At 50.5% G+C, this 57,671-nt stretch carries 51 protein-coding genes (2 of these 51 cut by a window edge); 35 read left to right on the plus strand and 16 right to left on the minus strand.

All coding sequences use genetic code 11. The annotated features are described in order from the left end of the window. Positions 1-1,561, minus strand: the 5' portion of a protein-coding gene (locus VC28_RS20010; RefSeq protein ID WP_049631456.1) for a phosphomannomutase/phosphoglucomutase. It extends 959 nt beyond the left edge of the window; 1,561 of the gene's 2,520 nt are visible here — the first part of the coding sequence; it begins with the start codon at positions 1,559-1,561; its stop codon lies beyond the left edge, outside the window. A gap of 62 nt (positions 1,562-1,623) precedes the next feature. Continuing rightward, positions 1,624-2,841 (minus strand): bifunctional phosphopantothenoylcysteine decarboxylase/phosphopantothenate--cysteine ligase CoaBC, encoded by a 1,218-nt coding sequence (gene coaBC / locus VC28_RS15570; protein ID WP_049631457.1) that lies wholly within the window; start codon positions 2,839-2,841, stop codon positions 1,624-1,626. Between the two features lie 243 nt (positions 2,842-3,084). Between coaBC and radC the strand changes: the two genes are divergently transcribed. The 5 genes from radC (at position 3,085) to VC28_RS15595 (ending at position 7,159) form a co-directional block, all read left to right on the plus strand. After that, the gene (gene radC, locus VC28_RS15575; RefSeq protein WP_049631458.1) at positions 3,085-3,759 is read left to right on the plus strand and encodes a RadC family protein; all 675 of its coding nucleotides are present in this window, start codon (positions 3,085-3,087) and stop codon (positions 3,757-3,759) included. A gap of 153 nt (positions 3,760-3,912) precedes the next feature. Next, positions 3,913-4,827: a sensor domain-containing diguanylate cyclase gene (locus tag VC28_RS15580; protein ID WP_197085542.1), complete on the plus strand. Its 915-nt coding sequence runs from the start codon at positions 3,913-3,915 to the stop codon at positions 4,825-4,827. A gap of 369 nt (positions 4,828-5,196) precedes the next feature. Next, positions 5,197-5,433 (plus strand): 50S ribosomal protein L28, encoded by a 237-nt coding sequence (gene rpmB / locus VC28_RS15585; RefSeq protein ID WP_007639320.1) that lies wholly within the window; start codon positions 5,197-5,199, stop codon positions 5,431-5,433. A 14-nt stretch (positions 5,434-5,447) separates the two neighbouring features. Then, entirely contained in the window at positions 5,448-5,603 is a 156-nt protein-coding gene (gene rpmG / locus VC28_RS15590; protein WP_012489089.1) for a 50S ribosomal protein L33, read from the plus strand. A 152-nt stretch (positions 5,604-5,755) separates the two neighbouring features. After that, positions 5,756-7,159, plus strand: a complete 1,404-nt coding sequence (locus tag VC28_RS15595; RefSeq protein ID WP_049631460.1) for an HDOD domain-containing protein — start codon at positions 5,756-5,758, stop codon at positions 7,157-7,159. Between the two features lie 79 nt (positions 7,160-7,238). On the opposite strand, the gene VC28_RS15600 is transcribed toward VC28_RS15595, so the two are convergent. Beyond that, positions 7,239-7,877, minus strand: coding sequence for an Npun_F0296 family exosortase-dependent surface protein (locus tag VC28_RS15600; RefSeq protein WP_049631461.1), 639 nt, complete (start codon positions 7,875-7,877; stop codon positions 7,239-7,241). 330 nt (positions 7,878-8,207) lie between these two features. On the opposite strand from VC28_RS15600, the gene mutM reads away from it, so the two are divergent. Continuing rightward, entirely contained in the window at positions 8,208-9,020 is an 813-nt protein-coding gene (gene mutM, locus VC28_RS15605; RefSeq protein ID WP_049631462.1) for a bifunctional DNA-formamidopyrimidine glycosylase/DNA-(apurinic or apyrimidinic site) lyase, read from the plus strand. A gap of 6 nt (positions 9,021-9,026) precedes the next feature. Here mutM and coaD read toward each other — a convergent pair whose 3' ends face one another. Next, entirely contained in the window at positions 9,027-9,506 is a 480-nt protein-coding gene (gene coaD / locus VC28_RS15610) for a pantetheine-phosphate adenylyltransferase (RefSeq protein ID WP_049631463.1), read from the minus strand. 111 nt (positions 9,507-9,617) lie between these two features. Continuing rightward, entirely contained in the window at positions 9,618-10,232 is a 615-nt protein-coding gene (rsmD, locus tag VC28_RS15615; protein WP_049631464.1) for a 16S rRNA (guanine(966)-N(2))-methyltransferase RsmD, read from the minus strand. Between the two features lie 117 nt (positions 10,233-10,349). Here rsmD and ftsY point away from each other — a divergent pair, with 117 nt between their 5' ends. From ftsY to VC28_RS15650, 7 genes are all read left to right on the plus strand, one after another. Further along, complete coding sequence (ftsY, locus tag VC28_RS15620) at positions 10,350-11,459, plus strand: signal recognition particle-docking protein FtsY (RefSeq protein WP_049631465.1); 1,110 nt, start codon at positions 10,350-10,352, stop codon at positions 11,457-11,459. 23 nt (positions 11,460-11,482) lie between these two features. Further along, the gene (ftsE, locus tag VC28_RS15625; protein ID WP_049631466.1) at positions 11,483-12,151 is read left to right on the plus strand and encodes a cell division ATP-binding protein FtsE; all 669 of its coding nucleotides are present in this window, start codon (positions 11,483-11,485) and stop codon (positions 12,149-12,151) included. Continuing rightward, positions 12,148-13,221 carry a permease-like cell division protein FtsX gene (gene ftsX, locus VC28_RS15630; protein ID WP_231591787.1) on the plus strand — a complete coding sequence of 358 codons (1,074 nt, stop codon included), beginning with the start codon at positions 12,148-12,150 and terminating at the stop codon, positions 13,219-13,221. Before ftsE ends, ftsX begins: the two co-directional genes overlap by 4 nt. A 118-nt stretch (positions 13,222-13,339) precedes the next feature. After that, on the plus strand, positions 13,340-14,200 hold the full coding sequence (gene rpoH, locus VC28_RS15635) for an RNA polymerase sigma factor RpoH (protein ID WP_049631468.1): 861 nt from the start codon (positions 13,340-13,342) through the stop codon (positions 14,198-14,200). An 87-nt stretch (positions 14,201-14,287) separates the two neighbouring features. Beyond that, positions 14,288-14,671, plus strand: a complete 384-nt coding sequence (locus tag VC28_RS15640) for a DUF423 domain-containing protein (RefSeq protein ID WP_049631469.1) — start codon at positions 14,288-14,290, stop codon at positions 14,669-14,671. Between the two features lie 85 nt (positions 14,672-14,756). Next, complete coding sequence (gene trmB / locus VC28_RS15645) at positions 14,757-15,446, plus strand: tRNA (guanosine(46)-N7)-methyltransferase TrmB (RefSeq protein WP_049632448.1); 690 nt, start codon at positions 14,757-14,759, stop codon at positions 15,444-15,446. A 189-nt stretch (positions 15,447-15,635) separates the two neighbouring features. Beyond that, positions 15,636-16,673: an OmpA family protein gene (locus VC28_RS15650; RefSeq protein WP_049631470.1), complete on the plus strand. Its 1,038-nt coding sequence runs from the start codon at positions 15,636-15,638 to the stop codon at positions 16,671-16,673. 32 nt (positions 16,674-16,705) lie between these two features. Here VC28_RS15650 and VC28_RS15655 read toward each other — a convergent pair whose 3' ends face one another. Beyond that, a complete protein-coding gene (locus tag VC28_RS15655) occupies positions 16,706-17,593 on the minus strand; it encodes an SDR family oxidoreductase (protein WP_049631471.1) in 888 nt (295 codons plus the stop codon). Between the two features lie 66 nt (positions 17,594-17,659). On the opposite strand from VC28_RS15655, the gene VC28_RS15660 reads away from it, so the two are divergent. From VC28_RS15660 to VC28_RS15690, 7 genes are all read left to right on the plus strand, one after another. Beyond that, a complete protein-coding gene (locus VC28_RS15660) occupies positions 17,660-18,589 on the plus strand; it encodes a hydrogen peroxide-inducible genes activator (protein ID WP_049631472.1) in 930 nt (309 codons plus the stop codon). A gap of 10 nt (positions 18,590-18,599) precedes the next feature. Then, entirely contained in the window at positions 18,600-20,717 is a 2,118-nt protein-coding gene (gene recG / locus VC28_RS15665) for an ATP-dependent DNA helicase RecG (protein WP_197085544.1), read from the plus strand. Positions 20,718-20,985: 268 nt separating this feature from the next. Then, entirely contained in the window at positions 20,986-22,389 is a 1,404-nt protein-coding gene (locus VC28_RS15670) for an HDOD domain-containing protein (protein WP_049631474.1), read from the plus strand. A 134-nt stretch (positions 22,390-22,523) separates the two neighbouring features. Continuing rightward, on the plus strand, positions 22,524-23,327 hold the full coding sequence (locus VC28_RS15675) for a 2-keto-4-pentenoate hydratase (protein WP_049631475.1): 804 nt from the start codon (positions 22,524-22,526) through the stop codon (positions 23,325-23,327). Positions 23,328-23,355: 28 nt separating this feature from the next. Then, positions 23,356-23,769 carry an acyl-CoA thioesterase gene (locus VC28_RS15680; protein ID WP_049631476.1) on the plus strand — a complete coding sequence of 138 codons (414 nt, stop codon included), beginning with the start codon at positions 23,356-23,358 and terminating at the stop codon, positions 23,767-23,769. Positions 23,770-23,772: 3 nt separating this feature from the next. After that, positions 23,773-24,540, plus strand: coding sequence for a ZIP family metal transporter (locus VC28_RS15685; protein ID WP_049631477.1), 768 nt, complete (start codon positions 23,773-23,775; stop codon positions 24,538-24,540). A 119-nt stretch (positions 24,541-24,659) separates the two neighbouring features. Continuing rightward, entirely contained in the window at positions 24,660-26,153 is a 1,494-nt protein-coding gene (locus VC28_RS15690; RefSeq protein WP_053094216.1) for an alkaline phosphatase PhoX, read from the plus strand. Between the two features lie 80 nt (positions 26,154-26,233). Here VC28_RS15690 and VC28_RS15695 read toward each other — a convergent pair whose 3' ends face one another. From VC28_RS15695 to VC28_RS15715, 5 genes are all read right to left on the minus strand, one after another. Next, positions 26,234-27,085, minus strand: coding sequence for a UDP-2,3-diacylglucosamine diphosphatase (locus VC28_RS15695; protein WP_053094217.1), 852 nt, complete (start codon positions 27,083-27,085; stop codon positions 26,234-26,236). Positions 27,086-27,168: 83 nt separating this feature from the next. Next, a complete protein-coding gene (locus VC28_RS15700; protein ID WP_049631478.1) occupies positions 27,169-27,393 on the minus strand; it encodes a hypothetical protein in 225 nt (74 codons plus the stop codon). A 154-nt stretch (positions 27,394-27,547) separates the two neighbouring features. Then, complete coding sequence (znuB, locus tag VC28_RS15705; protein ID WP_049632451.1) at positions 27,548-28,333, minus strand: zinc ABC transporter permease subunit ZnuB; 786 nt, start codon at positions 28,331-28,333, stop codon at positions 27,548-27,550. Next, on the minus strand, positions 28,326-29,129 hold the full coding sequence (gene znuC, locus VC28_RS15710; RefSeq protein WP_049631479.1) for a zinc ABC transporter ATP-binding protein ZnuC: 804 nt from the start codon (positions 29,127-29,129) through the stop codon (positions 28,326-28,328). The genes znuB and znuC overlap by 8 nt, the downstream gene beginning before the upstream one ends. Further along, a complete protein-coding gene (locus VC28_RS15715) occupies positions 29,122-29,628 on the minus strand; it encodes a Fur family transcriptional regulator (protein ID WP_049631480.1) in 507 nt (168 codons plus the stop codon). The genes znuC and VC28_RS15715 overlap by 8 nt, the downstream gene beginning before the upstream one ends. Before the next feature lie 150 nt (positions 29,629-29,778). On the opposite strand from VC28_RS15715, the gene VC28_RS15720 reads away from it, so the two are divergent. Next, positions 29,779-30,696, plus strand: a complete 918-nt coding sequence (locus tag VC28_RS15720) for a zinc ABC transporter substrate-binding protein (RefSeq protein WP_049631481.1) — start codon at positions 29,779-29,781, stop codon at positions 30,694-30,696. Here the strand turns inward: VC28_RS15720 and VC28_RS15725 are convergent. Beyond that, on the minus strand, positions 30,664-30,972 hold the full coding sequence (locus VC28_RS15725) for a hypothetical protein (RefSeq protein WP_049631482.1): 309 nt from the start codon (positions 30,970-30,972) through the stop codon (positions 30,664-30,666). The genes VC28_RS15720 and VC28_RS15725 overlap by 33 nt on opposite strands. A gap of 296 nt (positions 30,973-31,268) precedes the next feature. Next, a complete protein-coding gene (locus VC28_RS15730) occupies positions 31,269-31,526 on the minus strand; it encodes a hypothetical protein (RefSeq protein WP_049631483.1) in 258 nt (85 codons plus the stop codon). 411 nt (positions 31,527-31,937) lie between these two features. Between VC28_RS15730 and polA the strand changes: the two genes are divergently transcribed. Further along, complete coding sequence (gene polA, locus VC28_RS15735) at positions 31,938-34,721, plus strand: DNA polymerase I (RefSeq protein ID WP_049631484.1); 2,784 nt, start codon at positions 31,938-31,940, stop codon at positions 34,719-34,721. Between the two features lie 649 nt (positions 34,722-35,370). On the opposite strand, the gene yihA is transcribed toward polA, so the two are convergent. Further along, positions 35,371-36,012, minus strand: a complete 642-nt coding sequence (gene yihA, locus VC28_RS15740; protein WP_049631485.1) for a ribosome biogenesis GTP-binding protein YihA/YsxC — start codon at positions 36,010-36,012, stop codon at positions 35,371-35,373. Positions 36,013-36,237: 225 nt separating this feature from the next. Between yihA and VC28_RS15745 the strand changes: the two genes are divergently transcribed. The 11 genes from VC28_RS15745 (at position 36,238) to VC28_RS15795 (ending at position 53,228) form a co-directional block, all read left to right on the plus strand. After that, positions 36,238-36,921, plus strand: a complete 684-nt coding sequence (locus VC28_RS15745; protein ID WP_049631486.1) for a c-type cytochrome — start codon at positions 36,238-36,240, stop codon at positions 36,919-36,921. 240 nt (positions 36,922-37,161) lie between these two features. Next, positions 37,162-37,812, plus strand: a complete 651-nt coding sequence (locus VC28_RS15750; RefSeq protein WP_049631487.1) for a thiol:disulfide interchange protein DsbA/DsbL — start codon at positions 37,162-37,164, stop codon at positions 37,810-37,812. A gap of 118 nt (positions 37,813-37,930) precedes the next feature. Beyond that, positions 37,931-39,616, plus strand: a complete 1,686-nt coding sequence (locus tag VC28_RS15755) for a GGDEF domain-containing protein (RefSeq protein WP_049631488.1) — start codon at positions 37,931-37,933, stop codon at positions 39,614-39,616. A 50-nt stretch (positions 39,617-39,666) separates the two neighbouring features. Continuing rightward, positions 39,667-40,311: a methylamine utilization protein gene (locus VC28_RS15760; protein ID WP_053094218.1), complete on the plus strand. Its 645-nt coding sequence runs from the start codon at positions 39,667-39,669 to the stop codon at positions 40,309-40,311. Between the two features lie 12 nt (positions 40,312-40,323). Beyond that, entirely contained in the window at positions 40,324-42,660 is a 2,337-nt protein-coding gene (locus VC28_RS15765) for a putative bifunctional diguanylate cyclase/phosphodiesterase (RefSeq protein WP_049631489.1), read from the plus strand. Then, positions 42,657-43,559, plus strand: coding sequence for a DUF3034 family protein (locus tag VC28_RS15770; RefSeq protein WP_049631490.1), 903 nt, complete (start codon positions 42,657-42,659; stop codon positions 43,557-43,559). Before VC28_RS15765 ends, VC28_RS15770 begins: the two co-directional genes overlap by 4 nt. Before the next feature lie 2 nt (positions 43,560-43,561). Beyond that, positions 43,562-43,987: a group I truncated hemoglobin gene (locus VC28_RS15775; protein ID WP_049631491.1), complete on the plus strand. Its 426-nt coding sequence runs from the start codon at positions 43,562-43,564 to the stop codon at positions 43,985-43,987. 144 nt (positions 43,988-44,131) lie between these two features. Beyond that, a complete protein-coding gene (locus VC28_RS15780; protein ID WP_082191569.1) occupies positions 44,132-46,642 on the plus strand; it encodes a glycoside hydrolase family 9 protein in 2,511 nt (836 codons plus the stop codon). A gap of 334 nt (positions 46,643-46,976) precedes the next feature. Continuing rightward, entirely contained in the window at positions 46,977-50,012 is a 3,036-nt protein-coding gene (locus tag VC28_RS15785; RefSeq protein WP_049631492.1) for a TonB-dependent receptor, read from the plus strand. Positions 50,013-50,171: 159 nt separating this feature from the next. Continuing rightward, the gene (locus tag VC28_RS15790) at positions 50,172-51,686 is read left to right on the plus strand and encodes a tryptophan halogenase family protein (RefSeq protein ID WP_231591788.1); all 1,515 of its coding nucleotides are present in this window, start codon (positions 50,172-50,174) and stop codon (positions 51,684-51,686) included. A gap of 9 nt (positions 51,687-51,695) precedes the next feature. Continuing rightward, entirely contained in the window at positions 51,696-53,228 is a 1,533-nt protein-coding gene (locus VC28_RS15795) for a tryptophan halogenase family protein (protein WP_197085546.1), read from the plus strand. Here VC28_RS15795 and VC28_RS15800 read toward each other — a convergent pair. Both VC28_RS15800 and VC28_RS15805 read right to left on the minus strand, forming a co-directional pair. Further along, positions 53,225-54,739, minus strand: a complete 1,515-nt coding sequence (locus VC28_RS15800) for a tryptophan halogenase family protein (RefSeq protein ID WP_049631493.1) — start codon at positions 54,737-54,739, stop codon at positions 53,225-53,227. The genes VC28_RS15795 and VC28_RS15800 overlap by 4 nt on opposite strands. Positions 54,740-54,889: 150 nt before the next feature. Further along, on the minus strand, positions 54,890-55,642 hold the full coding sequence (locus tag VC28_RS15805) for a tellurite resistance TerB family protein (RefSeq protein WP_049631494.1): 753 nt from the start codon (positions 55,640-55,642) through the stop codon (positions 54,890-54,892). 229 nt (positions 55,643-55,871) lie between these two features. On the opposite strand from VC28_RS15805, the gene VC28_RS15810 reads away from it, so the two are divergent. Together VC28_RS15810 and VC28_RS15815 are read left to right on the plus strand one after the other, a co-directional pair. Further along, the gene (locus VC28_RS15810; RefSeq protein ID WP_049631495.1) at positions 55,872-56,915 is read left to right on the plus strand and encodes a CobW family GTP-binding protein; all 1,044 of its coding nucleotides are present in this window, start codon (positions 55,872-55,874) and stop codon (positions 56,913-56,915) included. 156 nt (positions 56,916-57,071) lie between these two features. Beyond that, positions 57,072-57,671, plus strand: the 5' end (the start) of a protein-coding gene (locus VC28_RS15815) for an acyl-CoA dehydrogenase (RefSeq protein WP_231591791.1). 1,818 nt of this gene lie beyond the right edge of the window; 600 of the gene's 2,418 nt are visible here — the first part of the coding sequence; it begins with the start codon at positions 57,072-57,074; its stop codon lies off the right edge, out of view.

Genomic DNA, 57,671 nt, shown 5'->3' on the forward strand with positions numbered 1-57,671 from the left:
GATGAAAACGCTGGCCAATAATGCGGGCGCGCAAATCAGTCACTGCATCATCAGCGAGTGCGCGATTATTCATCACCACCTTAAAGCCGTTATATTCTTTGGGATTGTGGCTGGCCGTTACCATTACGCCACTGCTGGTATCGTCAAAATGAAATGTTGAAAAATACATTAGTGGTGTAGGTACCACACCAATGTTGATGACATTGCAGCCGGTGCGCAAAATGCCGCGCACCAAGGCTTGTGTTAATGATTCGCTGTGAGTGCGTGCATCGCGTGCGACAACAATATTTTGTTCGCCTTGATCAATGGCTTCACTGCCAATGGCCTGACCAAGTAGCTGTGCAAACTCAGGTGTAATTTGGCTGCCGACTAAACCACGGATGTCGTAAGAGCGGAAAATTTCAGCCGGTATAGAATCTTCATTAATTTTCGTGCGCGAGCCCGTGTTGGATTTTTTACCGGATGCGGATTGTAAACCGAGAATATTTTCATCTTCATCGATTACTGCAATATCGAGGATATCCTGCTTTTGGAATAGCGGATCGGTCATTGCATCGCTTGCATCGACAGATTCTTTACGGGTCTTGGTGACGTCAGCCAATAGTGGGGCAGCAGTGGATTTGTCGTCCCCCAATTCAGCGCGTACCAATATTTTGCTGAGGAACCACACCAGCGCCAGACTGCCTGCCACAATCACACTGATTACTGTCAGCCAAAGTGCGGGCAATTCTTCTGCGCGTTGTAATAAATGTTCAGAGGGTGTGAATTTAACCACGAGATAACTTCCTGCAACATTATTTTGCATGCTGCTGCCTGCGGTACCTGATCCAATTTTTGCGACCAGTTGTGCGGGGCTTCCTGCAAATTGTTGCAGCAGAATAAATTCGCCCAGTGCTTGTTCCGATGTGTTGAGTATATTTAGCAATTCAGTTGCATCGGTCGTCACCATTAAACTGCCCAAGGGAGTCTCTTTCCCGGTGGCAGGTAATGGACGCGTCCAATTGAACATCCAGCGATTATTAATCTGTACCAATTCAGGCAGTGTTGCTTCGCGTTTTTCGGTGCGTTGGATCAAATCCAGTTCTGCATAGCGAATGGGAAATTCAGCTTCGCGATCAAGTTCTGCACTGCCTATTGGAATTAAACGAAGCTTGAGTATGCCAGCCGTGGCTTGCTGCCATTTTTGTTCCAGCTGTTCGCGTGCTTCCGGTGTATTTTCGGGATTGGTGAAATCCAATATTGCAGACAACTCCGGCTCTGCTGCCAATTGATCAATAGCGGCAGTTTGTTGTTGTAGATAACGCGATAAGGCTTTGCTTCTTTCGGCGGCTACCTCTTGCGTCAGGTTACTCAAATTCAGTTGCTGCTGTTTGACGACCATTTTCTGGTAAAGCACAAACCCGATGATGGCATTAATGACCAATGCAATACCCAACAAAATTAATAACACTTTTTGTTGGATGGCGGCTTTGCGTTTGGCTGCTTCCAGTGCGCGTTGGGCGCTGCGTGAAAGATGCGGTGCAGTGTCAGCTTTACTTTTTAATGGATCCTGTGGATTCACTTGCGTACCTTTTCGTTTAACTAAACCCTGAATGGTTTGCCATAAACACAAATGACGGGTGTTTATGACGTCGTTATTGTTTGTGCAAAATGGGCGATCAATTCGCGCGCCAGCTGTTGTTTACTGCGCTGGCTAATCTCTGTAGTGGAATTGGCATCCACCAAGGTCACGGCATTGTCGTCACTATTAAAACCAATCCGGCTATCACTGATATTGTTTGCGACAATCAGATCCACATTTTTGCGCGTTAATTTTGCGCGCGCATGCTCAAGCAGATTTTCGCTTTCCGCAGCAAAGCCGACTACAAAAGGTTTGGGATTAAGGCTCGCGATGCTGGCGACTATGTCGGGGTTTTTCACCAATTCCAGCATCATGGTATCGCTCGCGCCTTTTTTAATTTTTTGCGATGCCTGCTGTGCCGGGCGGTAATCGGCAACGGCGGCGGCGGCGATAAACAAATCGCAACCCTCGGCGGCTTTCAGGCTTTCATCCAGCATCTCATTTGCACTCACAACATCGATGCGTGTTACCCGCGCCGGTGTTGCGAGCTGGGTTGGGCCGCTGATGAGGATGGTCCGGGCACCGGCTTCAGCGGCAGCCTGTGCAATTGCGTAACCCATTTTGCCGGAGCTGTGGTTGCTCAGGTAGCGCACCGGATCGAGAGCTTCGCGGGTGGGCCCTGCGGTGATGACTACTTTTTTGCCCGCGAGACTGCCCGTCGTGAACAGGCTTGCTGCTGCATCGACCAGTTGCAGCGGCTCAAGCATCCGCCCCGGGCCTATATCGCCACAGGCTTGTCCGCCATCGGCGGGGCCGAACAAATGGATTTTTCGCGTGCGCAGCAGTTCCAGATTGGCTTGGGTTGCTGCGTTATGCCACATACCCTGGTTCATCGCCGGTGCCAGCGCAATGGGTGCTGCGGTGGCAAGGCAAATGCTGGTGAGCAGGTCGTTGCCCATGCCTTGGCTAAGGCGCGCGATAAAATCAGCCGTCGCCGGTGCGATCAGCACTAAATCCGCCCAGCGCGCCAACTGGATATGGCCCATGCCTGCTTCAGCTTCCGGATCAAGCAGCTGCGTATGCACCGGATTACCCGACAGCGCCTGCATCGTCAGCGGAGTGATAAATTCCTGCGCAGCAGGGGTCATCACAACTTGCACGCGAGCGCCTGCGTCTTGCAGGCGACGTACCAGATCGGCACTTTTATAGGCGGCGATACCACCGGTCACACCGAGCAGTATCTGTTTGTTGGCAAGCGACAGCGTTGCAGTTGATGTCATGGTGTGGTGCAGCCCCGGCTGGCAGTAAATCGGTGAGGGTCGATGAATAATAGTACACGCAGCGATCTTGTCTGGTATGAGCCTGACAGTAATTGGTCGCTAACGGCGATAGCCATGCAGGGCTTGACGCAAGCTGGTTAAGATAACATTCTTGGCTGCATTTTCGTATTGCCGGGAGCGGGTGCTGCCGGCAATAAATACCTGTCCTGAAGGAATATCCACATCGCATACAAGGAGCTGTCTATGTCGATTGCCAATTGGCCTGCCGCCGAACGTCCCCGTGAAAAATTATTGTCCCTTGGTCCCCGTGCATTGTCAGACGCTGAATTGCTGGCCATTTTCCTTCGGGTCGGCTGTGTCGGTAAATCAGCGGTAGATCTTGCCCGCGAGTTGCTGCAGCAATACGGCGGCTTGCGCCAGCTGCTGGAGGCATCGCAAACCGACTTCTGCAAGGGGCTTGGGCTGGGTAACGCCAAATATGCCCAATTGCAGGCTGTGTTGGAGATGGGGCGACGGCACTTGTCGGCGGCGATGAAAGCGGGTGATTTACTCACTAGCCCGGATTTGGTTCGCCAGTATTTGAGTGCCCAGCTGCGCCATCAACAGCGTGAGGTATTTGCGGTGCTGTTTCTGGATAATCAAAACCGCTTGATTGCCTACGAAGAATTATTTTTCGGGACGATAGACGGTGCCGCGGTATATCCGCGCGAACTGGTCAAACGATCCCTGGCGCACAATGCGGCGAGTGTTATTCTCAGCCACAATCATCCTAGCGGTGTGGCTGAACCTAGCCAGGCTGACCAACGGATTACCCAGCGGATTATCGCCGCCCTGGATTTGGTCGATGTGCGTGTGTTGGATCATATGGTGGTGGGCAATGAAGAAGTTGTTTCGTTTGCGGAGCGCGGACTACTGTGATTGTGCGTATGAAGATTGCGCGTATGAACTGCTGGTGCCTATCACCCGTATGATGTTAATTTGAGTGCCAGATTCTGCAGTGCTTTGCCGCGCTGCTATGCCTGCATCGACTACGAAAGTCTTATCACTCCACATTGATATTGGATGATTGTTGTGACTAACCATTTGGACATTCTTCTGGACATGCTGTCTGCCTTACCCGATCCGGTTTTTGTACTGACGGAATCCGGGCGTTATGCGGCATTAATTGGTGGCAAGGATCGCCAGCATTATCACGATGGTGCGCACCTGGTGGATTTCAGCCTCTACGACGTCCTGCCAAAAGCCAAAGCCGATTGGTTTTTGGAACAAATCAAGATCACGTTGGAGCAGAACCAACTGCGGATCGTTGAATATGGTTTGGCGGGGGCCGATGTGGACGGTTTGGATACTCAACAAGGGCCGGAGGGTGAGATCTGGTTTGAGGGGCGAGTCCAACCCTTGGCTACACCGGTTAATAATGAGCGCGCCGTGGTATGGGTCGCCTGTAATATCACTCGTCGTCACCAGCTTGAAGCAAAACTGCAACTGCTGAGCGAGACGGATGAGCTCACTGGTGCTTACAATCGCCGCAAGTTACTGGATGCTCTAACCCTGTCATTAGCGAGTTTCAGGGAGCGACAAACACCTGTTGCGGTAGTGCTGATGGATGTTGATCATTTTAAAACTATCAATGACCGTTTTGGCCATATCGCGGGCGATGAGGTGTTGCGCGGCATTGCTCATCACGCCATGGCGCATTTGCGTGAAGGTGATCTGTTTGCCCGTTTTGGCGGGGAAGAGTTCGCATTGTTACTGCCGAATACGGCATTGGATGTCGCTAATGTCATCGCCGAGCGTTTGCGCCAGGCCATTGCAAGCGGTAATTTCCTGCCCGAAAGCCACCCACCATTGGTCGTCACTGCCAGTATGGGTTTGAGTTTGATCCAACCGCAGGATCAGGCAATAGAAACTATTTTACGTCGTGTCGATAATGCACTTTACCGAGCCAAAAATAGCGGGCGCAATTGCCTTGTGGTGGATGGTTAGCAAATGGTTTATGAGGCAGCCCGGATTTGGTAACTGCAAACCCGCCGTTTTTCCAGCCAAAATCTTCTGAATCCTATCTTCCTAAGGAAAACAGCAGTTTTTTGGCTAAAAAATCAGCTTCTCGTTGCTATTGCGGGGCTGTTTTGGTATAAAACGCGGCTCTTTGCGGCAGGGTTGTGACGACGTATTAAAAGAGCGTCATTTCAGCGCGAATTTCCCTCTGGAATTTGCTGCTCCGATCCTGATTTAACCCGCGTTTAGGAAAGAATAGGCTGCTTACAACAATGCTCTAGGCTGGTTGTTAGTCTGTTTGACGGTTCTAACACAGCGCTTCCAGCTTAGCGCGCTGATTTTTAATGAGGCAATAAAATGTCCAAGGTATGTCAAGTTACTGGTAAACGTCCAATTACCGGCAACAATGTTTCCCACGCAAAAAACCACACCAAGCGTCGTTTTTTGCCAAACCTGCAATCTCACCGTTTTTGGGTAGAAGCTGAGAAGCGTTTCGTGACTCTGCGTCTGACTCCAAAAGGTATGCGTATCATCGACAAGCGCGGCATTGACGCTGTGTTGGCTGATGTTCGTGCCAACGGCCACAAAGTGTAATTAGGAGCTTAGTCATGCGCGAAAAAATTCGTCTGAACTCTTCTGCTGGTACTGGTCACTTCTACACCACTGACAAGAACAAGCGTACCATGCCAGAAAAGATGGAAATCAAAAAGTACGATCCAGTTGTGCGTAAGCACGTGGTCTACAAAGAAGGCAAAATCAAGTAATTACTTGATCTGCTTTAAAAACCCGGCCTTGGTTAACCAGCGCCGGGTTTTTTATTGCAAAGAAATTACCATCCAGGGCAACGCCATGACGGCGCTGAACTACACTCAACACAGAATAATTACTTTGGTTGAGAGAGTGCACCGGTGCCAGTATGACGAACCCACGTGGTTTACAAGAGTGGATGGATACCCTTGCTGAACAGGAGTTGCCCACCTTAAATGCGGTGGTACGGGAAATTTGCGAGCTAAGTGAAAATGAGAAATGTCGCGCTGAAGATCTGACCAAAATCATTCTGCGCGATGCTGATCTCACTTCAAAAGTGCTAAAAATTGCTAATTCTGTGCATTACAATCCGTCATTTGCGTCGATCAAGACGGTATCACGCGCGATTGTCCATCTGGGTTTTGTCAATCTCCGCAACATCACCCTTGCCACGACGCTGATCGAAAATTTCCTGCAAGGTAAACCCAAGCTGCAGTTGATTAAAAGTCTGGCGCGCTCTTTTCACGCCGCAGTGCAGGCCAAGGCGATGGTGCCGTTTTTGGATGGCGACAAAAAAGAGCAGGTGTTTATTGCGGCGCTGTTGCGCAACATCAGCGAATTAGCATTGATCTCAACCGGGCGCAAAATAGTCGAAGACTTTATCGAGGCGCGCGATCAAGAACCCCAGTCGGAACACAGCCTGGCGATTGAATATCTGGGGGTGGATACCAGTTTGCTGTCGCGCCAACTGATTAAAGATTGGACGCTGGGCGATTTGCTGAGCGAGGCTTGCGAGAATCACGTTCATTCCAGTCCGGCCGCGCGGGCTGTCAATCTGGGCAGCCAGATCAGTATTTACATCGAGCGCGGCATGAAAAGTACAGAGATGCAAAAGCTCGCCCAACAGACCGCCAGCCTGTGCAAAATTTCACAAGATGCCGCTAAAAAACAAATCCTGATGATGGCGGATGAGGCATCGGTAATTGCCAAAATTTACGGTGTGGATGTGCTGATCAGCGCACTGCCAGATCCGGCAGTGATCGAAGAAAAAGAAGTGTCGGCAGAAAAACCCGATTACTTCTTCCAGCAACAACTCAACCAGATCCACAAGGCTATGTTGGCGGGCGAAAATCTTCCCCAGATAACCCAGTTGTCGCTTGCCGCTCTGCACGAAGGCGCAAGTATTGCGCGCATAGCGATTTTAGTGGTGGATCATAAAAGCAAAACCCTGGATGTCCGTTATGTGGCAGGTAAAGGAACGCATTTGTGGCGACAGAAAGTCAAAATTAATGTTGAGCAATTGCGCAAAGGTGAGTTGTTGCATGAGTTTTTACGCAGCCAACAAGCTCTCTGGTATCGCCCTGAAGTGGCGCTAAAAGATGTGGGTGCTTTACAAGCCATGGGCGCGAGCGGTGCAATTTTTCTTGCGCCACTGCTATTAAATAAACGCCTGATGGCACTGGCTTATGCCGATGCTGAAACAGGAGCGTTCAGTGCCCGCCAGTTTGAAGAATTCCAATTGATTGTGAACCAGCTGAATCTGATGATGCGCTTTAGCGCAACCAGTCATTAGTCATTCAGGGCGATTGATCATGCCAATAAAAAACCGCCGGGGAGAGTTGGTCTGCCCGGCGGTTTTTTATGCAACATACTTAATAACGGCAGCTGCTGCGCACCTGACGACGCGCGAAAAACAATCCGGTCAAACCCATCAACAGTAACAAAACCGTGCTGGGTTCAGTCACAGACACCAGCGTTTTGAACGCGTGGTTATCGCTTTCAAAGGCAAAACCATTGCTCACTAAATCTACGCGGTCAAAACTCTCGCCCGAAAAAGTGAAATTGATGTAGCGGTTTGAGTTAAGGCTCAACTGGTTGCCATCGGCGAACTTGCCAACAATATCACTGCCTGAATAGCTGGCGACAAGATCGTTGCCCAAATAAAAGCGGATGAAGTTGTAGCTATCAATTGAACCCCAAAAGAGCCCGAAGTAATCCGCGGTCGTGCCCAGGGTAAAACTGGCGCGCTGGGTGGTGGGCGATGGGTTAGGTACGCTCAGGTATTGAGAGTTGACACCAAAAGGCTGGGCATAAAGACCGCTTTGGCTGCCATTGACCAAGGCAAAATCGCCGCTGCAGGTCGCGTAGCCGCAACCACTGTTAAAATCGATCGTCGTTGCGCCAGTGACTGACGTGGTTACATCACCTGCGTTGGACAGTGAAACAATCGGTAGCGCTTGCACAGCGTTGGCTGCGACAAGTAAAGAAAACAGCAAAAACAGTTTTTTCATCAAATGAATGCTCCAGAAGATAATTGAACCCCGGCAGATTGGACTGCCGTCGGTCTCGATACACCGGTTGTGGCTTGCACCCGCTACCTCTGGGTTTTGCCAGCATCTCCACTCAGCAACTTGCGCGCCAAATCTGCTCGATTTTGCGAGCTAGTTCTCAATAAAGTGTGATGCGACTCACGTATGAGATTCTAGGCGACACTGTGTAGTTTTCCACGCCAAGCTAATAACATTTACGCTGTGTTTAATGAAAATTGCGCCACGCCAGCATGATTTTGTTCTATCCAACCTATAGCATGGCGCTTTTGGCCATGAAAATCAGGAATTGAGATGCCCGAGTTACCCGAAGTCGAAACTACCCTGCGCGGCATAGCGCCCCACCTTGTCGGGCACAAAGTGACAGAGATTGTCATTCGCCAGCCGCGCCTGCGCTGGCCAATTCCGGATAATGTGGCAGAGTTGCTCCGCAATCGGCGGCTGCTTTCTGCGCACAGGCGCGGCAAGTATTTATTGCTGGATTTTGGCAATGGCCATGCGCTGGTTCATTTGGGGATGTCGGGCAGTTTGCGTATCGTCAACGCAGATGAGCCGCCCCTGTTCCATGACCACTTTGATATGGTGTTTGGAAAAATCGCCCTGCGCTACGCCGATCCGCGTCGTTTTGGCTGCTTATTGTGGGTAGAAGGTGATCCTTCAACCCATAAATTACTGACAGATCTGGGGCCGGAGCCATTAACGGATACTTTCTCAGCGGACTACCTGTACCTGCGTAGCCGCAAGCGAACCCAGGCGATCAAGCAATTCATCATGGATAGCAAAATCGTGGTGGGTGTGGGGAATATCTACGCCAATGAATCGCTGTTTATGGCGGGTATCAAACCTATCCGTAAAGCAGGCTCGCTGACGCGTAAAAATTGCGAAGATCTGGTGCGGGACATCAAATTTGTCTTACAGCGGTCGATCGATCAGGGTGGGACAACATTGCGCGATTTTGTCGGAGGCGACGGCAAGCCCGGTTATTTTCAGCAACAGTTATTGGTATATGGCCGTGGTGGTGAGCCTTGTACACGCTGCAAAAAAGCCTTGAAAGAGGTGCGGATGAATGACCGCACCACTGTCTATTGCGTGGATTGCCAGAAATAAGAGCGGCTATCGGCCAAACTTGCGCTGCAGTGCCGCCTCGACCGGGCCTGCCACGAACTTGCTGACATCGCCGCCCAAAAAGGCGATTTCACGCACGATTGACGACGAAATATAAGAAAGGTGTTCTGCCGGTGTGAGAAAGATACTTTCCATGCTGGGAGCCAGCGCGCGGTTCATATTGGCTAACTGGAATTCATATTCAAAATCCGACACCGCACGTAAGCCGCGCAATACCGCCTGGGCATTCTGTTGCCGCACAAATTCCACCAGCAAAATATCGAACCCGCACACGCTGACGTTGGGCAGGTGTGCAAGTGTTTCTTGCGCCAGCGCGACGCGCTCTTCCAGTGTAAATAGTGGATTTTTGCGATTGCTGGCAGCAACTGCCACGATCACTTTATCGAACAGGCGACAAGCGCGCTCCACCAGATCAATGTGGCCGTTGGTGATAGGGTCGAAAGTGCCAGGGTAGACCACTGTGCGCATAGGATTATTCCGTTGGGATGCCGTCCGGCGGGGGGCGCATGGTACAAAATTCGCTGCTGGCTCGCCAGCAAATGCACCATCTGCGGGATTTTAGTGTAGTTGGTATTTGGCTTAGCCGTTATCGGATGTTGTATGGCGATGATACAGGCGATAGCTGACCTGACCGGCGTGCTTGTCGCGGTACAATTGCCAACTGACAGGTAGTTGGAGTCGCGCGTCGCGCGGTGCTTCAAGGTAGATAATTGCCTCATCTGCCAGCCATCCACCGCTTTCCAGGGTATTAGCCACCGCTTCCCATAAACTAAGGCTAAAGGGAGGGTCGATGAAAATAATGTCGAATGGGTGGGGGGCTTGTTGTTGCGTGAGCCATTGAAGACTGTCTGTATGCTCGACCTGTCCGTTGCTGGCATTTAGCAACTGTAGGTGGTTTCTGAGATGCTGCGCGGCGAGTGCATTTTTCTCCAGCATCAGACTGGATTCTGCCCCGCGTGATAGCGCTTCCAACCCCAACGCTCCTGAGCCGGCAAACAAATCCAGGCAGCGTGCACCCTGAATATCCGGTGCCAGCCAGTTAAACAGGGTTTCGCGGATGCGGTCTCCGGTGGGGCGCAGCCCGTCAACATCGGGAAAGCTGAGCTTGCGCCCACGCCATAAGCCGCCAATGATGCGCAGTTGGTTGCTGCCAGCAGGCTTGCGGTTGGTTGTTTTTGCGACAGGTTTGGACAAGGCATTTCTCTATCAGCAGATCAGAAGTGGTAGGATAGCGGCTTTATTGCGTTTGCAGAATCACAATCCTGTCTGCGCCCCTCATTTCAGTCTTCAGTTCATATCCAAGACACGACTATGTTTTTCAATCTGTTTAAAAAATCCGATAAACCCGATACCACTACGGAAACTCCTGCTGAGCCGCTAGCGCCAGTTGCAGAAGAGGCACCTGCGACGATTGTTGAGGCTGCGCCAGCATCTGCTCCTGCACAGGCGGAACCGGAGCCTGCACCGGTTCCGGCTGAAAAGCCTGCCAAATTGGGTTTTTTTGCCCGCATCAAGCAGGGGCTTAGCCGCACCAGCAGCCATTTTGCCGAGGGTTTGGGCAATCTCTTTCTGGGCCGCAAAACCATCGATGAAGACCTGTTTGAGGAACTGGAAACCCAGTTGCTCGTCGCCGATGTGGGAATGGAAGCGACCAGTGAAATTATCGATAGTCTCACCGCCCGCGTAGCGCGCAAGCAACTCAATGATGTCGATGCACTTTATAAGGCGCTGCGCGACCAACTGACGGACGTGTTGCGTCCGGTTGAACAGCCGCTGGTGATCGATAGCACTAAGCAGCCTTATGTCATTTTGGTGGTGGGGGTGAATGGCGTGGGCAAGACCACCACTATCGGTAAATTGGCCAAGCGCCTGCAAAACGAAGGCAAAAAAGTCATGTTGGCGGCGGGGGATACTTTCCGTGCGGCAGCGGTCGAACAGTTGCAAGTCTGGGGTGAGCGCAACAATGTGCCGGTCATCGCCCAGCACACAGGTGCAGATTCTGCCTCGGTTATTTATGACGCATTGAATGCCGCTAAAGCGCGTGGAATTGATGTGATCATCGCCGATACTGCAGGCAGATTGCACAATAAAAACCATTTGATGGATGAGTTGTCGAAGGTCAAGCGCGTGATGGCCAAAATCGACGGTTCAGCGCCGCATGAGGTGTTGCTGATGTTGGATGCCGGTACTGGCCAGAATGCGGTCAACCAAGCTGAACAGTTCCGCGATGCAGCAGGCGTTACCGGTTTGGTGCTAACCAAGCTCGATGGTACGGCCAAGGGCGGGGTGATTTTTGCGCTGAGTAAAAAGTTTGCGCTGCCGGTGAGGTTTATCGGTGTAGGAGAGGCGATTGATGATCTGCAACCGTTTGCAGCCGAGCCTTTTATCAAAGCACTTTTTAATCAGACTGACGCATCTTAATCTTTTAAAGAACAGGGTTTGTTGTGATTCGATTTGAAACCGTAAGCAAGCGTTACGACACCGGCTACGAAGCGCTGGCGCGCGTGGATTTTGAAGTGCAGGCGGGGGAAATGCTCTTTCTTACCGGGCACTCGGGGGCGGGTAAAAGCACCCTGATGAAGCTGATTATGCTCATGGAGCAACCTTCCAACGGCAATGTGTATGTCGATGGGCATCATTTGGCGCGTTTGCCCAAAAGCCAGTTGCCTTATTTTCGCCGCAACATCGGCGTGGTTTTCCAAAATCACCAGTTGTTATTCGATCGCACTGTGTACGATAACGTCGCATTGCCACTGCAAGTTGCGGGTTATCCGCATCAGGAGATCGGTAAGCGCGTGCGCGCGGCCTTGGATAAGGTTGACCTGCTCGATAAAGAGCGCTCAAACCCGGTGGTGTTATCCGGTGGCGAACAGCAGCGGGTCGGTATTGCCCGTGCGGTAGTAAACAAGCCGACCCTGTTATTGGCGGATGAGCCTACAGGTAATCTGGATCCGGAGTTATCCAACGAAATCATGACGCTGTTCCGCCAATTTAATGAGGTGGGCACGACAGTGATGATCGCCACCCACGATGTGGAATTGCTCAGGCGCATGAACAAACGCGTACTGGGTTTGGTGCAGGGCAAATTGGTACATGACGGGGTGCTGTGGTGAGTGGTCCGAATCGTTCAAGGCCCGAGCGCCGTCCTAACCGTATGGGGAGCAATGGTGCTACGGCGCGCCCTGACCGTGTGCGCCGTGAAGTGCCACGTGCAGAGCCTGCGCGCCCACAGGGTGCAGTGCAGAGCCAGATGTCGTGGCGCGACAAGTTTGATGCCTGGTATGCACACCACAGCAGCTCGGCGATTGAAAGTCTGTTGCGTATGCTTGAAACGCCCCTGCAAAGCGCAATGACCTGGCTCGTGATTGCAATTGCGATCGCCCTGCCGGCGGCATTATTTGTGGTGTTTAACAATGTGCAGCAAATTGGCCATACATGGCAGGACTCCAGCCAAATATCGGTGTTTCTGAAGAAAGAAGCGACCGCCGTTCAGGCGCAGGATTTGCGCACGCGCTGGGCGCAGCGGCCGGATGTTGCACTCGCGACCTATGTATCGCCCGAGCAGGCTCTGGAAGAATTCAAGCAGGGCTCGGGGTTGGGCGAGCTTGCCAGCCACCTTGATGAAAATCCTTTGCCCGCGGTGATCCTGATCAAACCCAAAATTGGTGGCAATGCACCGGATGCCCTGACTTCACTGCAACAGGCGTTGATTGCTGAGTCTCTGGTGGCCGATGTCCGTCTGGATATGCTGTGGGTCAAGCGCCTTCACCAGTTCATCGCAGTAGCTGAACGTTTTGTAGTGGCGTTGGCGGGATTGTTGGTGTTGGGGGTCTTGTTGGTGATTGGCAATACCATCCGCATGGCAATCGAAGCGCGCCGCGATGAAATTTTGGTCGTGAAGTTGGTAGGTGGAACCGATGCCTATGTCCGTCGCCCCTTCTTATATACCGGCCTGTGGTTTGGGGTGGGCGGAGGCATAGTGGCGTCGCTCTTGTTGGCCGCTGGTTTTTGGTGGTTATCTGCGCCTGTTGCGCAGCTTGCTGATCTGTATCAAAGCAGCTTTCGTTTACACGGCCTAGGCTTAATAGAGAGTTTGCAATTGGTGCTGTTGGCGGGATTAACGGGGTTGCTAGGAGCATGGATTGCAGTGGCGCGCCATCTGTACCAAATACAACCGCGGTGATTGATTATTTTTATAGCGCTGATTAGAGGCGCAATATCCACGTAAAGTGAACTTTTGCGCTATTGGCGCAACCAATACTCGATGATAGACTCGGGTCATATCGAATGTGGAGGTAAACATGAGCACAAGCACAAGTCTGCAGCCTATCGGCATTCTCGCCCCCGGCGCAAACCTGAATGCCTATGTTCAGGCGGTCAGTAGTTTTTCTGTCCTCAGTGTCGAAGAAGAGCAAGAACTGGCACGCGATCTGGTCAACAACGGTAACCTTGATGCCGCCCGCAAGTTAGTTATGGCGCATTTGCGCTTTGTGGTGCATATCGCACGTTCTTACAATGGCTACGGTTTGCCATTGGGCGATCTGGTACAGGAAGGTAACGTTGGTTTGATGAAAGCGGTCAAACGTTTTGATCCCGATAAAGGCGTCCGTCTGGTGTCTTTCGCGGTGCACTGGATCAAAGCTGAAATTCATGAGTTCATCCTGAAAAACTGGCGTATCGTCAAAATCGCCACTACCAAAGCCCAGCGCAAATTGTTTTTCAACCTGCGCGGTGCCAAGAAGCGTCTGGCATGGTTGAGCAACGATGAAGCCCAGGCCGTTGCGGCGGATTTGGGGGTAGACGTCAAACAAGTGCGTGAAATGGAAGGCCGTTTGGCCTCTTACGACGCTGGTTTTGATGCCGGTGAAGATGACGAAGATGATGGCTATGTAGCACCCGCACATTACCTTGAAGATAACCGTTATGATCCTGCTGTGCGCCTGGAAGAGTCCAACTGGGAGGAGTCCAACGTCAACAGTTTGGAAAAAGCGCTGGAAAAACTGGATGACCGCAGCCGTGTTATTCTGCAGCGCCGCTGGTTAAATGATGACAAAGCGACTCTGCACGATTTGGCTGCTGAATATGGTGTTTCTGCTGAGCGTATTCGCCAGCTGGAAAAAAATGCCATGAACAAGGTCAAAACTATGATGTTGGAAGCCTGATCCTAACGGCTATGCATCCCGAAAAGCCGCGCTTAGCGCGGCTTTTTTATTTCTATCGATTTATAAAACGTCATTTTAAGGTGTCATATGGCGCGATTTTTTCTGATGATCGCCGCTATTAGCGGTTTTTTCGCAGTGGTTATAGGTGCTTTTGCTGCCCATGGGCTCCAGCAAGTCCTATCACCCAGAGCGATAGATGTGGTGAAAACCGGTGTGCAATATCAGATGTACCACACCTTGGCGTTGTTGTTGGTTGCTCTTTGGCTACACCACAAACCTGCAACACCAGGGTTAAAAGCAGCGGGCCTAGCCTTTATACTGGGCAACCTTTTATTTAGTGGCAGCCTCTACGCACTGGCGTTGGGTGCTCCAGGCTGGTTGGGGCCAATTACACCCTTAGGTGGTCTTTGTTTTTTGTTCGGTTGGTTATCGCTGATGTTCGCCGCATGGCGTGTTCGTCCGGCCGACTAATTCCTTTTACTCCATAACTGTAGCTTTTATGTCTGAATTACCTGAGTTAACGCCTGATCTGGAATCGGGCGAAGAAGGGTTTTTAATCAAACCTGAATTTAAACCCAAGTCGATCCGTAGCTTTGTGATCCGCGCAGGCCGTATAACCGTTGGCCAGAAAAACGCGTTCGATACCTGGTGGCCAACATTGGGGCTGAGTTTGTTCAAAGGCCCTATTGATCCCGAGCAAGTCTTTGGCCGTAAAGCGCCCCTGGTGCTTGAAATTGGCTTTGGTATGGGTGATTCGCTGTTAGAGATGGCGCGCAATGAGCTGGATAAAAACTTCATCGGGATTGAGGTGCATCCACCCGGTGTTGGGCGATTGATTAATGTCGCCGGTCAGGAAGGGTTAAGCAATCTTCGGGTATACATGGCGGATGCTATGGATGTGCTGGAAGATTGTATCCCCGATGGCAGTATTGATCGGCTACAGCTGTATTTTCCCGATCCATGGCATAAAAAGAAGCATCACAAGCGCCGTATCCTCCAGCCTGCGTTTGTGCAAAAGCTGCGCCCCAAACTGGCGACCGGTGGTGTATTCCATATGGCGACAGATTGGCAGGCCTATGCCGAGCATATGCTGGAGGTGATGAATGCTGCGCCAGGTTTTGCTACGGATTTCAGCGAAACCGGCTACGCACCTCGCCCGGATTACCGCCCCATTACCAAATTTGAAAAACGGGGGGAGCGTTTGGGTCACGGAGTTTGGGACTTATTGTTCAAAAAAACATCGTAAATTGGCATAAAGGGCTTTAATTTGCTAATGTAACCAGCTGAAAATAATCATGAAACGGATTTTTAGAGACAATCAGCTTGCGCATCCTCTGCGAGGGGCGGCAAGTTTTAAAGCGCTTTATGTTTAACCAATCGAGGGAATCAGATTGTCTTTGGGGACCTCGCTATATTCTACGGAGATCGAATAGCTATGAAACACACACACGTATTAGCACTGTCCGCAGCAATCGCTGCTGTATCTGCCGGCGCTTATGCCGACACCCATAAATTTGAAATCCATGCTGATCTGGGTCGTACTTTCTTTGAAGACCCTATCAACGATGCCACCACCTGGGGCTTGGGTTTTGGTTATGTATTGAATGAAAACTGGACCTTGGATGCCGTTGCCAGCCAGTACGACACCGAAACTGAAGCAGGTGGTTTTAGCGTAGATGGCACCCAATACCGTTTGGATGCGCTGTATCACATCAACACTGAAAGCCTGTGGCGTCCTTATGTTGCCTTTGGTGTAGGTGACCAAAAGCGCGAGCTGAGTGTGGCGGGCGTAGCAGAAGATGCACGCGATACCCTGTTGAACCTGGGTGCTGGTGTAAAACGCGATCTGGGCGGTAACTGGGAATTCCGCACTGACGTGCGCGCATTCAACAGTCTGGATAACGAATACACTGACTTGGCGTTGAACGCGGGTATCAGTTATCTGTTCGGTAAAACTGCTGCCCCAGTAAAAGCGGCTCCTGTTGTGGCTGAACCAGAAAAAGACAGCGATGGCGACGGTGTATTGGATTCAAAAGACCAGTGTCCAGACACTCCAAAAACGCACAAAGTAGACGAAGTAGGCTGTTCACTGAAGTTGACTGAAACCGTATCGATTGAGTTGAACATCACTTTCGATACCGCTAAAGCGATTATCAAGCCTGAGTTTGAAGGCGAAGTTGCTAATCTGGCGCGCTTCATGGATCAATACGCTGACACCATCGTGACTGTAGAAGGCCACACCGACAGCCAGGGTTCAGACGCGTACAACCAGAAGTTGTCACAAAGCCGTGCTGACTCTGTTAAAGCGGCGTTGATCACCAAGTACGGCATCACTGCTGATCGCGTGAATGCGATTGGTTACGGTGAAGCCAAACCTGCTGCAGATAACGCTACTGCAGAAGGCCGCGAGAAGAACCGTCGCGTGGTTGGCAATGTATCGACCAAAGTGACTACTACCGAAACCCGCAACTAATCCAGCGGAGTTTGGAAGTAAAAAACCCGGCTTTATGCCGGGTTTTTTATTGCCTTGAATCCCTCCAGCATTTCGCCGTAACCCTGCCGGAAGTCCTCGTAAACAAGCCTGTAACCCGTTGCCAGCATCAACCGGTTACTGAGCCGTTTGTTACCGCGCTCGTTCACCGCATCGGCAGACAAAAAATCTGTAACGCCCAATTCGTCTGCAATCCAGCTCACTACCTCAACCATCGGTGTAGGGTAAGAGTCGGTGGCGATGTAAATCGGTTCGATGCTCTTGTGCTTGGCTTGCTCGATAAGGTGCACCATGAATCCGGCGCAATCCTCGGCATGGATGCGGTTGGTGAAGTGTGGGCTGGCTGATGCGCGCTTGCGCAGTACTTGTTCGATCAGCCGGTTGCGTCCTGGCCCGTAAATGCCGCTACAGCGGACAATCGTGTGTGCAAAGCCGCTATGGGCAATCACTACTTCTGCTTCCAGTAAGCGTTTTCCGCTGAAACTGTCTGGCTCACAAGTTGATGATTCATCGACCCAATTGCCGTCTTGTTGCGCATATACCGCGCTGCTGGAGACGAACAAAATCAGGCGCGGTTTCTGTTGTAATGTTGGTTGTTGCAGTCCATTCACAAGGTTTTGGCAGGTATTTACATACGCGCGTTGATAACTGGCATCGCTGCGTTCGTCCGGTGTCATGCTGATGACGATCACATCAAACCCTTCCGCTAACAGAGGGTGGAGTTGTTCAGGGTTGCCGACATCGCCCCGCCGGTAGTGCAGATAGGGTAGGTCAGTGGTGAGCGAGCGGCGCAGGCCGGTTATTTGGTAGCCCAAGGGTGCTAATTGCCGGGCGATGCGCTGACCAATATCGCCACAACCGATAATCAGGCATTTTTCCGGTGAAGATGGGTTAATTGTCATTTGATAAATGTCGTTAATCTGATAGTTTTAGGCTATTCATACGTATCCAGCGAGTGGAGCTGCATTATGACCCTGACCGAACTGCGTTACATAGTCACCCTTGCGCAAGAACAGCATTTTGGACGCGCGGCAGACCGTTGCTACGTGAGCCAGCCAACCTTGAGTATCGCCGTTAAAAAACTGGAGGACGAATTGGGTGTGGCGCTGTTTGAGCGCACCAAATCCCGCGTGCAGCCTACACCGCTGGGTGAGCAGATTGTCGCACAGGCGAATTTGGTGCTGGAGCAAACCGCAGCGATCAAAGACTTGGCCGATGCCGGGAAAGACCAGCTGAGCAGCCCGTTATCGGTGGGCGCGATTTTTACCATCGGCCCCTACCTGTTGCCCAAATTTATCCCGCATTTGCAACAACTGGCGAGCAAAATGCCGCTGTATGTAGAAGAAGGCTACACACATAACCTGCGTAAAAAACTGCGCAATGGCGAACTGGATGTGATTATTGTCGCGCTGCCATTTGTAGAGCCGGATGTGGTAACCCAGGCACTTTATGACGAGCCCTTTGTTGTGTTGATGCCCAAGGAGCACCCCTTGGCGAGCAAAGAGGCGATAGACCCGGCCGATCTCAACACTCAGCAATTGTTACTGCTGGGCGAGGGGCATTGCTTCCGCGATCAGGTGCTGACCACCTGCCCGAACCTGCAGCATCACGGCGAAGAAACAGCGAACAACGTGCGTACCGCTGCGGAGGGCAGCTCATTGGAGACTTTGCGCCATATGGTGGCCTCGGGCTTGGGGCTGACCATATTGCCTGCATCGGCTGCCGAGAGTTCGCTATACAGCTCCGATGTGTTGGTCACCCGCCCGTTCACAGAACCATCACCTAGCCGTACAGTTGCGCTTGCCTGGCGCGCCAGTTTCCCGCGGCACAAGGCGATCGATGCATTGCGCGCGGCGATTAAAGCCTGCCGCGTAGCCCCGGCAGACCAGAGTAACTGACATTTCCGTTGTGAAAGCACCTGTTAGCAAGGTTACGCTCGACCAGCTGCCCGTAACCGCGATCAAGGGCGTTGGTGCCAGTTTATCGGCAAAATTGGCGAAGATAGGGCTTTTCAGTGTGCAGGATGTACTACTGCACTTGCCCTTGCGCTATATGGATCGCACCCGCATTACGCCAATCGGGGCTCTGCAGCCCAATGTGAATGCAGTGATTGAAGCGGAAGTACGCGCTTGCGACATAGTGTTCGGCAAGCGCCGCAGTCTGGTGTGTAAGGTTCAGGATGGCACTGGCACGATAACCCTGCGCTTTTATCACTTTAACAATGCGCAAAAACAGCGTTTGGTTAATGGTACGCGTTTGCGGATTTTTGGCGAGACCCGCCGCGGAGCCTCGGGGTTGGAAATGTATCACCCCGAATACGACGAGCTGGACACTGCCGCTCCCTTGCCGTTGGCACAATCGCTCCCCCCTGTTTCCCCTGCCACTGAAGGTCTGACCCAGCCGCGCCTGCGTTCGCTGGCGGCGCAGGCGCTCAAGCTGCTTGATCAATACGTACTGAATGAATTGCTGCCAGCTGCGGTACGGCACCAGTTGAATCAGGTGAGTCTGGCGGAGGCGTTGCGTTACCTGCACCAGCCTCCTACTAACGCAAATATCCAACAGCTGATGGATGGCGAGCATCCTTTTCAGCAGCGATTGGTATTTGAAGAGCTGCTTGCCCATCACCTCAGCTTGCTGCTGTTGCGCCGTGAGACCCAGGCCGATGGGGCGCAGCGCCTCACTATCAATGCTGCATTACAAGCGCAATTTATGGCGCGGGTGGGGTTCGAGCTGACACGCGCCCAGCGCCGGGTGGTGGATGAGATTGCCGCGGATCTGGCCAAACCTATCCCGATGCTGCGCCTGGTGCAGGGCGATGTGGGCTCCGGCAAAACAGTGGTGGCGGCACTTGCGGCGCTCGCGGCTGTATCAAGCGGGGTGCAGGCAGCGATCATGGCGCCGACCGAGATTCTGGCCGAGCAGCATCGGCTGAATTTTGGCAAATGGCTGGAGCCGCTGGGTATCCGTATTGGTTGGTTGACCGGCAAATTGAAAGCAGCCGAGCGGCGTAACCAGCTCGCCGCCATTGCCAGTGGTGAAGCGCAGGTAATTGTAGGTACTCATGCCCTGTTTCAGGAGGCGGTAGATTTTGCCCGTTTGGGTTTGATCGTGATTGATGAACAGCATCGATTTGGCGTGCATCAGCGGCTAACGCTCTCGGAAAAAGGCACAATTGGCGGCGATATTGCGCAGTCCGGTATCTGCCGCCCGCATCAGTTGATTATGACTGCCACACCAATTCCGCGCACGCTCGCGATGAGCGCTTATGCGGATCTGGATTACTCCGTGATCGATGAATTACCCCCCGGCCGCACGCCCGTCACCACCGTTGTTATCAGCGATAACCGGCGCGAAGAGGTGGTGGAGCGAGTGCGCCTTGCATGTGCGCAAGGGCGGCAGGCCTACTGGGTGTGCACCCTTATTGAGGAGTCCGAAGCGCTGGAAGCGCAGGCTGCCGAAGTGACCGCAGCGCAGCTTGCTGAAAGCCTTCCGCAACTGCGCATCGGCCTTATTCACGGGCGCTTGAAACCCGCTGACAAAGAAGAGGTAATGGCCGCATTCAAAGCCCATGAGCTGGATCTGCTGGTCGCTACCACGGTTATTGAGGTGGGGGTGGATGTGCCAAACGCCAGCTTGATGATTATCGAAAACCCCGAACGTTTGGGGCTTGCGCAGTTGCACCAATTGCGCGGCCGTGTCGGGCGCGGTTCTGCCGCAAGTCATTGTGTGCTGTTGTATGGCTCGCCGCTATCGCAAAACGGGCGCGAGCGTTTGCGGGTGATGCGTGAAAGTAGCGATGGTTTTTATATCGCCGAACAGGATCTGCTGCTGCGCGGCCCGGGCGAAGTGCTGGGTACACGCCAGACCGGCGAAATGCAGTTCCGCATTGCCGATTTACAGCGCGACAGCCATTTGCTCCCTGCTGTGAAAGACGCCGCCTTGCTGCTAATGAGCGATTACCCACGCGAATGCGAATATATAGTGCAGCGCTGGCTTGGCCAGAATCATCGTTATTTGCAAGTCTGACCCCGGATTTGGCGGCTGTTTCATCCCAATATGCGAACTGTTCGATTTTTTGCGTAGCGAGATGCTATCTTCCCGATGATTGCCCCGTGCAGCGGTAAATTTGGACTATGCTTGGACAGATACCCTAGACAAAACGGCAACTTTTGGTAATTGTTTGAAATGACTATATGAGAAGTGCCAATGCCCTTGCACACATTGGTCGTAATCACCCAAAAGCTATGTAACACTATGTACATCAACCACTTGGATTCATTAAGAGGAGTAGGCCGTGCCAGTCCCTACCAGCGTTCAATCATTACTCAACAAACAAAATGTGCACTATCAGGTGTCTGAAGTGCCTGCGTCTGAGAATGAAAGGGCCCGTTGGCATGACCAGCATCTACGTACTATGAGCGCAGCCAAATCGGTTATTTTGCAAGACGGAAAAGGGCGTGTGCAGGTGATTTATGCCGCTGACCGCCTGCTGGATCTCAAGGCAGTCAACCGCCAGTTAGGGCGCGAACTGCATGCAGCGAAACCGGAAGATATCCATAAGTTTTGTGTATCCCATAATTTGCAGTCTATTCCGGCGCTACCCAAACTGGCCGGTTTGCTGACATTGATTGACCGCAGTCTGATCGAGCGCCCCGAATTGCTGGCGGATTCAGGCGATGAGCAGCAGTTGCTGCGTTTCAGCCGCGAAGAATTCCAGCAAATAATGGATGACGCCACCATTTGCGATATCGCTGTGCCACTTGAGCCGCTGGAAGTGGACGATACCAGCACCAGCGATACCGAACAGATCCTCGGCGCGGTGCGCAACTTTACCCAATTGCGCGTGAAGCAGCGCCTTGAAGAAACCCTTGAATTACCACCGTTATCGGATACCGCGCAGCGCATTATCAAGCTGCGGGTAAACCCCAATGCGGATATCAGCGATCTTGCGCAGATCGTCGAAACCGATCCAAGCCTTGCTGCACAAGTCGTGAGCTGGGCGGCATCGCCTTACTACTCTGCGCCGGGCAAAATCAAATCCATTCACGATGCGATTGTCCGCGTACTTGGTTTTGATATGGTGCTCAACCTCGCACTGGGTTTGTCACTTGGCAAAGCCATGACCATTCCCAAAGAGGGGCCGCACGGGGCTTTGCCTTACTGGCAGCAAGCGGTCTACATGGCGGCGACCATTGAAGGATTGGTAACCGCGATTCCACGCGACCATCGCCCCAGCTTTGGTATGGCTTATTTGTGCGGCCTGCTGCACAACTTTGGCTATTTGATCCTGGCTGAAGTATTTCCTCCGTATTTCCGCAATTATTGCGAATTGGCTGACACCAATCCGCATGTTGACCATCAGGCCGTTGAACGCCATTTATTGGGCGTGACCCGTGAGCAATTGGGCGCTTCGCTGATGTCGCTCTGGTCGATGCCGGAAGAGGTGGTGGTCGGATTGCGCCACCAAAACAATCCGCATTATCAAGGTGAATATGCGGCTTACGCCAAGTTGATTTATGTCGCCCAGCGCTTGCTGTACCAGCACAACATTGGCCGTGGCCCCAAGCAGGCTATTCCACCGCAGGTGTTTGAAGACCTGCATCTGGATCCGGAAAAGGCCTACACCACGGTGGCTAACATCATTGAATCGGGCGATGACCTCAAGCATATCGCTCACGAGCTTTCGCCTCATCACTGATAGGCTCGGTTGCTACCGGGATCGATCCAAGGCAAAACCCCTTCCAAGGGGTTTTGTGTTTTTAGCGGAACCGATTTTTAATCGATTATTAAAACAATAGCTTTTCCACCACTTCACCAGCAGACAGGTTTGTTATGACCATTGATTTTCCCGCTGCAGAAGCAGCAGCCATTCTTGTAGAGCGCCGTATTAAGGGTATACAGGCAGAGCGATTACCCGAAAGTTGCCGCCCACAAACTATTGAACAGGCGCTGGCCGTCCAGAACGCTGTTGCCGAGCGCTGGTGTGATGTGATGGATGACAGTATCGGCGGCTGGAAATGCCTGCAGCCACCGGCTGATGACAAGGTGATTGTCGGCTCGATTTTTACCCGCACCATCGATTCTGTGCCTCCGGTATCCCTCTGGGCAAAAACCACGGCAGAGGGCGAACGCGCGCGTATCGAACCGGAATTGGCATTTTTCTTTGGGCAGGATTTACCGCCGCGCGCCGAACCTTACACGCCGGATGAAGTCGATGCAGCGATTGCCAGAACCCATATGGCACTGGAGTTGATCAATAGCCGCTACGCTGATCCCGCCAGTTGTGAGTTCCCTGAAATGCTGGCCGATGGCCTGGTCAATCAGGGGCTGTTCATCGGCCCGCAAGTGGATTCAGCGCAAGCGCGCGCGGCGAGCAGTTTTACTATCACCATGACCTGTGCCAATGGCGAGGTGATCGAGCGTCAGGGGCAGCACCCGAATACCCATCCGCGTGCGCCACTTTACTGGCTGGCGGAATTTTTGCGCAGCCGGGGGCAGGGCATAGTCGCGGGGCAGGCCGTCATCACCGGCTCTTATGCTGGCGTAATAGAGGTGCCGCTCAACACGGATATACAGATCGACTATGCTGGATTGGGCAGTATGCACGTCAGTTTCAGTGCCAAACAGGCCGTTTGATAAAAAGGTCGATGAAACAGGAGTTTTTATGAGCGATACATCCCCATCCCAACCCTTCTTCAGTTGCGAAATTCCCGTGCGCTGGGGCGATATGGATGCCTACGGGCATGTGAACAATACCCTTTATTTTCGCTATTTTGAGGAGGCGCGCTTCCAGTGGATGCTGGCAAAGGGGCTGCCTCTCAAAAGTGATACCCACCCCGTCGTCGTCACCATTGGGTGTACGTTTATGCGGCCGATTTTCCATCCGGAAACCCTGCGTATTGATGTGTATATCTCCGAGCCTGGCCGCTCCAGTTTTATGGTGACTTACAAGGTTTATACCGCCTCGCAGCCGGATGTACCGGCGGCTGAAGGCTATTCCAAAGTGGTCTGGGTCAGTTCGGTTGACGGTAAATCGGTACCTCTACCCGACCCGGTACGCGCTTGGTTTGCGGGCTAAGCCATGCCGGTGTGGCTGGAGGCTGGTTTTTGGGGATTCGCGGCCGCCAGTGCCCTGATGCTGGGGGCGTTGCTTGGTTGGTTTATCCGGTTTTCTGCTAAAACGGTCGCTTACGTGATGGCGTTTGGCAGTGGAATCTTGCTGTCGGCGTTGAGCTTTGAGCTGGTGGCAGATGCAGTGGAGCAGGCTAGCACAGTGTGGGTAATCGCCGGTTTTATGGGGGGCGCATTGGTATTTTCCCTGATTAACCGCGCACTCAATCACCCGGCAAAACACCGCAAACGCTCGCGTGGGCAGCACCCGCACTCCCATGCCGAAGCATCCTCGCCGGTATCGAACGGCGGTGTGGCGATTGCCGCGGGCACTTTGCTCGATGGCATTCCCGAATCCATCGCCATAGGTTTATTGGTCGCCAGCGGTGGCAAGCTCAGCATTGTCACCATTACTGCTATTTTTATCTCGAACATTCCAGAGGCGCTTTCCAGTACGGCGGGCATGCGTCAGGCCGGGCGTAGCGGCGGGTTTATTTTGCGGCTCTGGGGTGGGATTGCGTTGCTATCGGGGTGTTTTGCCGTTATCGGTGCATTGTTTTTCGGATCGGCACCGGAGCATGTCAAAGCCCTGATTAGTTGCATCGCTGCCGGCGGGATTTTTGCGATGGTAGTGGAGACGATGATCCCCGAAGCCTTCGCCGAAACTCATGAAATGTCGGGTTTGGTGGCCGCGCTGGGGTTTGTTGTTGCTATAGCATTACAAACATTGGAAATGTAATGCGTATAAGGCAAATCAGCTCAGGGGTTCTGCGGTGGTGTCATCAAACCGTAACCTGCAGGGCGCAAAAAGGTGCCCGCTAATTGTGTTTACTGTTGTTGTGAATCCAAGGATTTTTTATGCCTGTTAACGCTGGACAATTGAGTCGTCGTCATTTCCTTAAAAATGCATCCGCCGTTGCGCTGGCGTTGGGAGGTCTGCGCAGTTTGCAGCTGCAGGCGCAGGTCTATGCGCAGGACCCGGTATACGGGATCGACAAGGTTGGCCAGTTATTGCTGGACCCTGCAGGCATTCTCAATTTGCCGCGCCATTTCAGTTATCGCGTTATTTCCCGCACCGGCGACCGCATGAGCGATGGGTTGATCACGCCCAGCGCACCTGATGGTATGGCGGCCTTTCCGGTGCCGGGTAACCCCAGCCAGTGCATTTTGGTGCGCAACCATGAGTTGGCATCCAGTCTTGATGAAATCGACCCCTTCGGTGGTGATCGCAAATTGGCGCGCAAGCATGTGGGTGACAAAGCCTACGACAATCACTTGTTGACCATGCGCCCCGTAAACGGCGGCACCAGCACCTTGTTGTTTGACCATCGCAGTGGCCGCGTAGAACGCAGTCATCTCAGCCTGATTGGAACCGCGCGTAACTGTGCGGGCGGCGCAACACCCTGGGGTAGCTGGCTCACCTGCGAAGAATCACTGGTGGGTAAACTGCAAGGCTATGGCCGTGAACATGGCTACGTATTCGAAGTGCCATCGCTCAGCAAAGGGCTGGTCGATGCCGTACCGCTTAAAGACATGGGGCGATTTATGCACGAGGCGGCGGCGGTGGATAGCACCAGCGGCATTGTTTATTTATCAGAGGATTATGAGCGCGGTTTGTTCTATCGCTTCCTGCCCAAAGTACCTGGCAAGCTGGCGCAGGGCGGTCGCTTGCAAGCCCTGGCGATTCGCGGCTGGCCAAAAGCCAACACGCGCAACTGGCCGGAAGACTCCACCGATAAACATGCGCAATCGGTGGCCATCAACCAGCGTTTTGAGTGCGAGTGGATCGACCTTGAGGAAGTGACATCGCCCGATGGCGATCTCAGCAAACGGGGTGAAGCCAAAGGTGCGGCGATTTTTGCCCGGGGTGAAGGATTGGCGTTTGCGCTGCGCGACGATAACACCCGCGAAGTCCTGTTTGCGGCAACCGGCGGCGGCCCCAACCGTATCGGTCAGGTCTGGCGCTACCAGCCCAGCCCCTACGAAGGCACCGCGCGCGAAGCGGAGCAGCCGGGCACTATGGAGCTGTTGTATGAGAGCCATAACCGCGCGGTGTTGGAGTCTTGCGACAATATTGCCGTCGCCCCCTGGGGTGATTTGATTATTTGCGAAGACAGCTATTCGGATAATCCCGATACCGTGAACTATCTGCGCGGGCTTACGCCTGAGGGGAAAATCTACACGCTGGCGATGAATGCGCATCCGGAGAAAGGTGAGTTTTGCGGTGCCTGTTTTTCGCCCGATGGCACAACCTTGTTTGTGAATATCCAGCGCCCCGGAATGACCTTGGCGATCACCGGCCCATGGGGGCATTTGCGCAACCAGGCCAAGGGTATGGATAAAGTAAGTTAGCGCTTGTTTACTCCAAGCGCTTTTATGTTCGGGTAGTTTCTGTTTTTAATGGTTTTTTCTCTGGGTTTTCTTGCTCAATCTCAGGCTGCTTCCAGTGCAGCCTGCGCGTCCAGCTCATGCCAGCGGGTGGTGTCGCTGTGGTGCAAGAGGCGCATGTTGCCCTGATGGTCTTCAACCAGCGCAGTGCAGTTCTCAATCCAGTCGCCGCAATTGGCGTAGCGTAAACCGCCTTCTTCGCGCAGTGCAGGATAGTGAATATGGCCGCAGACAACGCCGTCGTAACCGCGTCGTTTGGCCTCGGCAATGGCCTCCCGCTCATAGGTTTCAATCGCCGCCTTGGCACCTTTGATATTGCTCTTGATTAATCCGGCCAGTGAAAAATAGGGGCGACCCATAAGCTTGCGGATGCGATCAGACCAGCGATTGATAAACAACAAGAGTTCATAACCGTGGTCGCCAATAACCCGCGTCAACCAGCTGTGGTTGATGTAGGCATCCATCGCATCGCCGTGCATGATCAGCAAACGTTTGCCATCGGCAGTCACATATTCATGTTCCTGCGCAATTTCAATTGGGCCGAATAACTGGCCAGAGAAGTGGCGGATAGGATCATCGTGGTTGCCGGGCACATAGACTACACGCACGCCTCTGGCTGCCAGCTCATAGAACTTCAGCATCACCTGATAGTGTTTGGGTGGCCAGCAGAAGCGGCGCTTGAGCGACCACAAATCCACAATATCGCCCACCAAATACAAGGTGTCGCAATGGATGTGGTTGAGGAAATCCAGCAGGTAATCGGCTTTGCAATCGCGAAAGCCTAAATGGATATCCGAGATCCATATGGTGCGGGCATTGATCAGCGCGCTGGTCGGCTTGGGTGGGGTTTTATCGGCAACTAAAAAGTCGGCAGCGAGGGGATTGGCATGGGTCATGGTGCATTTCCGTAGCTGTTTCATCCCAGTCTGGGATCAACAGATGACGGAAAGGCAACATTTTGATGAATTTTGGGTGACAGTTAACCCGCGCGGCTAACGGAGGTGGGTTGTTCTTGAATTAACCAGTGAAGCACCGCCTGACGGCTTTCCAGCATCTCGCAGTAGGTTTGCAGGACAATCGGGTTGGGGCTGGGTTGTTGTTGCAGGTGCTTGATGCGCGCCAGTAAAAAGTCGATGTCATGCTGTACTTTTTCGGCCACTTCCGTGCTGTTGAATGCTTCGTTACCAATATTGAGAATCGTCATTAGGGCGTTATCCTTGCTGATTTAGCCGCCAAACTGTGACTGGGTGTCAAGGCGGGATGCTGCTCAGTATCGCGGAATCCCAAATGTGAAAACAGTCGCAATTCTCCGCAAATCTTGTGAGATATTGCCTACAAGATTGTGCAGGGAGGGCAGTTTAGGCCTGTTGTTTTTTGAGTAGTGTCAGGCAAAACAGGCTGGTGGCAGAGAGCACTATGGCGGGGCCAGCCGGGCTATCCCACCAGTAAGACGCGGCAAGACCGGCACAAACCGCCGCAATTCCCAGCAAACTGGACACTATCGCCATCTGCTCCGGGGTGTGTGTCAGGCGGCGGCTCGCCGCTGCGGGGATAATCAGCAGCGCGGTAATCAATAAAACCCCCACCACTTTCATCGCAATAGCGATGACCAGCGCCATCAGTAGCATCAGTGCCGTGCGCACACGGGTCACAGGTACACCTTCAACTTGCGCCAGCTCTTCATGCACGGTGATCGCAAGCAGCGGCCGCCAGAGCCACATCAGCGCGCCAATCACCGCGAGGGAAATAATCCAAATGCTCACCACGTCGCTTTGGCTGACCGAGAGAATATCCCCAAACAAGTAAGCCATCAGGTCGATCCGGCTGTCGCTGAAGACACTGACACACACCAGCCCCAGCGCGAGGGTGGAGTGGGAGAGTATTCCGAGCAGGGTGTCGGTGGCGAGGAAGCGGTTGTGCTGAAGAGCGACCAGTATCAACGCCAGTAGTAAGCAGCCAAGGGCGATGGCGACATTCAGGTTGATGTCCAGCAGTAAGCCAAATGTAACGCCGAGTAGGGCTGAATGCGCGAGGGTATCGCCAAAATACGCCATGCGACGCCAGACCGCAAAAGCGCCCAAAGGGCCTGCAACCAGGGCAACCGCGATTCCGGCAAGCAGCGCAAGTACTAGAAAATCAGGCATGGTCATGTCCGCAATGGCTGCCATGGCGATGCACCAAAGACGCAGGTTTGCTCTTGATAACATCGCCATGGGCATCGTGCTGGTGATCGTGATGATGAGTGTAAATTGCCACCTGTGGGGCATTTGCCAACCCGGGAGTATCGCCAAAGAGTGCGAGGTAGGCGGGGTCGTTAGTGACTTGCTCCGGATGGCCCTCGCAGCAGATGTGCTGGTTGAGGCAAATAACGGTGTCGGTAGTGGCCATCACCAGATGCAAATCGTGGGAGACCAGCAGCACTCCGCATTGGCGGCGGTTGCGGATTTCATTAATGAGTGCGTAAAGCGCCGACTGGCCGGTCACATCTACGCCCTGTACAGGTTCGTCCAACACCAGCAGTTGTGGATCGCGCAGCAGCGCTCGCGCCAGCAAAACACGCTGGGTTTCACCGCCCGAGAGCGACTGCATGGGCATATTGATCAGCTTGTCGATGCCGGTCAGTGCCAGTGTTTCAGGTAAATCCGCGCGTGCTTTGCCTCCCAGTGCAAGGAAGCGCGCGACCGTTAAGGGCAGGCTGGCATCAATGTGGAGTTTTTGTGGCATGTAGCCAATGCGCAAGTCCTGTGCTTTCTCGATCTTCCCCTCATCGATCTTGAGTAACCCAAGTACTGCGCGTACAAGCGTGGTTTTACCTGCGCCGTTGGGGCCTATAAGGGTCACAATTTTACCGGCTTCCAGTGTCAGATCGGCGCGTTGGAGAATCTGGCGGCCGTTGCGCGTAACACATAACCCGCGCGCTTTGATCAGATACTCACTCATGATGGCATTCTGCTCCATGGCCGGTTGCGCAGTTGGAGCACAGGCCGGATACCTCCAGCGACTGGGCTTCCACAGTGAAACCGGCATCCTGGGCGACATCCAGTATTTGCTTGCTCAGTGCGGGCTGGTCGAGTTCGATCGCAATGCCGCAGGCACGACAAATCAAAAAATGGCTCTGGTGTTTGGTGCCGGGCGACGGGCAGCCAATAAAGGCATTGAGTACGTTAATTCGGTGGATCAGCCCCTGTTCCAGTAAGAAGTCCAAGGCGCGATAGACCGTCGGTGGTGCCACGCGGCGGGTGTTGGCTTTGGCCAGCATTTCCATCAGCGTATAAGCGCCAAGGGGCTTGTGGTTTTGCCAAATCAGCTCCAGCACCTGCAGGCGCAAATCGGTCAGGCGCACACCGCGGCCTATGCACAGCTGTCGGGCAGATTCCAGCGCATCGCTAATGCAATGGCTGTGGTCATGGTGGCTACAGGCGATGGGGGTGTGTTCCATAAATGTCCCGGTATGTTTCCCCGTAAGGAATAGGCTGGATGCAGTACTTAAGTGCAGTACGCAAGACAGTTAAAGAGGAAAGTCAGCAGCTGGCTATGTTACTCTATAACCTTTCGTCTGGCATATAGTTCACGGGGTCGGGATAGAGTTATGCGGTATTGCGGTGTTTTGTTGCGGGATGCCTTGTTCTCTGCTGCCCTGCTATTGGTTGTTGCTATACCTGCCCAGGCAAAAATCCAGCTGTTGGCGAGTCTTAAGCCATTGGCACTTATCGCACAGGAAGTGGCCGGTGATCAGGCGGATGTCGGCACGCTCCTGCCTGTCAGTGCATCGCCTCACGACTATCCCCTCAAAATGTCCGACCACAAGCGCTTGCGCAGCGCCGACCTTGTATTGTGGATCGGGCCGGAAATGGAAAGCTTCCTTGCCCGCCCATTGGCGAATCTGAAACCGCAGCAGGTAATGACAGCCTATCAATTGGAAGGGCTTTATTGGCCTGAGGCGGATGAAGCGGATCATCACCATCACCACCAAAACCACTCAGCGCATGAAGGAAAAGATCCGCATATCTGGCTTGATCCGCGCAATGCGGCACTGATTGCGCAGGCATTGGCTGAGCGTCTGGCGCAGCTACAGCCGGATTCTGCGCAACAATTTCGTGCAAATGCACAGCGATTCAGCACATTGCTCCAACAGTTGGATGAGCAATTAATGCAGCAGCTGACACCGGTAAAAAATCGGGGGTTTGCGGTTTACCACGAAGGCTACGGGCATTTTGTTGGGCGTTATGGGCTGCATCAGGTCGCCTATGTGACTTACATTCCAGAGCGTCGCCCCGGAGCAAAACATCTGCAGGAATTGCGCGGTGTGCTGGCGAAAGAGGGTGAATGCCTGTTTATGGAGCCTTATTACAAGATGGATGCCATGGAAGAGATGGCCGCGTCACTGGATTTGCGTGTTGGCTTGCTGGATCCTATTGGCGGCCAACAAGTATCCAGCTATCAGCAATTATTGGAACAACTTGGGCAGGGTTTCTTAACCTGCCTTGCGGATGGGCGTAACGGTTGATGGGCTGACGGATGTCAACGCTGCCGTGCTAAACGGCTTGCGCATTTTTACCCCGCGCGCTTCCAGCATCTCTAATTGACGTTTGTTTAATTCCATCAAGAACGCATCAAAGTAATGGCGAATGTCTTTATTGATAGACGATGCCGCTTCTTGCAGTAATCCCAGCATACCTTCCTGTGTCGCCATGCGGTGACGGATCCCCGTTGTGTGGTACACGCAACTCGCCAACTGTTGCATGCGAAAAATTGCAGTCTGGGAAAAGATCAGTGTATCCATAGCATCCTCCAATGCGGTTTAAAGCAAGTATTAGCGGCGTAAGATCATGCTAATAGTGGGCTTACTCTTCGAGTCTAGGCCAGAAAATAAGCAGCGCGAGGGAGTCATGCGCCAAGCTAAACGCAAATTACAAATTTGTGATCGGCACAAAAAAAGAGCCCTGCGGCAACCAAACAAAAAGTTATAAGGTCGGGCGCAGGGCTAATACACGAGGAGAAAATAAGGGAGATAGTCCAATCAAAACAACAGCTTAAAGAAAGCTCACTGCATCGGTGACTAACCGATGCAGCTACAACTTAAAGGGCAAATTGTTGGGCAAGCTTGGCTTCCAGTTTCTCTTCCAGATTGGCATTTGCCTCTTCGGTCAGAGAATCAGTTTTTGCAGCCAGTTCATCAGCAATACGCGCTTCTGCGTCTTCCTGAGTTTCAACCCAAACTGTCTTAACGCCGATATCGGCAGCAGCCAAGGTCAGGTCTTTGTTCGTTGCCTCGTCGGCAAAAGCGCCGGTGGCAGTCAAAATCAATGTTACAAATACGAGAGCGGTTTTTTTCATCGTGGGTTCCTCCGATGGTTTGTAAATCCAGTTGCCTTGTGAGCAACCTTTCTGTTGTGTTACTTGGGGTTAGGTTCACCAGTAACGAGCGGGTTTTGCTTTGTTACTGTATGTTACGCATGGTAACACATATATTTTTGTTGACTAGAGGAGTGTTAGGCTTTTTTGTTATGTGAAGTAATTTTTTGTGAATAAATACCGAAACTTAGCAATAAAACTTAAAAAAACTAACAACTTTGGCGCGCGGTAACACATTTTTGTTTAAGTAACACTTTTTAACACTCGCGCAAAGATTCTGTTATCGGTGCTGTGTGCGCTGTATCGCTTGGGCTTGGTTTGCAGGTGTTTGGTGTATCCTTCTCCCCTTAAATCACCCATCCAATTGCCGTATTGACAGGCTGTTTTCTTATTATGACGACTACCGAAATTCAAAATCCCGCTGCCCCCCTGGTTCTGGTCGATGGTTCTTCGTATCTGTACCGCGCGTATCACGCTCTGCCACCTTTAACCAATTCCAAAGGTCAGCCGACAGGTGCGGTAAAGGGGGTGATCAACATGATGCGCCGCCTGCGCAAGGACTATCCGGATAGCCAAATAGCGGTGGTGTTTGATGCGAAAGGAAAAACCTTCCGCGATGACATCTTTGCTGAGTACAAAGCCAATCGCCCGCCAATGCCGGACGATTTGCGCCCGCAAGTGCAACCTATTCACGAGATAGTGCAGGCAATGGGGTTGCCTTTGTTTGTGATTGAGGGTGTAGAGGCCGATGATGTGATAGGCACGCTTGCGCATCAGGCAACAGCGCAAAAAATGCCGGTTGTTATCTCGACGGGTGATAAAGATATGGCGCAATTGGTGAATGAGCACGTCACGCTCGTTAACACCATGACCGAAACAATTCTGGATATTCCTGGTGTTCATGCGAAGTACGGATTTGGTCCGGAATTGATGGTTGATTACCTCGCGCTCATGGGAGACAAGGTGGACAACATTCCCGGTGTGCCCGGTGTTGGTGAAAAAACTGCGCAGGGATTAATTCAAGGCGCGGGCGGTCTTGATGCTATCTATGCGGATTTGGAAAAAGTGCGCACCTTATCGTTTCGCGGCGCGAAAACCATGCCGGAAAAATTAATCGAACATCGCGACATGGCGTATTTATCCTATCGCCTCGCCACGATCAAAACCGATGTTGAATTACCGTTTGCGCCTCATGAAATTATTTGCCAGCCGGAAAATAAACAGCGCCTGCGCGAATTGTTTGAAGACTTGGAATTTAAAAGTTGGGTGAATGATTTGGGTGGTGCATCGTCATCTGCCCCAGCGGCCACATCAGAAGCAAGCGCGCCTATCGTTGAAGAGGTTGCAGTGCCGCAAGTAGTTGCAGTTGAAAAGCGTTACGACATCATCACCGATAAAAATACGTTTGCCGATTGGTTGGCGCGTTTGCAAAAAGCCGATATGTTTTCGTTTGATACGGAAACGACTGCACTGGAAATTATGGATGCAAAAATCGTCGGGCTTAATTTTGCGACGCAAGCGGGTGTTGCCGCTTATGTGCCTTGTGGCCACGATTATATGGGCGCACCGGAACAATTGCCGCTTGAGTGGGTGCTGGAGCAATTAAAGCCTATTTTGGAGGATGCATCCAAAATTAAAATTGGCCAAAATTTAAAATACGATCGCAGCGTGTTATTAAATTACGATATCGAATTGCGCGGAATTGTATTCGATACCATGTTGGAATCTTATGTGTGGAATTCCATTGGCAGTCGCCACAATATGGATGATCTTGCGCAAAATTATCTGGACTATAAAACGGTTACCTTCGAAGAAATTGCAGGTAAGGGTGTAAAACAACTGAGCTTTAATCAAATTAAAGTTGAAGATGCAGGGCACTACGCTGCAGAAGATGCGGATATTACGCTGCGCTTGCATCAGTTTTTTTGGCCGCAGTTGTCGCAAATACCAAGTCTTAAATCGGTGTTTGAAAATATCGAAATTCCGTTAGTGCCGGTGCTATCGCGTATTGAGCGCAATGGTGCGTTGGTGGATGCAAAATTGTTGGGTCAACACAGCATTGAATTGGGTGAGCGTTTAACGCAGTTGGAGCGCAAAGCTTACGATATTGCCGGACAAGAATTTAATTTGAGTTCACCTAAACAATTGGGCGTGATTTTATTTGAGCAACAAAAATTACCCATCATTAAAAAAACGCCAACAGGAACACCTTCAACTGCCGAAGAAGTGTTGCAAGAGTTAGCGCTTGATTATCCTTTGCCAAAAGTGCTGATGGAATATCGTGGGCTTGCGAAATTAAAATCGACTTACACCGATAAATTACCGCTGGAAATTAACAAGCGCACCGGTCGCATTCATACAAGCTATCACCAAGCGGTAGCAGCGACTGGCCGTTTGTCGTCACAAGATCCCAACTTGCAAAATATCCCTATCAAAACCGAAGAGGGGCGACGCATTCGCCAGGCATTTATTGCGCCTGCCGGATATAAATTGGTTGCAGCAGACTATTCGCAAATCGAACTGCGCATCATGGCGCATTTGTCGGATGATGCGGGTTTATTGAGTGCGTTTGAAAAAGGTCTGGATGTACACCGGGCAACCGCAGCGGAAGTATTTGGTGTGGGTTTGGATGCGGTAACCCCGGAAATGCGCCGCAGTGCCAAAGCAATCAATTTCGGTTTGATCTACGGTATGTCGGCGTTTGGACTTGCCAAGCAATTGCATGTTGGCCGTAATGAGGCGCAGCAATATATCGACCGTTATTTTGAGCGCTACCCCGGTGTGCAGCGCTATATGAATAACATTCGTGCGCTGGCGCATGAGCAGGGTTTTGTGGAAACCATTTTTGGTCGTCGTTTATATCTGCCCGATATCAACGCCAAAAATAAGAACCTGCAAATGGCAGCAGAACGCACCGCGATTAACGCACCTATGCAAGGCACAGCGGCGGACATCATTAAAACGGCGATGATTAAAGTGCAGTCTTGGCTGGATGAAACAGGGCTGGATGCCAGGATTATCATGCAAGTACATGATGAATTGGTGCTTGAAGTGGCTGAAGCGCAATTGGAGCCTGTGCGCCAGGGGCTTATCGAGCGTATGTCGGCAGCGGCAGCACTCAAGGTGCCGCTATTGGTAGAAGCCGGGGTGGGCAGTAATTGGGATGAGGCGCACTAAGCGCTGCCAGACACAGTCAATCTGAATGGAATCTGAATTATGGTGACCGGGCTCGTGCCGGTTACGCTAAAACGAGAAAAATGTGCATATTTTTTGATTTTTAACTATTTGATTTTTAATGATATTTTCAAATTAACAAAAGATTGTGCAAATTTTTTAAAAATAGTTTGAACTTATTGGTAAATGGCTGGGTCTCAGTAATGTGTGTTTTACGATCATGAGCTAACTCCTCCCCTAATGGCGTTTAAGCCAGCTGAGCAAAGTTACTAGCTAAGCCAACCCCGATAATATCGGGGTTTTTTTTTGCCTGTTATTTGACAGTTTCGCTGGCTGTCTCTTCCCCTATCCTTGCCTTGCTATTGTCATTGAATGAGCAATTGTGCAAAAAGTGTTGCAGTTACAAAGCTTTACGTTTGTTGCTGAACTTTCGTTTAACCGACCCTGTCATACCGGTAACTCGATGGTGAGCCGGCCCAATTGGTTTGGCACCCTGTGGAATGTTTTCTTAGTTGATTTGCTTGTGTCCGTTTACTAGCCCATCTGGCATCACCCCAAGGGTGCCAGTCCTTTGTCCGGTGATTCGTTGAATCACCGGATTTTTTTTGCTTACTCGCCGGTACTACTCAGTATTGCTTGGTACTACTTGGTACTACTCGGCAGTAGAGTCTTCTGCCGGTTGTTCGCTTTGTTCAGGTGCAAGCCATGACTGGAGCTTATGTTTCAGGTCATCGATTCCGGTATTTTTGAGTGCGGAAAAGCACTGCACACTGACTTCATTGCCCAATTTCATCAATTTGAGCTGCTTCTGTACCGCGAAAAGCGAATTGTTGGCTTGCATGCGGCTGAGTTTATCGGCTTTGGTCAGCAATATATGGACAGGCATGTGGCCGCGCACCGCCCAGTTGAGCATGGTGGTATCAAATTCCTGCAGTGGATGGCGGATATCCATCAATAAAATCAGCCCCTGAAGCGACTGACGTTTTTGCAGGTACTCCGATAAATCCCTCTGCCACTTTTCCTTTTGCTCGCGCGAGACCTTGGCATAGCCATAACCGGGTAAATCAACCAGGCGCTGTGTATCGCTCAGGTTAAAGAAGTTGATGAGCTGGGTACGGCCAGGTGTTTTACTGGTGCGCGCCAGTTTTTGATTGGTTAACGCATTGATGGCGCTGGACTTCCCGGCATTGGAGCGGCCGGCAAATGCGACTTCATAGCCGTTTTCCGGCGGGCATTCGCGGATGCTGGGAGCGCTCTTGGTAAAATAAGCCTTGGTAAATACGATCTCGGTCAAGATAATAACCCTTCAAAATAGTGTGTTATTAGCGCGTTGGTAATATAATGCCGCCGCTTTTACCGGCCGCCGTGCGCGCCAAAAGCGGGATTCATGCGGGATTTGAGGTGCGATTGTAGCCTGTTGGCTTGTCATTAAGCGAACCGGCAGCGGCTTCCCGGCTATTTTCCCTGTTTAAAGACGTACGCATAACAATCAGATTCATCGATCAAATCGGATTAGCCAATGAAACTTATCGTAAGAAATGTCCTTTTATCACTAGGTTTGGTTGCTGTTGCCCAAGGTGCGATGGCGGCAGGAGATGCTGCAGCCGGTGCCACCAAAGCTGCGGTATGCGGTGCGTGCCACGGCGCAGATGGTAATAGCATGGTCGGGACTTTCCCGAAATTGGCAGGTCTGGGCGAGCGCTATTTGCTGAAACAGCTGCACGATATCCAGGATTGGGATCTGGAAAAAGATGCCGCCAAAAAAGCAGTGACTGGCCGTGAAGTCCTTGAGATGACAGGCATTTTGGCAAACCTGACCGATCAGGATCTGGCTGATATCGCCGCGCATTATGCGGCCCAGACGACCCAGTTATCCGGTTCCAAAAAAATTGAAGTCCAAATCAACTCTGGCATTAAAGTGGATGGTTTGGAATTGGGCGAGCGCACCTATCGCGCAGGTAACCCAACCACTGGCGTACCCGCCTGTACTGGTTGTCACGCGCCAGATGGTAAGGGTAATGCTCCTGCGGGCTTCCCCCGTTTGAGTGGCCAGCATCCTGAGTATATCGAGAAGCAATTGCGTGCATTCCGTGCAGGTGATCGCACCAATGACGGCGACCAAATGATCATGCGCTCAATTGCAGATAAATTGAGTGATGCAGAGATCATCGCATTGGCAAACTATATTGCCGGTCTGAATTGATTTGGGTGCGCTGATCGGATGATATCTGCCCCCGTGTGCAGGTCGTTGCACTCAGGCAGGTAAATAAGAAATGTAAAAAGGCGGCTTCGGTCGCCTTTTTCGTATCGCCGCACTTTACATCAGCTGCACTGCGCTGGAGAATCCGGCACCCCCTATGGGAACTTGAGCCAGTTTTGCAAGACTAATCGGCATCTATACAACCCCGTAGATACTGATCAATAAATAATTGAGGAGCGATTTATGCGTATTTTGGCCGCCCTGATGGGCTTGGTTTTCTCGTTGACCGCTTGTGCCCAAGAGGCGTCGAGCGAGTATCTTGAAGGTAAGCACTTCGTACTGTTGGAACAGCCAGTGCGCACAGCAGATCCAAGTAAAATTGAAGTGGCAGAAGTGTTCGCTTATTCATGCCCGCATTGCTTCGATTTTGAACCCATGTTGCATGCCTGGGAGAAAAAACAATCCAGCGATGTTTATCTGGCGCAAACCCATGCTATGTGGAATCCGCAAATGGAGCCATTGGTGCGTGGTTACTACACATCAGTTGCTTTGAAAATAAAAGATAAAACCCATATGGACGTGTTCAAAGCCCTGCATCTGGAGCATAAGCAAATTGTCTCTGCAGAGCAGTGGGCCGATTTTTTTGCCAGCTACGGTGTCGATAAAGCCAAAGCATTAAGTACTTACAACTCCTTTGGTGTAACCAGCCAGATCAAACAAGCGGAAGCGCGTGCGCGCAGTTACAAAGTGACTGGTACTCCGGAGATGGTGGTTGATGGTAAATACCGTGTCAGTTCCCGTTTGGCCGGTGGCCATGCGGAAATGCTGAAAGTGGTGGATTTTTTGGTAGCCAAAGTGCGCGCCGAGCGCGGACTCAAAGCGCCAGCGCCCTGATCCGTCGAGCCGAACAACAAATTAACGAAAACCCGCACCGGGTGACTGGTGCGGGTTTTTTTATGGCTATACTCATTCGTACCCCTCACTTAGCCCCATACAGGTCCGCAACGTTGTTATGACAGTCAATTCCGGCGATAAAAATAACTGGCGAGAGAAATACCTTAATGCCCTTGATGAACAAGAACAGCTAGAGAAAAAGTTTGCTGCCCAGCAGGCCTTGCTGCGCAGTGCTTTGGTTCGGGTCAGCGTCGCTGCCGATGGGCAGGATGAAACCCTCGACCAGATCATGGCCAAGTTGCGCGAGCAACTGCGCAGTGACATCAGCGCAGTTGATATGACCAGTATCCTATCCAAGCTGGAATCTGCCGCCCTGGAATTTGAGCAGCACCGCGATCAGGGCTCGCAAGATATTCGTCAGGCGCTGATGGATATCACCAAACCCCTGCAGCAATTCAAGTTGTCGCGCGCGGTCAAAAAAGAACTGGGTGAATATCTGGCGCTGTTGCCGCAGCGCAGCAAAAAAGTACGCCTTTATCCTGCTTTGCTGCAAGAGTTGGCGAGGATACAACAGCAGGCACTGGCGGACATTGAGCAGCCAAAAAGCGGTTTGTTTGGAAAGATACTGGGCGGTAAACCTGCCGCTAAAAATACCGATCCTGACAACACAGATACCGAAGCCAGTGTGATTGAAAATTTACCGGCTCCGTTTCCTGATGTGTTAACGCCGGAAACATCAACTGTCCCGCAAGACACCTATCTCACCGCTGCTTACGCAGAGCAAATCCATCAGGTGCTCAACCAGTTTTTCACGAGCCTTGAGAGCGAATCTGCCATCAAAGCCAAAGTGGAATCACTGCGCAAAAATATGGTGCAAGGCATCAATGCCCAAAATTTGGTACCGCTGCTAGGGAATCTGCGCGATCTGGTGATGGAGGCTTATCTTGCCGCCAATAATGCCTTTGCAACCTATCTGAAAAACGTCAATCAGGAATTGGCAGAAATTTATATGTTGCTGGGCGGCGCAGTCAAAAATACTGAAAGTGAGCGCGCTGCATCGCGCAAATTACAAGATGATGTGATGCGCGGCATGAGCGATCTGGAAAGTAGTGCCGACAGCGCCACTGACATCAATCAACTAAAAGACCATGTGAAATCCCAGCTTGGCAATATCCGTCAAGTGATTGATCACTACCAGCAAACCGATCACGCACAACAAGCGCTGGCTGAGCAATTGCAAACGCTCGGAGCCAAAATCAAAACCATGGAAGTGGAGGCAGAAAAAAATCGCACCACGCTGGAAAACCATCGCCAAAAAGCATTGCGTGATCCGCTCACCGAATTGCCCAACCGTGAGGCTTACAACGAGCGTGCGCAAGCGGAAATACAACGCTGGCAACGTTATGGCCGGCCACTCACCATTGCCATTTTTGATATCGATCATTTCAAAAGAATTAACGATACCTATGGCCACCAGGCAGGTGACCGGGTGATTAAAGTGATTGGGCGATCAATCGCCTCGCGTTTGCGTGAAGTGGATTTCTTTTGCCGTTACGGTGGTGAAGAGTTTGTTGCGCTCATGCCTGAAACAGACAGCCAAACTGCATTGGTCGTGCTTGAAAAAATACGTGAAGCCATTGCCAGTGCAGCATTCAATTATAAAGACCAGCCTATGTCGATTACCTTGTCTGTAGGTGTAACTGAATTTAAAACCGGCGATATGTTGGATGTTGCATTTGATCGCGCTGACCAAGCGCTTTACACCGCAAAATCCTCGGGTCGCAATCGCTGTCACTTGGCTTGATCAAAAAAGTGCGGGTGTATAAAAGTAGCGAATAAATACAGGATGATGTGATGAAGAGTAAATGTATCAGTCAGTTGATTTTTGTAGCTGCGTTGTTCATAGCGCAATACAGCGTGGCTGCCCAATTGGAATTGCAGGTGCTCGATGATAAAGGCAATCCGCTGAAAGACGCGGTAGTCGCATTGGTACCTGAGAAAAAAATTGATTTTACCAGTGTACCTACAGCGATTATGGATCAGCGCCAGAATATGTTTGTGCCGGGTGTATTGGCAATTCGTGTGAATACCCAAGTGCGCTTTCCCAACAGTGATGATGTGCGCCATCACGTTTATTCTTTTTCCCCTGCCAAAAAATTTGAATTGCGTTTGTATCACGGCATGACAGCGGAGCCAGTGCTGTTTGATAAACCGGGCACAGTTGTGTTGGGTTGTAATATCCACGATTCAATGGTGGCATATATTTATGTGGTAGAGACTGACTATTTTGCGGTTACCGATAACGCAGGCAAAATCAGCCTTGCCGCTCCTGCTGGAATGTACCAGCTGCAAATCTATCATCCACAGATGGGTAGCGAGTTTCCTGAGTCAACCATCAAATTGGATGAGTCACAGCCGCTGAACAACAGTATCAGTGTGAACAATCTTGTTGCTCCCAAGGCCAGCGATGCCAGCGACGAATTTTCCGATTTATTTTAAGCAGGTTCTTGCATGCCAAAGTTTAGTTACCTGCTCAAATTACTGACGTTTTTAATTGGTCTGGTTGTCATTCTGGAGGCTATCTCCTATCTAACCACTCGCTTGGTCATTAACAAAGCGGTTACCCAAAACGCGCGAGCTGAGTTGCTTTCGGGCGGTGAATTATTTTCCCGAATCATGCAAAAAAATATTGAACAGTTGGCGTTGTCGGTAAAAGTTTTGACGGAAGATTTTGGTTTTAAAGATGCCGTTGCTACCAGTGATGAAAAAACAATCGCGTCAGCATTAATCAATCACTCTGCACGTGTTAAAGCGGATATCGGCGTACTTATCACCCGTGATGGAAAATTTATTGCCAGTGATGAAATGTTTGGTCTGCAAATTACCGATGAATTTAATAGCTTGAAAACGCAGGCGCAAAATCGTGGGCAGGCGTATGACATTATTATTGTCGATGGCCGCGCCTATCAGTTCGTTATGTTTGCAGTAAAAGCGCCAGTGATTATTGGTCTTGCCGGTATGGGCTTTGAAATAAAGCAGGAATTCAGTAACGACTTGCAGCGCTTGACCGGCTTGGAAGTATCGTTTGTGATGCATGATGGGCAAGAGTTCCGTTATTTAAATGGAACACAAGAGGGGCTATCACGCGATGATTTGGTCAAACAACTTAATCGTGATGCGCAACAAGGCGAAGTGTTTGTTTATGATGATTTGATTACCTTAGTGGCACCTGCTTCGCGTCAAAACAACCATTTACTTGCGGTACTGCAAGTACCTCTTAGTCAGGTGATGGCTCCGTTTTCGCGTTTGAATGTCCAGTTGTTTATATTGGCATTGGTATTTGCGCTACTTGCGGGTATTGCTGCATTGTTTTTAGCGCGCAGCGTGACGCGGCCAGTGCTTTTGTTGGCGGATATCGCACGTAAAATTGCCAGTGGTTTTTATACAACACCCATCGCGGTGACATCCAAAGATGAATTGGGTGATCTGGCGCGCGCATTCATTTCCATGCAGCAAGCAATTGGTGAACGTGAACAGCAAGTCCTTTATCAATCCGAGCACGATCCACTCACTGGCTTGCCTAACCGGCTGCGTGTTTTCCCTGAATTGGAAGATGCGATTTCACGTTCGCACCCACTCAAAAAATCCGTCTACTTATTAGTGATCGATATTAAAAACTTCACCCAGATCAACGATGAGCTCAGCCAGGAAATTGGGGATGTGGTATTGCGTGAGGTGGGGCAGAAGATTGCGCGCATACTTACGCATGGCGAAGTGTTGCGCTTAGGGAGCGATGAGTTTTTGGCTATCCTGATGGCAGACAATAAAGAATCGGTCAGCGAGCTGGCAGAATTAATCCATTCCGCTTTTAAAACGCCGCTGTTGGTAAATGGCTTGCAGGTGAGTATTGAAATCAATATTGGCCTTGCGAGTTACCCGGAAGATGCAAACTCTTCCGATTCATTATTGCGCCGCGCAAACCTTGCGTTGAATGAAGGCCGTAATAGTGAAAGGCGCACCAGTTGGTACGAGCAGGGGTGGGATGAAAAACATTTGCGCCGTTTGCATTTGTTCCGCGAATTTGAAAGCTCATTAAACAATGGTCACATCAGTTTGTATTATCAACCCAAAATCAATTTGGAAAAGCCGGGTACCTTGGGTGCTGAGGCATTGGTGCGCTGGCACCATCCGGAAATGGGTTTTATTAATCCTGAGGAGTTTATCGGTGTCATTGAAAGTTCGGGCCAGATTACACTACTGACTCGTTGGGTACTGAAAACCGCTGTTGCCCAATTGCGCATCATACAGTTGGATGAAAAAATAACAATAACCTGTTCAGTTAATTTATCGGCATTGGATTTATTGGTCGATGATTTACCTGCTTACGTAGCTGAATTATTACAAACATATAAAGTGCCAGCAGAGAATCTGTATTTGGAAATCACTGAAAGCGCGATTATGCGAGAGGCCGATAAATGCCTCAACAACTTGCGACGTTTGCGCGATTTGGGCGTGACATTATCGATAGATGATTTCGGTACTGGTTATTCATCGCTATCGCAATTAAAGAAATTACCTGTCTCTGAATTAAAAATTGATAAATCGTTTATTTTGAATTTGGATACCAGCGCAGACGACCAACTGATTGTGCGCTCAACTATCGACTTGGGGCATACGTTGGGCTTGAGCGTAACAGCCGAAGGTGTTGAATCCGAGGCGATTAAATTATTGTTAAGGCAATACGGTTGCGATACAGCGCAGGGTTATCTTTACAGCAAACCATTGCCCGCAAACGATTTTATCCAATGGGTTCACCGCTATTTAACGCAATTGGAATCATCATCATGAAACGACTATGGTGGCTATTGGTGGCCTTGGAATTGTCTGCCAGTGTTTATGTCTGTGCGGCTCATGCCGCTACACTGGAGCTGGAAAGTGACAACAAAATTTCGCGCAGCCGGTTATTGGCAACCGGTGGTGCCAGCACCATTGAAGGCTCGGCCGGTGGTGGCATTGTGCCTATGGCAGTATTGTCGGGTTACGGCGCGCAGGAAGAGCAGGGGGCGGTTGCATTTGGTAGTTATGTCGATACTGGCGATTACCAGTTGGAAGTGATCGGTGGCAGTTGGAGCTGGCGCAACCGGATTGAATTATCCATCGCACAACAAAAACTCACGCATGATTCACTCACTGCAGCATTAAGCCTGCCGACGGATTCCATTAGCCAGCGAATTATCTCGGCCAAAGTGCGTGTAGCGGGCGATTTGATTTATACCCCGATGCCGCAAATCAGTGTGGGTGTGCAGCATAAAAAAAATCTGGATTTTTTAGTGCCCGGTGCGGTAGGTGCAAAAAAAGATTCAGGTACTGATGTGAATATCACTGCAACCAAATTAATTCTGGGTGGATTTTTTAATCGCAATTTATTACTCAATGGCAATCTGCGTTACACCAATGCCAACCAGACTGGGTTAGTTGGTTTTGGTGGCGATAAAAATGATGACAAAGAATTATTGCCGGAACTATCGGCGGGCGTGTTGCTCAATCGCCATTGGTTGGTTGGCACAGAGTACCGGCAAAAGCCCAACAATTTATCGTTCATAAAAGAAGATGATTGGCAAACCGCCTTTGTCGGTTGGTTTCCTAATAAACGTATTGCTGTGGTGGCAGCTTATGTTGATTTGGGGGAGGTGGCCACATTCAAAAACCAGACAGGTTGGTATCTCTCACTTCAGGGGAGTTTTTAATCATGAAAAAAATATTCGCTAGTTTCCTTTTTACGCTTCTGTTGATGGCTTGTACGAATCAATCTGCGCAACAGCCGTCGCTTTATGATGCTTTGGGGCAATACGAGGGCATTAACAATATTACCCATCAACTGATTTTGAACATTGCCAAAGATGAGCGCGTTAAGCATCGTTATAAAGGCGTGAACATGACAAAATTTAAAAAAGGAATGTCGGATTATGTCTGCGCTGCGGTGGGAGGGCCTTGCAAATACTCGGGCGATAACATGCGTTTGGTTCATGCTGGGCACAATTACACCAACACCGAATTTAATGCGATTGTGGATAATTTGATTCTGGCAATGGAACAGCGCGGAGTCCCTGTCGTTACCCAGAACCGTCTACTCGCGATATTGGCGCGCGATTATAAAGATGTGGTTTATCAATAAGTCTTTTTGGGCGGTTAACATTATTTAACCTATATCGACAAATTTATTATCTCTCTCTTGAACACATAGGTTTATGCTTTTGTGCGACCTGACTATAACTGGTTTTATCCAGTGCGCACACCAATAACAACAAGGCATACTCCCATGAAAATCTCCACTCAAAAACCAATCGCAACTACAGTGTTTGCGTTGAGCGTGCTCGCTACGGCTATTGCATTTCCTCTACATAGTGCCGCCAATGGGTTGGCGCTTAACGATAAAGATTATTTTGAAATGCAGGGGCTCAACGTCACTGTGTTTAGCGATATTTACCCCGATGGGCATCAGACCGGCGTGACTGTGATCCAGCATGGCAGTCGTGTTGCCGCCAATGGTGATTTGCGATTGGAAATCTCCCCAGGGCAATGGTCACCTGTGCCAGTGGGTGGAAAACAAACCGTCGATAAAAAAACGCAGACGATTACCCAATCGCTTTCTTATCCCGACCCGAGCAAAGATCGCAAAGGCTTTAACCCGATTATTTATCCGGATTTGAAATTCACCTACGACGTAAAAGTCACGGCACTTGATGACAACCAATTTAAAATCACGGTGGATTTGGAAAAACCATTACCGCAAGAGTGGGTAGGAAAAATTGGTTTTAATTTTGAAATTTTCCCCGGTGAGTTTTTTGGTAAGTCCTGGCTGATGGATACACAGGCTGGAATTTTCCCGCAACAACCTAATGGCCCCTTAGTGAAGCCACATGGTGAATATTTAACAGCGCCACTGGCGAGTGGAAAAAAACTGGTGATAGCGCCGGATTCCGACAAGCAGCGTATGGTGATAGACAGTAAAACCGGTGTATTGGAGTTGTGGGATGGCCGCGCCAATCACAATAACGGCTGGTACATAGTACGCGGTGTTATTCCTGCCGACAAAACCACGGCGGCATTGGAGTGGATCGTTACGCCGCACGTGATTAAGAATTGGGTGTACGAGCCGGTGATTCAGGTGTCGCAATTAGGCTATGGTACCGTACAACCTAAAAAAGTAGTGATCGAGCAAGACAAACGCGATACCAAAGCCTCCGCAATTGAAATTTATAAATTATCTGAAAGCGGAAAAACCTTGGTAAAAAAAGCCAAGGTTAAACCTTGGGGGAATTTTCTGCGTTACCAATACATGACCTATGATTTCTCGGACATTACCGAGCCGGGCATGTATCAAATTCGCTACCGCGATAAAATCTCGCACGCGTTTAAAATTGGCGACGATGTATTGTCACGCCATGCATGGCAACCCACCTTGGAATATTTTTTACCAGTGCAGATGTGCCATATGCGTGTGAATGAAAAATATCGCGTCTGGCACGGGTTGGATCATCAGGATGATGCACTCATGATGCCGCTCAATTTTAATCACATCGACGGTTATATTTCCGATGGCAGTACGCGCACTAAATATAAACCCGGCGAGCGCGTTCCCGGTTTGGATGTGGGCGGTTGGCACGATGCGGGCGATTATGATTTACGCGTGGAATCGCAAATGGGCACTGTGTGGCTGCTCGCTACTATGGTGGAAGAGTTTGGTTTGGATCATGACGCAACGTTAATTGATCAGGAAAAAAAGCTGGTTGAAATTCATGTTGCCGATGGCAAAAACGATGCTTTGCAACAAATCGAACATGGCTTATTGAGTGTGCTCGGGGGCTATAAGAGTATGGGGCGTTTGTATCGCGGCATTATTGAGCCGACGATTCGCCAATATGTGTTGCTAGGTGATGCCATGGTGCAAACCGATAACCTGCCATACGACCCATCACTGAAAGAAGGTGAAATTAAAAATGGGAAATCCGGTACACCCGATGACCGTTGGGTATTTACTGAAGATAATCCCGAGCGCGAGTTGGATGCAGCCGCCGGTTTGGCAGCAGCTGCACGCGTTTTGAAAACCTTTAATCCTGACATGGCGAAAGATGCACTGGATGCCGCACAGAATCTTTATCGCATCGCCGCGCCAAAAACCAAACGTCAGGATGTACGTGTGTTTGCGTTAGCAGAATTAATTCTTGCGACTGGCAATGAACAATATCGCAACGAGCTAATCAGTCTGCAAAATGAAATCGTGAAGGATATTGAAAAAACCGGCTGGGCAATTGGCCGTGTTATGCCATCGATTCGCGATGAAAAATTTGTTGCAGCAGTCAATAACGCTGTGGACATCTATCAACAACAAGTACGTGAGCGCGCTAAAACCGAATCACCCTATGGTGTGCCTTATAAACCCAACATTTGGGGGGCAGGTTGGAATATTCAGGAGTTTGGCGTTAAACAATATTTTTTCCACAAATCCTGGCCGCAACTCACTGGCACTGATTCCTATGTGAATGCGTTGAATTTTATTCTGGGCGTACACCCAGGTGAAAACACACAAAGTTTTGCATCCGGTGTTGGTGCTAATTCAGCAACCGTTGCTTACGGTGTGAACCGTGCCGACTGGTCTTATATTCCCGGTGGAGTGATTTCTGGTACAGCCCTGATCCGTCCGGATTTACCGGAATTAAAAATATGGCCGTTTTTTTGGCAGCAAACAGAATATGTGATGGGTGGCGGTGAGGCTAATTACATGTTTTTGGCGCTGGCGGTGGATCAGTTGAACACAAAAGCCAAGTAAGACGGCTCTGCCTCTTCTAAGCGACAACTCACCCCCCAAAAGTGATCTTGTCGCTTAAGTCTCTATACCTTCGTTGCTTATCGTAACAATCCATTCATCGCTATTTCCCTAGGCCACTGCAGACAATGTGTAGTTTTGTAAAGGTCTGTTATGGTCACCTTGCTTAAGTTTTATTAAGTGATTGATTTTCAACAATTATCCCCCGCATCTTTAAAAATCTCTGTTATTGACAACCTTGTCTTGTGAAGTTTATGGTTAGGTGCGACAACGTTGTCTTGTCTGTACAAAAACGTTGGAGAGCTTCTAACAATCAATAATAGCTAGAGGGATAGTCATGACGAATAAACTAAGAAATGCAATCCGGGCGGTAAACCACAAGATAGTTCTCTGTGGTTCAGCGGCAACCTTGGCCATGTTGGCTTCGGGTGTGCAAGCACAGAGCGAAGTTGAAGAAGTACTGGTGCAAGGCGTACGCGCGGCCCAGGAAAGTGCGATCAACACAAAACGTAATGCAGTATCAGTAGTGGACGGTATTTCTGCCGAAGATATCGGTAAATTGCCTGACGTTACTATTTCAGATTCTTTACAACGTATTCCGGGTGTACAAGTGACCCGTACCGCAGGTGAAGGTGGTCCGGTACAAATTCGTGGTTTGGGTAATGTTGGCACCAGCCTGAATGGCGAGACCTTCCTGAGTGCAACCACGATCGACCAATCAGCAGCTGACTTTGGCGATCTGCCATCAACACTGTTCTCTGGTGCGGATATTTATAAATCACCTCTGGCGACCAATACCGTAGGTGGTATCTCTGGTACTGTTAACCTGAAAACCCGTCGTCCATTCGATATGGATGATGGTTGGACTTTCGCAGGTACCGGTGAGATTGATCAAGGTTCTATCAGCAAAGAAGATGACCCAACCTTTACCGGTTTGGTGAACTGGAAAAATGACCGTGTAGGCTTCTTGCTTGCTGGTGCAACCACTGAAAAGAATCTGGCTACCGACTTTAACGGTTACTTCGATACCTCAGAAAACGGTGGTATTGGTGCGACCAATAACAGCCACACTTGGGGCGAAACTCCACTCGGCGATCCTAATATCCGCCATATCGTTCCCCAAGGTTTTGCGGCGTTCCATAAAGCGGAAGAGCGCCATCGCGATGGTTTGAATGCTTCTTTCCAAGCCGATTTGGGTGAAGGTTTTGAATTGGTTGCTGACTATTTTTACAGCGATCAAGAGCGTTGGAACCGTCGTGCTGGCTTCTCGCACAACAACCGCTGGCAGACTTTTGCCAACTACGCAGAAGCGACCGAATACGGTAATGACAGCTTCACTTACGAAGGTAATGAGTGGCGTAGTGTGACAGCCTTCTCGGCGCAGTCCTACCGTCTGCAGTCATTCGCACAGACCAACTACAACCACGAAAAATCGCAAAACTACAACTTTGAGTTGAATTACGACAACGGTGGTGCGCTCACCGGTCAGGTTCGTATGACTCGTGCTGATGCTAACGCCGCTATGCGTCACGGTTATGGTGAAGGCGACATGCTGAGCATCGATTCAGGCTCGCTCGTTACCGGTCCTGGCGGTTTGATTCCGGCCAGTCAGTGCGATACCTCTCGCGGTGACATAGTTGTTGGTGCTAACGGTGGTTGTTTCGCAGCTTACGCACCGGGTGGAATCGAGAGCCGTTTCCGCATTGGTTATGACGTAGCGGGCGATCATCCAACCTTCACTGGCTTTGACCAAATGGTCAATGGCGGTAAGGGTATGCGCACTGTTGCCGAGTATATGGCGGACGTGGACTCCTACCACATCGGTGCTTTCTCCTCTGAAAACAATACCGATCGTGATGCAACCCTGGAAACCTTCTCTACTCGTTGGAACTACAAGTTTGAAGATCAGCCATTCCTGACCAGTGTTGACTTTGGCACGCGCAATAGCAGCCGTTCAGTTGAAAGTAGTCAATTCTCCTACTTCGGTAATTTGAATGGTGGTTGTGCTGCACAGTGGAAAGCAGTTGACCAGTTTGCTGGTTCAGCGTCTGCGTGTGATCCAGCTATGGCACAAGGCGAATTCGTAACGGGTGTTGATCAAACCGGCAAAGCCTACAACAACCAATTTGTTAACTACACCTTGTTGCAGCCCACTCGTCTTGATGAGCACAACAAAGTCATTTGGGTAGATGATTTTGGCGGCGTCAAAGGCATTCCAGGTGTATGGACTATTGATCCACGTACCTTCGATGACACCCTGGCGTTCCAGGAAAAGGTCTTTGGTCCGCAAGCGAAAATTATCAACCCAGGCCAATCGTTTGGTGTTGAGTTGGAAGAGTTCAGCTACTTCCTGCAAGCGAATTTGGAATATGGCATTGTCAGCGGTAACGTGGGTGTGAAGGTTGTCGAAACTGATCTGACGATTGTTGCCAACGAAGTGGGGGCGCAAATGCCGCACTCAGGCACCAACGTGGATACCGGTGATGTTGTGACCAAACGCAACTACATCGATTATCTGCCATCTGCCAACTTGGTTGCTGATGTGGCTGAAGATGTGAAAATCCGTTTTGCTTACGGCGAAAGCATGATGCCTCTGAACCTGTTGCAATGGGGCGGTGGTAAATCTGTAGGCCGTGTGTTTAACGATGAATGTAACTGTATGCGTGTAGCAAACGGTAGCCTATCGGGTAACCCACAACTGGATCCAATCCGTTCTGAAAACTTCGATTTGTCGGCGGAGTGGTATCTGGGTAACGCCTCTATGTTGAGCGCAGGTCTGTTCAAAATCGAGATCGAAAGCTTTATCGAAGATGGTACTGTGATGGTTGATGAGCCGGACTCAGACGGCGTACGTCGCGGTCCTTGGCAGTTCAACGCCTTGGTACAGGGCAAAGGTGGCGAAGTTGAAGGACTTGAATTGGCTGCCAAGTTAGCAATGAGCGATCTTACTGATGCACCTGTGATCAGCAATATGGGCTTTGACGTTAACTACACCAAGTCAGAAAGCTCACAAGAACGCAAAGGCTTTAACGGTGAAGAGTTGCCATTCGTGAACAACTCTAAAGATACCTACAACCTGGTTGCCTGGTATGAAAATGAAGTGATCTCTGCGCGTGTGGCTTATAACTTCCGCTCACCACGCTTGATTACAGGAGGTAACCCTGCAACTGGCCAACAATCCTTGTATCAAGACGATTACGGCCAAATGGACGTGAACCTGACTTACAACGTAAACGATCAATGGTCTGTTTACTTGAACGGTTCTAACATACTGGAAGAAATCCAACAAACTTACGTAGAATTTTCGGATCAAAAAGCGTTCCAAAATATTTATGAAGCACGTTGGGCATTGGGTGCTCGTTTCAAATTCTAATTCTGTCACTTCAGAATTAGTCATACTGAAACACACTTGATCAATAACAAAGCCACGGCGATTCTTCGTCGTGGCTTTGTTATTTGTGTTGGCCAATAAATATTTTTATGCGCTACAGTGTGCGCTCTAGCTAACAAAAATAAACCCAGGGGATTTTTCGTGAACCAACATCACCAAGTAAAATCCATTGTCATCGCCGGTGGCGGAACAGCAGGTTGGATGGCGGCTGCAAAATGTAGCCAACATTTTGCCAAAACCGATATCAAAATTACGGTAGTAGAATCCAGTGAAATTGGCACTGTTGGTGTGGGCGAAGCAACTATTCCAACGCTGCGTCGTTTTTATCAGTCGCTCGGTATGAGCGATGCTGACGTGATGCGCAAAACCAGCGCAACGGTCAAGCTCGGTATTGAATTTAAAGATTGGTACAAGCCAGATACCTCGTTTATTCATCCCTTTGGCTTATTTGGCCACGCGGCCAATGGCATTCATTTTCATCACTACTGGCTCAAATTAAAAACGTTGGGCGATACCAGTAAGCTGGAAGAGTATTCGTTAGGCATTGCGCTGGCACGTGCGAATCGATTTGATTTTCCATCACCCAAACCATCATCGCCGCTATCGGTGTTTGACTGGGCGCTGCATTTTGATGCGGGCAAATTTGCCATGCTTATGCGCGACTATTCATTGAAAAACAACGTACAGCATATCGATGCAAAAATTGAGTCGGTGCAGCTTAATCCTGACAATGGTTTTATCCAGTCGTTGCGTTTGGATAACCACATGGAATTGCATGCTGATTTATTTATCGATTGCACCGGCTTTAATGGATTATTAATTAAAGGTGCATTAAATACAGGCTATGAAGATTGGAGCCAGTGGTTGCTGTGCGACCGCGCATTGGCGGTACAATCGGAATTAGTGGGCGAGCCTGCGGCGCATACTGTGTCTAAAGCTCACTCCGCAGGATGGCAATGGAAAATTCCCCTGCAGCATCGCCAGGGTAATGGCCATGTTTATTCTAGCCGGTTTATGGATGATGCAGAGGCAGAGGCGATTTTGCTGCGCCATATTGATGGCAAGGTTTTGCATGCGCCGCGTAAATTTAAATTTACTGCCGGGCGTCGCGCGCAAGCATGGAATAAAAACTGTATCGCCATTGGTTTGGCAGCCGGATTTTTAGAGCCATTGGAAAGTACGAGTATTGCGTTAATCGAGACCGGCATCGAAAAAATTTGCGGTTCCTTTCCAGTTCCATCTTTTAGCCAAAAAAATATCGACTACTTCAATCAGGTAACCGCGACTGAGTGGGAGCGTATCCGCGATTTTATTATTCTGCATTACAAAATAAACCAACGCACCGACAGCGAATTTTGGCAGCACTGCCGCACCATGAGCCTGCCCGATACGTTGCAACAAAAAATAGATGCCTATCAAGAGCGCGGTGAGTTGCTGCACTTCCCATGGGAAATTTTTCACCCGGATTCCTGGTTGGCAATCTACAGCGGGTTTAATATCTGCCCCAAAAATTATGATAAAAATGTGGATCGCATGAACCCCGAGTATCTGCAGCAGAGTTTGACCGCTATGCGCAAATCCATCGCCGATGCGGTAGCGAGTGTGCCTACACACCGCGAGTTTATTAATGCATTCTGCAAAACAGATGTAGTTTAGGATAAATAAATGATGCAAGTAACTCCAAACCCGATTCGCAGTATTTGTATTGTCGGCGGTGGTACGGCCGGTTGGATGGCTGCAGCATTGCTCTCCAATATTCATCAGGGTACAGAAACGAAAATCACTTTGGTGGAATCGCCGGATATTGCCACTATCGGAGTCGGTGAGGCGACGGTTCCTTCGTTTATGGCGTTTCTTTCCAGCGCAAAAATAAATCCAAAAGATTTTATCGAGGCGACCGCTGGTACGTTTAAATTAGGCATCCGCTTTGATGACTGGTATCAAAAAGGCCATCACTTTTTGCATCCTTTCGGAAAAATAGGCCGCAGCCTTGATGGCCACGATTTTTATCAGCTGTGGTTAAAAACTCTCGCACAACATAATAACGGTTCCTCCGGTGATGTAACGCGCTTAATGGATCATTCGCCCTCGGCGATTATGGCTGAACAGCAGCGCTTTATGGTGGAAGCACAGCTTAAGAATACACCTTTGGAAAATTTCGGTTATGCCTTGCATTTGGATGCCGTATTGGCGGCGCGTTATTTGCGCGAACTGTCTATAGCCAAAGGTGTAGTGCGGGTTGAAGCTACGGTTAATTCAGTACAACTCGATGCGCGTGGATTTATTGATTCAATAACGTTGGCAAACGGAGAAAATATTAGCGCGGATTTTTTTATCGATTGTTCAGGTTTTAAAGGGTTATTGATTGAAGAAAACCTGCAGGTCGGTTACGAGGATTGGTCAGAATATTTGCCGTGTAATCGCGCGGTTGCGGTGCAAACTGAAAACATTCACGAACCCGCGCCTTTCACTATCGCCACAGCGCGTGCTGCGGGCTGGACCTGGAAAATTCCATTGCAGCATCGCACCGGTAACGGATACGTATTTGCCAGTGATTACTGCTCCGATGACGAGGCCACCCAAACACTGTTGAATGCCGTTGAAGGGCGATTAGTCAATGAGCCGCGCATCATTTCATTTGTGACTGGCAAGCGCAAAAAAATTTGGCATAACAACTGTTTGGCCTTGGGTTTGGCATCGGGTTTTTTGGAGCCGCTGGAATCTACGGCGATTCATTTGGTTTATCGCACGCTGGTGCATTTTATTCGCAATTATCCTGAGCGCGATTTTCCCGCAGCACTGGAACAGGAATGCAATGCACAGATCGATCAGGATTACATGGAAGTGCGCGATTTTATTATCCTGCACTATTGCACCAGCCAGCGCGATGACACCGCGTTTTGGCGCTGGTGCCAGAACATGCCAGTGCCGGGCACTTTACGCGATAAAATAAATCGCTTTCGCTTGCGTGGCCAGTTAGAGCGCAACAGTGAAAATTTATTTGGTGTTGATAGTTGGCTTTCCATTTTGGAGGGTATGCATATTCGTCCGGAAAAATATCATCCGTTAGTTGATGCATTGGATAGTGAAAAATTGTCGCGCTCGCTGATGCAAGGCAAACAGGCAATTTATGATGCTGTCACGCGTTTGCCCTCGCACGGCGATTTTATTAAACAGGCTTGCGCCAGCAAGCATTAATCAAAATCCGGTGCTGCGCAGTGCTTGCGGATAAATTCATGGTGAGCCATCGCATTTTTTCCGGCATGTGCGAGTGACTGTTTTATTTTTTCCAGTTGCGCGCTTATGTCGGCATCCTTGAGGTGATCTATACGGTTATCCGTGCGCGCTGGTGTCACACCAAATCCGTGATAAATACTGAGCCAGCTGGATTTTTCAAACGCTTCCGGTTCGTGTTGCAGAATATGGCCGCAACTTTTAAATAACTCGATTTTGTGTTGCAGGCTGTCGGGAATTTCCATGGCTTGGCAGTAGCGCCAGAATTCTGTGTCAGTGCGCTGGGTCAATTTGTAATGCAGGATAATAAAATCGCGGATGCGTTCCATTTCATGCTGATGACGACGGTTGGCTTCATTGATCATGCTCTGGTCAAAGGAAGTGTCCGGGAAAAAAGTCAGCAGATGAGTAATACCGGTTTGGATCAATGAAATACTGGTGCTTTCCAGTGGCTCCAAAAATCCTGATGCCAAACCCAGGGCAAAACAATTTTTATTCCATATTTTTTTGCGCCGCCCGGCCTGAAATGAAAAAGGTTTTGGCGTGGTAATGGGGTTTGCGCTCATGTTTGCCAGTAAAGTTTCAGTGGCTTTTTCTTTGGTTAAAAAGCGGCTGCTGAATACATAACCATTACCCATACGGTGTTGCAGTGGAATTTGCCACATCCAACCGGCATCCAATGCGCTTACACGGGTGTAAGGTGTTGGCTCTTTGGTATTTTTGCATTGCACTGCAACCGCAGAATCACACAGCAGCCATTGGCTCCAATCTTCGTAACCGGTCTTGAGTGTTTCTTCGATCAATAACCCTTTAAAGCCGGTGCAATCAATAAATAAATCACCCTGAAGGGTTTCGCCATTTTCCAATAGTAATGACTCAATAAAACCATCGCTCTCGCGCAAATTAACACGGGCCACTTTTTCGTCGATGTGAGTCACGCCGCGGCTAAGCGCCAGCTCGCGCAAGACCTTGGCGTACAGCGTGGCATCAAAGTGATAAGCGTAGGAAAAGTCGGCCAACGGATTATTGGGGTTTTCCAATGGCTGGGCAAAATGATTGTGTTTTGCCAGCTGGCAGGCAATGGAATAATCGTGCAAATTTTCCTGCGGGTTATTTTTTTTGTGGCGATAAAAATAATGCTGAAATTCCACGCCGTTAAAATTAATACCGTAATCCGCAAAGGGGTGAAAAAAGTGTTCACCTTGTTTGCGCCAATCTTCAAATTGAATGCCGAGTTTAAAACTGGCGCGCGTTGCACGAATGAACTCCAGTTCATCCAAACCAATACTGTTATTAAAGGCTACGATGCTGGGAATGGTCGCTTCACCGACACCCACAGTGCCTATGACGGTTGATTCAATCAGCGTAATGCGCATATTTTTGTGGGCAAGATGACGGGAAAAACTGGCTGCAGCCATCCAGCCTGCAGTACCGCCGCCGACAATTACTATGTGCTGAAGGGGTGAATGCGCCATAGGAAATACCTGAATATTCTTGTTATCGGGTTGATGATTTTTTTGTTATAGATCGATGGCGCTATTCTATGGGATTTGGAAAATTCTGTGCGAAAAAAAGCGGCAATTGCACTGAGCAATTGCCGCTTTGGTGATAAACCTATGTGCTACTTAATTGCAGAGTTGTAATGCTTGCTTGGCTTGATTGGTGATCTCGGTTTGCAGCCCCGGCTCAAGCCGCAGTTGTTTGGCCAATTCTTGTAGATATGCGCGCTCCATAAAATTTTCTTCATCGATAATCAACACACTGGCCAGATACATTTCGGTCGCCATTTCCGGCGTGGTTGCCGCACTGGCAATGGCCGCCGGGTCGAGCGGTTTTTTCAGTTCCTGATCCACCCAGGTGAGCAGGCTTGGGTCTTGCGTGAGTTTGCCAATTTCGCCATCGATCAACTGGCGCTCGCGGTCATCCACGTGGCCATCGGCTTTGGCGGCGGCAATCAGTGCAATCAAAATCGCGCGGCTGTGTTGTTCGGCTTGTGCTGGCGGGATGCGGTCAATCGTTTGCGGGCCTGCGGCAGTGGATGCATGCTGTTGTGCTTGCCAGTTGCCGTAGGCTTTGTAGGCGATAGCACCGAGTGCGGCCAAACCTCCGTAAGTGAGCAGGGTGCCACCCATCTTGCGGCCTTTTTTGCTGCCCAGTAGCAAGCCCAATGCGCCACCGGCAAGCGCTGCCCCGCCTTTACCGGATAACAAACCCGCCAAGCTGCTCAATGGTGAACTGTCACCTGCCGGTTGTGAGTTTGAGGTTTGTGAGTTGGAAGATTGTGGCCAGCCGCCGCTGGATTGCTGCGCGCCGCCTTTGTTCTGCAGCATGTCGGTTCCTGCTTTGAGCAGTTGATTAAGCAGATTGGTGGTGTTCATGTGTTGTCCTCAATAGAAACCGGTTAAAAGATCCGTCAGAAATATCAGTCAGAAAGATCGGTAAATTAGATCGGTGATATACAAAACTGTTCCATCTATGGGGGCATCGCGTTTGAATGCAAGCGCTCCTTTGTCGCAACGCACGGGATGCGTCTGTGTAAAATAGCTGTGGAACCACTATGCCTTACACCGCCATCCCCCAGAATTCTTTTTACGACCCTTGACGATAATGACGACGACTGAAACCCCTGCAGCAAAAAAATTAATTCCCGCCAACATCATTACCGGCTTTTTGGGGGTGGGAAAAACCACGGCCATTACGCATCTGCTCAAACATAAGCCCGCACATGAAGTCTGGTCGGTACTGGTCAATGAGTTTGGCGAAATTGGTATCGATGGTGCGCTACTCAAAGATACCAATGCCCATATCCGCGAAGTGCCGGGTGGATGCATTTGTTGTGTGGCGGGGCTGCCGATGAAAATGGCGCTCAATATGCTGATCGCCAGAACCAAGCCCGACCGCATTATTATCGAGCCAACCGGTTTGGGGCACCCGGAAGAAATCATCAATACGCTGACCGGCGAGTATTACGATACGGTGCTGGATTTGCGCGCGACCATTACGCTGGTCGATCCGCGCAAATTGGCCGATAGTCGCTACACCGGCAATGCCACCTTCAAGGATCAAATTGCGGTGGCCGACGTGTTGATCGCCAACAAGATCGACCTTTGTTCGCCTCATGATCGCGCCAATTTCGACGATCTTGTGGCTGGTTTTGCTCCCCCCAAACAAGCGGCATTTGCGGTTGAGCAGGGCGCGTTGCAGTTGGCGTGGCTGGATTATTCGCGCAAGGCCCATGCATTGGCTCACCCCGGTTTGCACTCCTCTGCTAAACCCAACCGCCTCAGTCCCCAGCGCGAGCTCTACAATGCAGCGATTAGCCTGCCGCAAGACCAGGATTTTTTACGCCGCGAAAACAGCGGGCAGGGTTATTACTCTTGCGGTTGGATGTTCCAGCCCGCCATACGGTTTGACTTCAATCAACTCTTTGGCTGGATGACCGGATTGCCGGTGGTGCGCGCCAAAGCGGTGATGAATACTGATCAGGGTGTTTATATGTTTAACGCAGAGGACGGCGTACTCAGCGTCAAACCTTTGATGATGGATGGTGAGCCGGAGCTACTGGATAGCCGCATTGAATTGATCGATAACCAGCCACTGGCAGCCGATGATCTGGAGCAGACGCTGCTCGCGTATCGGTTATCGACATAAGGTGTTGAATGCCGGTGATGCTTTTTGGTGCGTCATCCTGCGTTTGGAGCCAAACTGACGCAGGAAATCCCACCAACTTAACTGTCTTGAGCTAAGGTTAAGGATAGAGTTCTCAACGGAAACTCACACAACAAAAACCTTTCAGAGGTCTACAACATGATGTTACTGCTTTCTCTCGTGGCGATATGGGTCTTGGTTGCGCTGCTGACCTACCGCCAAGTGGCGTTGGCCGCCGCTTCGTCCATCGTCCTTGTTGCTTGGTTGGTCTTGGGGGCTGTAACCCCGGCGATGCTCTCGCCCTGGCTGGTAGTACCTTTGGCCTTGGTACTGGTGATTTTGAATGTTGCGCCTATCCGCCGCGCGATACTCACCAAGCCCGTCTTTGGTGTGTTGAAAAAATCCATGCCGCCCATCAGTGCCACCGAGCGCGATGCACTGGAAGCCGGTACCACATGGTGGGAAAAGCAATTATTCAGCGGTAAACCCGATTGGGATGAGTTCGCGCAAATCGCCCTGCCGCAGCTCACCGCTGCCGAGCAGTCGTTTTTGGATAACGAGGTAAACGAGCTGTGTTCGTTGCTCGATGAGTGGAAAATCCAGAACGATCTGAAAGACCTGCCGCCCGAGGCGTGGCAGTACCTGAAAGATAAAAAATTCTTCGGCCTGATTATCCCCAAAGAATACGGCGGCCTGGATTTCAGCCCCCATGCGCAAAGCCGCATCATGAGCAAAATTGCCAGCCGCTCCGGTACAGCT

This window comes from Cellvibrio sp. pealriver (assembly GCF_001183545.1).
In the GTDB taxonomy this organism is placed as follows: domain Bacteria; phylum Pseudomonadota; class Gammaproteobacteria; order Pseudomonadales; family Cellvibrionaceae; genus Cellvibrio.

What these genes read in the sequence shown, in the direction of transcription:
- VC28_RS15660 (WP_049631472.1), top strand. Translation starts at nt 17,660, where the DNA reads ATGACCCTGACCGAACTGCGTTACATAGTCACCCTTGCGCAAGAACAG.
- polA (WP_049631484.1), top strand. Translation starts at nt 31,938, where the DNA reads ATGACGACTACCGAAATTCAAAATCCCGCTGCCCCCCTGGTTCTGGTC.
- VC28_RS15715 (WP_049631480.1), bottom strand. Translation starts at nt 29,628, where the DNA reads ATGGAACACACCCCCATCGCCTGTAGCCACCATGACCACAGCCATTGC.
- rpmB (WP_007639320.1), top strand. Translation starts at nt 5,197, where the DNA reads ATGTCCAAGGTATGTCAAGTTACTGGTAAACGTCCAATTACCGGCAAC.
- znuB (WP_049632451.1), bottom strand. Translation starts at nt 28,333, where the DNA reads ATGCCTGATTTTCTAGTACTTGCGCTGCTTGCCGGAATCGCGGTTGCC.
- VC28_RS15775 (WP_049631491.1), top strand. Translation starts at nt 43,562, where the DNA reads ATGAAAAAAATATTCGCTAGTTTCCTTTTTACGCTTCTGTTGATGGCT.
- VC28_RS15700 (WP_049631478.1), bottom strand. Translation starts at nt 27,393, where the DNA reads ATGACGATTCTCAATATTGGTAACGAAGCATTCAACAGCACGGAAGTG.
- VC28_RS15805 (WP_049631494.1), bottom strand. Translation starts at nt 55,642, where the DNA reads ATGAACACCACCAATCTGCTTAATCAACTGCTCAAAGCAGGAACCGAC.
- VC28_RS15690 (WP_053094216.1), top strand. Translation starts at nt 24,660, where the DNA reads ATGCCTGTTAACGCTGGACAATTGAGTCGTCGTCATTTCCTTAAAAAT.
- VC28_RS15685 (WP_049631477.1), top strand. Translation starts at nt 23,773, where the DNA reads ATGCCGGTGTGGCTGGAGGCTGGTTTTTGGGGATTCGCGGCCGCCAGT.
- VC28_RS15750 (WP_049631487.1), top strand. Translation starts at nt 37,162, where the DNA reads ATGCGTATTTTGGCCGCCCTGATGGGCTTGGTTTTCTCGTTGACCGCT.
- VC28_RS15675 (WP_049631475.1), top strand. Translation starts at nt 22,524, where the DNA reads ATGACCATTGATTTTCCCGCTGCAGAAGCAGCAGCCATTCTTGTAGAG.
- VC28_RS15640 (WP_049631469.1), top strand. Translation starts at nt 14,288, where the DNA reads ATGGCGCGATTTTTTCTGATGATCGCCGCTATTAGCGGTTTTTTCGCA.
- VC28_RS15760 (WP_053094218.1), top strand. Translation starts at nt 39,667, where the DNA reads ATGAAGAGTAAATGTATCAGTCAGTTGATTTTTGTAGCTGCGTTGTTC.
- VC28_RS15600 (WP_049631461.1), bottom strand. Translation starts at nt 7,877, where the DNA reads ATGAAAAAACTGTTTTTGCTGTTTTCTTTACTTGTCGCAGCCAACGCT.
- VC28_RS15595 (WP_049631460.1), top strand. Translation starts at nt 5,756, where the DNA reads ATGACGAACCCACGTGGTTTACAAGAGTGGATGGATACCCTTGCTGAA.
- mutM (WP_049631462.1), top strand. Translation starts at nt 8,208, where the DNA reads ATGCCCGAGTTACCCGAAGTCGAAACTACCCTGCGCGGCATAGCGCCC.
- VC28_RS15725 (WP_049631482.1), bottom strand. Translation starts at nt 30,972, where the DNA reads ATGGATACACTGATCTTTTCCCAGACTGCAATTTTTCGCATGCAACAG.
- VC28_RS15795 (WP_197085546.1), top strand. Translation starts at nt 51,696, where the DNA reads ATGATGCAAGTAACTCCAAACCCGATTCGCAGTATTTGTATTGTCGGC.
- VC28_RS15800 (WP_049631493.1), bottom strand. Translation starts at nt 54,739, where the DNA reads ATGGCGCATTCACCCCTTCAGCACATAGTAATTGTCGGCGGCGGTACT.
- rpoH (WP_049631468.1), top strand. Translation starts at nt 13,340, where the DNA reads ATGAGCACAAGCACAAGTCTGCAGCCTATCGGCATTCTCGCCCCCGGC.
- VC28_RS15780 (WP_082191569.1), top strand. Translation starts at nt 44,132, where the DNA reads ATGAAAATCTCCACTCAAAAACCAATCGCAACTACAGTGTTTGCGTTG.
- VC28_RS15785 (WP_049631492.1), top strand. Translation starts at nt 46,977, where the DNA reads ATGACGAATAAACTAAGAAATGCAATCCGGGCGGTAAACCACAAGATA.
- VC28_RS15730 (WP_049631483.1), bottom strand. Translation starts at nt 31,526, where the DNA reads ATGAAAAAAACCGCTCTCGTATTTGTAACATTGATTTTGACTGCCACC.
- radC (WP_049631458.1), top strand. Translation starts at nt 3,085, where the DNA reads ATGTCGATTGCCAATTGGCCTGCCGCCGAACGTCCCCGTGAAAAATTA.
- VC28_RS15695 (WP_053094217.1), bottom strand. Translation starts at nt 27,085, where the DNA reads ATGACCCATGCCAATCCCCTCGCTGCCGACTTTTTAGTTGCCGATAAA.
- VC28_RS15720 (WP_049631481.1), top strand. Translation starts at nt 29,779, where the DNA reads ATGCGGTATTGCGGTGTTTTGTTGCGGGATGCCTTGTTCTCTGCTGCC.
- znuC (WP_049631479.1), bottom strand. Translation starts at nt 29,129, where the DNA reads ATGAGTGAGTATCTGATCAAAGCGCGCGGGTTATGTGTTACGCGCAAC.
- VC28_RS15745 (WP_049631486.1), top strand. Translation starts at nt 36,238, where the DNA reads ATGAAACTTATCGTAAGAAATGTCCTTTTATCACTAGGTTTGGTTGCT.
- VC28_RS15755 (WP_049631488.1), top strand. Translation starts at nt 37,931, where the DNA reads ATGACAGTCAATTCCGGCGATAAAAATAACTGGCGAGAGAAATACCTT.
- coaBC (WP_049631457.1), bottom strand. Translation starts at nt 2,841, where the DNA reads ATGACATCAACTGCAACGCTGTCGCTTGCCAACAAACAGATACTGCTC.
- VC28_RS15770 (WP_049631490.1), top strand. Translation starts at nt 42,657, where the DNA reads ATGAAACGACTATGGTGGCTATTGGTGGCCTTGGAATTGTCTGCCAGT.
- VC28_RS15765 (WP_049631489.1), top strand. Translation starts at nt 40,324, where the DNA reads ATGCCAAAGTTTAGTTACCTGCTCAAATTACTGACGTTTTTAATTGGT.
- VC28_RS15810 (WP_049631495.1), top strand. Translation starts at nt 55,872, where the DNA reads ATGACGACGACTGAAACCCCTGCAGCAAAAAAATTAATTCCCGCCAAC.
- rpmG (WP_012489089.1), top strand. Translation starts at nt 5,448, where the DNA reads ATGCGCGAAAAAATTCGTCTGAACTCTTCTGCTGGTACTGGTCACTTC.
- VC28_RS15680 (WP_049631476.1), top strand. Translation starts at nt 23,356, where the DNA reads ATGAGCGATACATCCCCATCCCAACCCTTCTTCAGTTGCGAAATTCCC.
- VC28_RS15650 (WP_049631470.1), top strand. Translation starts at nt 15,636, where the DNA reads ATGAAACACACACACGTATTAGCACTGTCCGCAGCAATCGCTGCTGTA.
- coaD (WP_049631463.1), bottom strand. Translation starts at nt 9,506, where the DNA reads ATGCGCACAGTGGTCTACCCTGGCACTTTCGACCCTATCACCAACGGC.
- ftsY (WP_049631465.1), top strand. Translation starts at nt 10,350, where the DNA reads ATGTTTTTCAATCTGTTTAAAAAATCCGATAAACCCGATACCACTACG.
- VC28_RS15655 (WP_049631471.1), bottom strand. Translation starts at nt 17,593, where the DNA reads ATGACAATTAACCCATCTTCACCGGAAAAATGCCTGATTATCGGTTGT.